The following is a 57,671-nucleotide window of genomic DNA, read 5'->3' as shown; positions in this document are numbered from 1 at the left end:
GCGACGAGCGGAAGATCATGCTGCCGCTCCTGCTGGTGTCGATCCTTGCATTGGCCGCCTATCTGTTGTTACGCGATTGGCGAATGGAGGAGCTTGGCCGCTCGGCGATATTTGACGTTGTGATGGTCTTCGTCGTGCTGGGTGGTGCGTCGTTCTTTGGCGTGGTCAGTTGCATCTTGCGACGCGGACCGAGTAGCGAGGACGGGCAGAACGAGGGTTTTTGCTTTGTCGGCGCGCTGATTGGCGCAATCGTATTTTTTGCCGCTATCCTCAATTAAGCGGGCAATCACGACACCAGAATTCGAAAGACGTCTGGAGAACCTGCTGGACAGACAGGCGATTCTTGATTGCATTCATCGCTACTGTCGCGGCCTTGATCGTATGGATCGACAGTTGACCTGTCGGCGTACCACTCCGATGCGATTGACGATCGCGGAGAATTGGTTGGGAATCCAGACGAAGTTGTTGACTGGGCATTTTGGTTACCACGTTGAAATGACGAAGTTGCAGTTCTTTGCTGATCGTCCAGAGAATCATTTGGAAGGCTCCGGACGTTTGGGTATCCCGCGTAGGGGGAGATAGTGATGAAACGACGTGTGCGATTGATCAGTATGCTGGGTGCAGTGGGCATAGCCGCGGTACTAGTGGCGACATGGGGCGCGCAGAAGGCGGTAAGCAGCCAGATATCCATGGAACCCTGCGTGTATTGCCAGGGCAGTTGCATAACAATGACCGCTTTGAATGGCGGAATTTTCCGCATGCTGCCCTGAACGCATGGCGATGAGCATCGCCAGCGGCGCTCCGAGCCCGTGGGCGAAATGCTTGCGTGGCGTTAGGTATTGGGTAGCGGTGCGGTCGTACCGTTACCGATGATCGACAGGAATTCCCGGCGAGTCGACGGGTCTTCGCGGAATGCGCCCAGCATCCTGCTTGTCACCAACGAGGTTCCGGGCTTGTGTACGCCGCGCGTGCTCATGCACTGGTGTGCCGCTTCCAGGATCACGCCGACACCTTTGGGCTGCAATACCGTATTCAGCGCATCCGCGATCTGCACGGTCATCTTTTCCTGAATCTGCAACCGCTTCGCATACGTATCGACGAGTCGCGCAAGCTTCGAAATGCCTACCACTCGATGGTCCGGCAGATAGGCGACGTGGGCCCGTCCAATGATCGGCACCATGTGATGCTCACAATAGCTTTCGAAGCGGATGTCCTTCAACACGACCATCTCATCATAGCCATCGACCTCGGAAAATGTCGTGGCGAGAATCTGCATGGGATCTGACAGATAACCTGAGAAGAACTCCGTATAAGCGCGGGCGACTCGTGCGGGTGTCTCGACGAGTCCCTCGCGAAGCGGGTTGTCCCCAGCCCATCTGATGAGCGTTCGAACTGCCTCTTCCGCCTCTGCCTGCGAGGGCCGGGCTGGAATGGACAGGTAGTCACTACCGTCGCGCTGGTTCACTAAACCTCCTTGAAGCCGTGCACTGCCTTACGTTCCCTGACCTGTGCCCGGCAAGCAAAACGCCCCTCCGGGTATCCATCTGGCCGTCGGGTCACGAAATGGTGAGTGTTACGAGTATTGGTGCGATGGACGGAAGTGTATATACTTGCACAACGTTCGTAAATAGGAATTGGGCGTCGTGGGTTGGTCCTCGCGACGATTCCCTGTTTCCGATCGCGGTTGCAGTGCCAGCATTGCATCGCCTCACGGAGGGAAAACCATGAAAACACGCATCACGGAGCTACTGGGAATTCGCTATCCGATTGTGCAGGGCGGGATGATGTGGGTGGGACGTGCGGAACTGGCCTCCGCGGTATCGAACGCCGGTGCGCTGGGTACCATTACCGCACTGACACAGCCGACGCCCGAAGCGCTGAGCGTTGAAATCGATCGCGTGAGGTCGATGACGAGCGAGCCGTTCGCCGTGAACCTGACCATCCTGCCGACAATCAAACCAATCCCCTATGACGAGTATGTGCAGGCTATTGTCGAGAGCGGAGTGAAGATTGTCGAGACGGCGGGACGCAATCCCGAGTCCTATCTGCCTGCCTTCAAGGCAGCGGGCATCAAGGTGATTCATAAGTGCACGTCTGTGCGCCACGCACTGAAGGCGGAGGCGATTGGCTGCGACGCGGTCAGTGTCGATGGATTCGAGTGCGCCGGCCATCCAGGGGAAGACGACGTGCCGAATCTCGTATTGCTGCCGGCTGCTGCGGCGCAACTGCGCATTCCGATGCTCGCATCGGGCGGCATCGCCGACGCGCGTGGCATGGTAGCGGCACTCGCTCTGGGTGCAGACGGCATCAATATGGGCACGCGCTTCATGGCGACACGTGAAGCGCCGATTCACGAAAACGTGAAGCGCCAGTTGCTCGAACATGATGAGCGGAATACCGCACTGATTTTCCGTACACTCAAGAACACGTCGCGCATTTTCCGTAACGCCGTGGCGGAGCAGGTGCTCGTTCTGGAGCGCCAGGAGGGCACGACATTCGCGGACCTGAAGCCGCTCGTGAGCGGCGAGCGCGGAAGGCGCATTTACGAAACAGGCGACACGGACGACGGCACGTTTCCCGCCGGCCTCGCGATCGGCCTGATTCACGATATTCCCACCTGCGAAGAACTGGTGACCCGCATGATCGCGCAGGCGCGCGATCTGATTCACCGAAGGCTGGCAACGATGATGGACAAGGTGGGCGACGAGGCAGCGTGCCCAGCCTGAATGACGATTTGAGTACAACTGTTGAGTACAACTGTTAAGGACAAGGAGCAGACCGTGTCAGAAAGTCGTGAGAAGGGACGTCAGGTTGTTCGCGAAATGTTGGGCGACGAGTTTCTGGGGGCGATGGATGCCGCCGCGTCATCCGGCGGGTTCGGCGCCGATGCGGCGTCGCTTGCCCTTGAAAATGCGTTCGGTGATGCGTGGTCGCGTCCAGGCCTTGATCGCCGCTCCAGAAGCCTCGTTACGCTAGGCATGTTGATCGCGCAACGCACGCCTTGGGAGTTCAGCAATCATGTGCGTATCGGGCTTGCGAACGGCTTGACGGAGAAGGAGTTGGAGGAAGTTGTCCTGCATGCGATTCCGTATGTAGGCTTTCCTGCGGTGAGTGTCGCGCTTAAGGCTTGCAGGGAAGTACTGGGCGACCGGGTCGCGACCATTCAGGAGTAGTGGGCCAGTGCGGGCGCCGCCTGCCCGGCGGCGTCTCACACCACTTCCTTCGATAGTTCCACTGTCGGCGACCCTGTTGCACCTAAATACGTTCGAAGATGGCCGCGATACCCTGGCCACCGCCGATACACATTGTCACGAGCGCATAGCGGCCGCCGATCCGCTCCAGTTCATAGAGTGCTTTTACCGTAATCATCGCACCTGTCGCGCCGATCGGGTGCCCCAGCGAAATGCCGGAGCCGTTCGGGTTGACCCTTGCCGGATCGAGTTGCAATTCTTTTGCCACGGCAGAGGCTTGTGCCGCGAACGCTTCGTTGGCTTCGATGACGTCGAGGTCCGCTACGGTTAGTCCGGCGCGGTGGAGGACTTGTCGAGTCGCCGGCACAGGACCGATGCCCATGTATCGAGGATCGACACCAGCGTGAGCGTAGGCGACCAATCTCGCTAGTGGGCGGATCCCGCGCGCTTCAGCCGTGCTTCTTTCTATCAATAGCACGGCCGCTGCGCCGTCGTTTAGACCAGACGCGTTGCCCGCCGTCACGGTGCCGTCCTTTTGAAATGCCGGGCGCAGTTTCGCCAGCTCATCCACCGTAGTGGTGGGGCGAACATGCTCGTCGAGTTCGAACATCGTCGCGCCCTTCTTTGTGTGTACCGCGACGGGAACAATCTGCTCCGTGAAATACCCGGCTTCGACCGCACGTCCGGCTCGACGGTGCGATTCCACGGCCAGTGCGTCCTGATCGTCACGGGTGATGCCGTATTTCGCCGCAATGTTCTCTGCGGTTACGCCCATATGGCACGCGCTAAACGGGTCGGTCAGCGCGCCGACCATCATGTCGATAAGACGGATGTCGCCCATGCGCGCACCCCACCGGGCACCGGTCGCGAGGTAGGCCGCGCGCGTCATGCTTTCCGCTCCGCCGCCGATCGCGATATCGGTGTCACCGAGCCAGATCGCCTGCGCGGCTGAAATGATGGCCTGCAGTCCCGAGCCGCACAGGCGGTTCACTGTCAATGCCGGCGTTTCGACGCTGATTCCACCTTCGAGTGCCACAACGCGCGCGAGGTACATGTCTTTCGGCTCGGTATGGATCACATTGCCGAACACGACGTGCCCAACCGCGTCTCCTTCGACACGCGCGCGAGAGAGGACTTCGCGGACGGCAGTCGCGCCCAGTTGAGTCGGCGCCACGGAGGCGAGCGCACCCCCGAAGTCGCCGATTGCAGTACGAACGCTGCTTGCAATTACGACTTCTCTCTGCATTTTGCTCTCCCAACATAAGGACGACGACATCATCGGATCGTTTAAAAATACGAACGACGTTCATAAAATAGTTCAAACTTGGAGAAATGTCCATGAGCGATTTGTGGTCTGGACTTAAGAAGCTTGCGAGACCGGGCAGCACAGGTCCATTGATCGGGTGGACACGTCAAGCCGTGTTCCGGCAACTGCTTGCGTCGGGCGAGTCTGGATAGACGTACGCGCGTTTTAGCGATATTCTTGTTCTTAAATATGACCAATGTTCACATATCAGTTCGTATGCTTGTTGTGACGAAAGTGAAAAAGGTCTACAAAGTAGTGAGCACATGAGCATGGCGAGCTAACGACAGGATGACGGAGATGAATGCAGGTCTGCTTTCACATGACCCTTTAATGGATGTGCCGTTCCGACCCACTTGCCTGGGCGGTACGAAGGCGGCTGTCGAATACCGTTCTGACGGGACCGTGGTCTATGAACTGGAGGAAGCGCTAGAGCCTTACCCGACGCGACTGACTGAACGGCTGGTGCATTGGGCCAGTGTCGCGCCTGAGCGGCCACTGCTTGCACGGCGCTCAGCCGATGGCGCCAGTTGGGAGCATTTGACCTACCGCCAGGCGCTCGACGGCGCACGTTCGCTCGGTGAGGCGCTGCTCGCACGAGGTCTGTCGGCCAGCAAGCCGTTGATGATCCTCTCGGACCGCAGTTTCGAACATGCGCTGCTTGCACTGGCGGCGCTCCATGTCGGCGTGCCCTATGTGCCGGTTACGTCGGCGTATTCGCTGCTGTCCGAGGACTTCTCCAAGCTGAAGCATCTCGCCGCGGTGTGCACGCCAGGTCTGGTGTTTGCGGACGACGGGGCGCTTTACGGCCGGGCACTGCGCGATGTGTTCGGCGAGGTCGAATGCCTCGTGAGCGGCACGCCTCCAGAAGGGCGCGCGGCTTCGCTCGTTTCTGACTGGCTCAAGACACCTGTTACCGCTGCCGTCGACGAGGCGTTTGGAAGTGTCGGCCCCGATACGGTAGGCAAGATCATGTTCACGTCCGGTACGACCGGTGCGCCGAAGGGCGTGATTTACTCGCAGCGAATGTTGTGCAGCAACCGGCAGCAGGTCGCACAGACCTTCGCTTTTCTTCAGAGTGAGCCTCCGGTCCTGGTGGACTGGCTCCCCTGGCATCACACTTTTGGCGGCACGCATAACTTCGGCATGGTGCTCTACGGTGGCGGGACGTACTACATGGATCCCGGCAAGCCTACGCCGGAGCAGATCGGTCCGACGGTCGAGGCATTGCGGGAAATCGCGCCGGTCATTTACCTCAATACGCCGCAAGGATTGGCAGCGCTGATCCCGCATCTGCGCACCGATGCCGCGCTGCGGCAGAACTTCTTCAGCAAGCTGGCGTTGATCTACTACGGCGGCGCCAGCTTGCCGGAATACATCTGGGCCGCATTCGACGAGCTTGCGGTCAGGACGATCGGTCAACGCGTGCTGATCATGTCTGGCCTCGGCGGCACCGAAGCCGGACCCACGCCGATGTCGGCGGCGTGGGATCCACGTCGGGAAGCGATTGCCGGGCTTCCGGTGCCCGGTGTCAAGGTCAAGGTGGTCCCGGTTGGGGCGAAGCTGGAGATCCGCTATGCGGGCGATTGCGTGACGCCTGGCTACTGGAAGGATCCCGAACGGACTGCCGCGTCGTTCGATGAAGAGGGTTATTTCTGCTCGGGCGATGCGGGCACGTTCATCGATCCGCAGCATCCGGAGAAGGGGTTGCGCTTCGATGGCCGCCTCGCGGAAAACTTCAAACTTTCCACTGGCACGTGGGTGAACGTGGCCGAACTGCGTCTTGTCGCGTTGAACATGTTCTCGCCATATGCACGGGACGTTGTGATTGCCGGCCATGATCGCGACTTTCTCACTGCGCTGGTGTTTCCAGACCTGGGGGCGTGCCGGGCATTGTGCGACGACCTGCTGGAGCCTGCGGCGGACGCGAACCGGATCGTCGGCAGCACGGGTGTGCGCGCGCACTTTCAGCGCGGACTCGACGCATTGGCGACACGGCCTGGGGGCAGTTCCAGCCGAATTCTGCGGGTCGTGCTCGAAAGCGATCCGCCCACGCTCGATAACGGTGAATTGAGCGCAAAAGGCGCCATCAGTCAGGCCAACGTCCTCGCGCGGAGAGCTGGCGTGGTGGTCGAACTGTATGAATCGGTGCCGACGCCCCGTACGCTGGTGGGTCGAATCCCCGGTGCCGCGAGCGTGGCGGGCGGGATCCGGCGAACCGAACCATAGGAGCCCATACGATGGATTTTCACGTCGATCCCGCGGACAAAGCCTTTCGCACAGAGGTACAGGATTTCCTGAAGACGCATTTGCCTCCGGATCTTGCCTGGCGTGGCCAACAGGGATTTCTCGCGGGCGACGACGACGCGTTGCGCTGGACTCGAATCCTGCACGAAACGCGAGGCTTGTCGGTGCCACATTGGCCGGTGGACGTTGGCGGCGCGGGGTGGAGCGCGGCGCAACGTTATATCTTCGAGGAAGAGTGTTATCTGGCCGGTGCGCCCGCGCAGAATCAGGCGGGCGTGTCCTTGGTTGGGCCGGTGATCTGCGAATTCGGGAATGAAGAGCAGAAGCGCCGTTTCCTGCCGCCGATCCAGCGTGGCGAGGTGTTCTGGACTCAGGGCTTTTCCGAGCCCGGATCCGGTTCTGACCTTGCGTCGCTGCGAACAACAGCCGTTCGCGATGGCGATCACTACGTCGTCAACGGCCAGAAAATCTGGACCAGCTTCGGCAGCTACGGCCAGTGGAACTTCGTTCTGGTCCGCACCGATTCGCAAGCCAAACCGCAGAAAGGCATTTCCTTTCTGCTGCTCGACATGAGTTCACCTGGCGTGACGGTTCGGCCCATTGCGACGCTGGACGGTTGCAGTCACCTCGCCGAAGTGTTTTACGACAACGTGCGCGTCCCCGTGGAGAATCTGATCGGCGAAGAAAACAAGGGATGGGGTTACACGAAGTTTCTGCTGTTCAATGAGCGCGCTTTCCTTGGCGCCGAAGCGCCGGCGTTGAAGCGCTATCTGCGCAAGATTCGTCACTATGCGATGCGTGAGCGTGCGGGCGGCACCCCCTTGATCGAAGATCCGACGTTCGCGGTCAGACTCGCGCAATACGAACTCGAAGTGCTCGCCATCGATATGGCGGTGCAGAGAATCCTGCATCAAGGTCTCGACGAACGCAGCGGCGGCATGGCCATCGGCTCGATGCTCAAGGTGCGTGGTTCCGAGTTGCATCAGAAGCTGACCGAGATGCTGCTTGAAGTGATCGGCGATTACGGCGCGGTGTTCTACGCCGATCCCAACGAAGAGCACGCGCTGCGGGAGCAAAGCTTCGTGGGACCGGACTACGCGCCGGGTCTTGCCGCCGAGGTGTTCTACCGGCGCGCGTGCACGATCTACGGCGGTACCGCCGAAATCCAGCGGAACATTATTGCCAAGGCGTTGTTCGGCCTGTGACGGCTGACTGGACGCAATGGCGCGAGTCACTTCATTGATACGACATCACGGCTCCGGCCTCTTGCGGGCGGGAAAGGACGCAGCATGAACTTTGATCTGAGTGACGAACAGCAGATGTTGCAGGACAGCGCACAACGCTTTATGCAGAAAAATTACGCCTTCGAGCACCGCCGCAAGCTGGCGGCTCACGGAGGCGGATTTTCGCGCGACATGTGGCGCTTGTTCGGCGAGATGGGCTGGCTCGGTGTCGCGGTACCCGACGCATTCGGCGGTCTGGGCTTTACGCCGGTGGAGAGCGCGCTCGTCGCGGAGCAACTGGGGCGGGCGCTGGTCCTGGAACCTTACGTCATGTGTGGCGTGTTCCCCGCGGCGCTCGTTACCCGTTGCGCGAGCGGCCAACAGCGCGACGAGTTGCTGGCAGAGATTATCTCGGGCGAAACGCTGATTGCCGTTGCGCACAGTGAACGGGAAGCGCGAGGTGTCGTGCCACACGTGGCGGCGACGGCAAAGCAGGTTGGGGATGGCGCATGGAGACTGGACGGCTGCAAGACGCTGGTGGTCGGCGCAACAATGGCTGATCGCCTGATCGTCGTTGCGCGTGTGGCCGGCGGAGTGCACGATGAGGCCGGCCTCGCGCTGTTCGTCGTCGATCCTCATGCGGCCGGCGTGACACTTGAGCCGTACCGTTTGCTCGACGGCACACCCGCCGCCGACCTGGTGCTTGCCGGCGTGACCGTTGGGGCGAAAGTGGCGATCGGCACACCCGGCGAGGCGCTGCAGGGCTTACAGGACGCCGTCGACGAAGCGATGGTCGCGAGTTGCGCGGAACTGATCGGCCACGTCGACGACACGGTCGAGCTCACATCCGAATATCTGAAGACGCGCAAGCAGTTCGGCCTGCCGATCGGCAGCTTTCAGGCGCTGCAGCACCGGATCGCCGACATGGCGATCGATGCCATGCAGGCGAGGGCAACCCTGCATCGGGCACTCAAGGCGCTGACCGACGATAGCGGCATGCGCAGCGTGGACGTGTCGGGTTGCAAGGCGCAAACCATCAGGAGCGCGAAATTCGTCACGCAGCAAGGTATCCAGCTGCACGGCGGTTACGGCATTACCGACGAATACAAGGTCGGCCATCACTACCGGCGGATACTGATCGTCGACGCGCTGTTCGGCAACATGGAGTATCACCTGAATCGCTATGCGCGCCAGGTTCAGGCGGACGCCCGTGCTCTGGCTGCATGACGTAACTCCGGCCGCTTCGAAGCCGATAACAGCTTGAGCGCCAGTTCGGAGATGTCTGGCGTTGTACGCCAGGTGTGAAGCGAAGACGGCTTCGCTAACAACCGCCCTCGATACGTCGAGCAATCCTTACTTCACATATTTGCGGAATTCCGGCTTGCGTTTCTCACGGAACGCATTGCCGCCTTCCTTAGATTCGTCGGTGTCGTAGTAAAGCGCCAGCGCCTGCATCGCGAAAGCGCCGATACCGCGGATGTTTTCACTGTCGATATTGAACGACCGTTTGGCCAGCGCGATGGCGGTCGGACTCATCTGCAGGATCTCGTCACACCATTTTTTCGTTTCGGCATCGAGCTGGTCCGGCGGAACAGCCGCGTTGATCAAGCCCCATTCGAGCGCCTCCTTCGCGCTGTATTTGCGGCACAGATACCAGATCTCTCGCGCGCGCTTTTCGCCGATGATGCGCGCCAGGTACGCCGTACCGAAACCGGGATCGACCGATCCCACCTTTGGGCCGACCTGGCCGAAAACCGCGGTTTCCGATGCGATGGCGAGGTCGCAGATCGTGACGAGCACGTTGCCCCCACCGATCGCATAGCCGTTCACACGTGCGATGACCGGCTTGGGAATGTCGCGAATGATGCTTTGCAGTTCTTCGATGGGCAGCCCGACCGTGCCGCGCCCGCCATAACCATCGCCGGACTGGTCGCCGCCCGTGCAGAAGGCTTTTTCTCCGGCGCCGGTCAACACGACCACGCCAATATCCTTGTTCCATCCAGCCTTGCCGAATGCCTTGATCAGTTCTTCGCAGGTATTGGCGTTAAACGCGTTGTAGACCTTCGGGCGATTGATGGTGATCGTCGCGACGCCGTCGGCTTCGCGATAGAGAATGTCCTGAAATTCCATGTTCCTGTTCCTGTTCCGGTTGCGGGTTGAATAAGCGGAGAGCGGCGTTCAGCCAGCCATCGTCAGTCCACCGGAGATGCTGATCACCTGACCGGTGATGAACGCGGCATCGTCGCTGGCGAGGAATGCGACTGTCCCGGCGATATCGTCGGGCTCGCCCATGCGGCCGAATGGCACCGCCTTGACCAGCGCCGCCTTGATGCGGTCGCCTTTCTCGCCCTGTGCGAGGTTGTCGAGCAGCGCGGTGGCAGTGGGGCCGGGACACACGACGTTGATGGGAATCTGCTGCCGCGCCATTTCGCGCGCCATGGTTTTCGAAAAGGCGATGATGCCGCCCTTGCAGAACGAATAAACCGCTTCCATCGACGAGCCGACGCGCCCGGCATCGGACGAAATATTCACGACCTTTCCGCGGCCGCGTTCAGCCATCCGCTTGAGAACGGCGTGATGCATATTCAGCGGGCCATACAGGTTGATGGCAACGACCTTGTCCCAGAACGGCTTCTCGGTCTGGAGGAAAAAGGCGCCCATGTCCCAGCCCGCGTTATTGACGAGCATCTCGATCGGACCGAGTTCTTCCTCGACTTGCCCGACAGCCGCATTCACGCCCTCGTGATCGGTGATGTCGACGCGGTACGCGCGAGCCTTGCCGCCGGCGGCCTCGATCCCGGCAACAACCCGACCCGCGCTTTCGGTATTCAGGTCGAACAGGGCGACGATGGAGCCTTCTTCAGCGAAGCGTTTGCAGATGGCGGTGCCGATGCCGCCCGCGCCACCCGTAACGACCACGACCTTGTTCTTGAGACCTTTCATTTTCGGATTCCTCGCATGATGTAGCGGAGCGCTTCGGCGCCCGTCAAGCCTTGGTAACAGTTTCGAGCGTGTCCGTCGTATCGACCGGCGGGCGGCCAGTCAGGCTGGCCGCCTCGCTTGCGGTGTAGCCGGCTTCGAGGAGGACTTCAATGCTGTGCTCGCCCAGGTTCGGTGGCAGGTAGCGCACATTGCCCGGCGACTCGGAGAAATGCACAGGGATCGATGTCATGACCATGTCGCCTTCGGTGGGATGTTCGTAGTGCCGGAAGAACCCCGTCTCCTTGATGTAGTCGTCCTGCATCAGGTCGTTCAGCTCGCGCACCGGCCCGTGCGACACGTCGGCGGCTGCGAAGATGGTGTTCCACTCGGCTGTGGTGCGAGTCTGGATCGCGTCGCTGACTGCGCTGTAGAGCTCGTTGATGTTGCGCATGCGATCTGCCATGTCGCAAAAGCGCGGGTCATCGAGCAGGTGCGTTGCGTCAATCGCGCACAGCACGCGCCGCCATTGGTCGTTGTTGACCGCCAGCAGGCAGATGTGGCCGTCCTTCGTCGCGTAGGGGCGGCGGTGGGGCGAGAACATTCGCGTATAACCGAGGCCCTTTCCGTCGGCCGAGCCGAGCGCGCCCTCCCACAAATGTTCAAAAAGGTTGAACTGCAGCATCGTTTCGAACATCGGCACCTGCACGCACTGGCCGAGACCGGTGCGTTCGCGGTGATACAGCGCCATGCTCACCGATGAGGCCAGCACGTAGCCGCAGAATTTGTCGACGATCACGGTGGGGAAGTAGCGCGGCGAGCCGTCCGCATCGCGATTCATCGCGGCAATTCCGGTTTCGCCCTGGATGACGTCGTCGAACGCGGGGCGATCCTTGTGGGGGCCATCGGGGCGATAACCCGGACCCGACGCGTAAATGATGCGCGGATTGCGTGCCTTGATGCTTTCGTAATCGATGCCCAGGCGCTTCGCCGCGCTGGGCCGCATGCTGTGAACGAAAACATCCGCGGTCTCGGCGAGACGAAGCACGGCTTCACGGCACTCGGCCCGCTTCAGGTTAAGCGACACGCTCCGCTTGTTGCGGTTCATGATCGTGTAGAACACTGCCATGTCCGGGTTGCGGCCAGGACCGTTCTTGCGGTTCTGATCGCCTTCCGGCGGTTCGATCTTGATGACGTCCGCGCCCATGTCGCCGAGGAGCTGCGTGGCGACGGGACCAAGCACATTGATTGTCAGGTCGATCACGCGCACACCGGTCAGCGGGCCGGTCGGAAGATCCAGAGGTTGCTGTGGGGTGTGCATGGTCAGGCCTTGTAGTTTTTGCCCTTCACCAGCCGCAGCGGCGTATAGACCATTACTTCCGAGCCGTCCTGCTTGAACACCCGGTTGCGGGTGCGCACGAGTCCGAGCCCAGGACGCCCGTTGCTGGCGCGGCATTCGATCACTTCGCACTCGGCATGGATCGTGTCCCCAACGAAGGTCGGGCCCTTGATGTCGAGTTCCATGTTCAGGAATGCAAAGCCGACACCTTGCATCGTCGCCTGAGTCAGTAGTCCTTCGATGAACGTAAACACCAGTGCGCCCGGCGCGACACGACCCTTGATGGCGGACGTCTCTTTCAGAAATTCGATGTTGGTAAACAGCACTTCAAGCATGCCCGTCACTGAAACAAAATTGACGACATCTGCTTCGGTCACCGTACGTCCGACGGTTTTGAACCTGCGACCGACGGGCAGATCTTCCCAATGAATCCCGAGGCCAACTGTTTCGATTTCTGCCATTTGTCTGTCCTTTCTCTTGTTGTCGCGCGCCGTTAGGGTCGGGGCGCGTCGCTCAGTTTTTCTTGACGCGTCCGAGGACGCTGTCCGCGACGATGTTTCGCTGGATCTGGTTGGTCCCTTCAATGATCTGAACCACCTTGGCGTCGCGGAAATAGCGGTTGATCGGGTATTCGTTCGAGATGCCGGCGGCACCGAACAGCTGCACCGCGTCGGTGGCGACTTTCATGGCGACGTCGGAGGCGAACATCTTGGCCATTGCCGCCATCGGCGCGAGCTCGCGTCCGGTCACGCCGGCATCCACCAGTGATGCGGTGCGATAGACGAGTTGGCGCGCAGCCTCGGTTTGCGTGACCATGTCGGCCACCATCCAGCGCACGCCCTGGAAGTTGCTGATGGTTTGCCCAAAGGCGACGCGGTCCTGAATGAAGCGGAGGGTGTGATCGATCGCGCCCTGTGCAATGCCCACCGCGCGCGCCGCCACGATCGGCCGGCTGGTGTTGAGCGCTTCCATCGCCACCTTGAAACCTTGCCCGCCTTCGGGGCCGAGCCGGTTGTCAGCGCTGATCAACGCGTCGTCGAAGAAGAGCGGGCAGGAGGCCACGCCGCGCGCACCCATCTTGTCTTCCTCGCGCCCGATCGTGAGACCGGGTGTCTTGCGATCGACGATGAACAGGTTGATGCCGAGCGGTTTGCCTTCCTCATCCAGCGTTTTCGCCGCCACCAGCATGAAGTCGGCGATGTGCGAATTGGTGCACCAGATCTTCGAGCCGTTCAGCACATAGCCGTCTTCGTGGCGGCGGGCGGTGGTGCGGATACCGGAGACGTCGGAACCGCTCTGCGATTCCGTGATGGAAAGCGCGCCGCGCAGTTCGCCTGACGCAAGCCCGGGCAGCAGGCGCGCCTTCTGCTCTTCGGTGCCGCCTTCCAGAATCGCGCCGAACGGGGTCCATTGCACGACGAGCAGATAACCCGTGTTGTAGCAAACCCGCCCCAATTCCTCGACGGCGATACAGGCCGACATGACGCTGCCCGCCCCGCCGTAGGCCTCGGGAAAGGGCAGTGTGAAAAGACCCAGTTCCTTGAGCAAGGCGTACATGTCGTCCGGATACTCGGCGGTGCGGTCGATTTCGTCCGCTCGCGGCGCCACCCGTTCCGCTGCGACGCGCCGAATCAGGTCACGAATCTGGATCTGGTCGTCTGTTAGTTGATAAGTCACGTTGTAAGTCTCTTGCGAATGGTGCGAGGCCCGATATGTAAACAGCGTTCTAAAAATCGTATAAGTGGAACGCACGTTCAAGTCAGATCCGGAATTCCGCGTTCTTCAAAATACTGAACAATGTTCGGTAACGTAAACGATGGCTTGATACTCGTCAAGCGTGATGTCGAGCGGACAGGGGTTTGCCCGTAGTGCGGACCGAGCGTTGTTCGGATGTAGTGAGAGCCTTGTCGGACGGCGCGCCAGGGCCGTTCGGCGCGATTGACATGGCGGTCCATGCGTGTTTAGAATGTAGAACGGTGTTCGGTTATTTGATTTATTTTCAGTCGAAAACTGAAGTGGCGGCTGGGTTTGGCGTCAAGGTCCGTGGCGGAATGCATAGGAGGAGCGGGAAATGGAGTCTGTTTGTCCTGAAGTCGACTATCAGAAGTTTCTGGCCGAAGGCCGGTTGATGATCCAGCGCAGCCGCAGCAGCGGCCGGCACGTGTTCTATCCACGGGTAGCCGAGCCGGTCACAGGCGCACGCGATCTCGAATGGGTCGAAGCCTGCGGGCGGGGCACGGTTTACTCCACGACGGTGGTGAGGCAGAAGTCACCCACGCCGAGTTACAACGTCGCGTTGATCGATCTCGACGAAGGAGTCCGGATGCTCAGTTGTGTCGAAGGGGTCGAACCGGATGCCGTGCGCATCGGCATGCCCGTTCAGGCGCGGATCGTATTCAGGAACGACGCGGCGCTACTCGTGTTCGAGCCAGCCTGAGGCCAGCCAACCGGCGGCAGGCGTGGAATGCGCCCGCTGCATCGACGGGAGACAGATCGCATGGAATTCAACTTACGTGGCCGCACCGCCTTGGTGGCAGGCGCGACATACGGAATCGGCGAGGCGCCGGGAATGTCGTCGCTGGATCTCGCAGCGCGGGCATCGGTCGATGCGCTGGCGCAAGTCGGGTTGTCGCCAGGCGATGTCGACGGCCTGTTCGTCTGCATGCCTGACGACATGTTGTCGGGCCTGACATTCGCCGAATACCTCGGCCTCCACCCGAAGTTCACTGATAACAACCGCAGCGGCGGCTCGGCTTTCGAGATCTATGCGCACACGGCGGCCATGGCGCTGGTGACGGGCCAGATCGACGTCGCGCTGATCGCTTATGGCAGCAATCAGCGCAGCGGGGCGGGCAAACTGGTGCAGTCCTCCCGTCCGTCGCCGTGGGAGAGTCCGTATAAACCGATGAACCCGGTGTCGTCTTATGCGCTGGCCGCGGCCCGCCATATGCACCAGTACGGCACGACCCGCAGGGATCTCGCCGAAGTGGCGGTGGCGGCGCGTCAATGGGCCCAGCTCAACCCGGAGGCATTCGTGCGGACACCCCTGTCGGTCGACGACGTGCTGGGCGCGCGCCTCGTATCCGATCCGCTTTCCGTGCGCGATTGTTGTCTCGTGACGGATGGCGCCGCCGCGATCGTGATGGTGCGCGCCGAACGGGCACGCGACCTGACAGACAAGCCGGTTTATCTACTCGGCGCGGCGTCCGCCACGTCGCATCGCGAGATCGCGAACATGCCCGACCTGACCGTGACGGCGGCGCGGGATTCAGGGCGACGTGCGTATGAGATGGCCGGCGTCAATGCCGGCGATATCGACGTCGCGATGCTGTACGACGCGTTCACCATCAACACCATTCTGTTTCTCGAAGATCTTGGCTTTTGTCCGAAGGGCGAGGGCGGCCGTTTCGTTGCCGACGGTGCGATCGCGCCTGGCGGGCGCCTGGCGGTGAATACGAATGGCGGCGGCTTGTCGTGCGTGCATCCTGGCATGTACGGATTGTTTCTGATGGAAGAAGCGCTGCGTCAGTTGACGGGGCGTGCCGGAGAGCGCCAGGTGCCGGGCGCGCGGCTTGCCGTCGCGCACGGCAACGGTGGCGTATTGTCGAGTCAGGCTACCGTGATTCTCGGTACCGAAGAAACGTTGTGACAGGGATCCGCCGGGCAGTGCCGGACACCTTGCAGGCAGCGCACCGACCCGGCGGCGTTGCCGCTCGAGAGCTTTGCATGGGACCAGAGTAAGGCGCTAAAGCGCCAACTCTGATCGACAGGTTTGCATGGGATCAGAGTAAGGCGCTAAAGCGCCAACTCTGATCGACAGCTTTGCATGGGATCAGAGTAGGCGCTAAAGCGCCAACTCTGATCGACAGGAGACAGACAGATGAGTGAACAGACCACCGAAGACGCGACACAGATCGTGCAGGTCCGGCATGACGGCACGGTCGCAATCGTCACCCTGAACTACCCCGAACGGCGCAACGCGTTTTCGCTCAAGATGCGCGAGACGCTGTATGAGCGTCTGCATCACTTGATGCACCACGAGGACGGTTGCCGGGCGATCGTGCTGACAGGCGCCGGCGACACGTTTTGCGCGGGCGGCGACATTTCGGAGATGAAGCCGCGCAAGGTGCTCGAATACCGCGAGCGCAACCAGTTGCCGCTCGCAATCTTCGAACTGATGGTGTCAGGGCCGAAGGCCATCGTCGCCGCCGTCGAGGGCTTTGCATTTGGCGCCGGCCTTTCGCTCGCCGCTGCGTGCGACGTAGTGGTCAGCGCATCGGCGGCACGTTATGCGAGCGCGTTCGTCAAAGTCGGATTGATGCCGGATACGGGACTCTATTGGTCTCTCGCGCAGCGTGTCGGCGGTGGGCGGGCGCGCGAGCTGATGCTGAGCGCCCGCGAATTCGATGGCACGGAAGCCTTGCAGATCGGTTTTGCCAATCGGATCGTCGAGCCGGGTCAGACGCTTGCCGCCGCGCTGGAAATCGCCGACCAGTATGCGGCGCTCCCGGCGGTGGCCACGGCGCATCTCAAAGCGGCGCTGGCGACCGGCATCCGCACGCTCGATCAGGCGATCGAAACCGAAGTCGATCTGCAGCCCATCCTGCGCCGCAGCCGCGAGCACCGGGAGGCCGTCAGCGCCTTCATGGAAAAACGCAAACCGGTATTCGTGGCCGACTAGGGGAAGCCCATCATGAGCGAAAAGCAGACGGACAAGAGCCAGGCGCCCGCGTCGATCGAGGTGACCCGCGACGGCCTCGTGGCCATCGTCACGTTGAACAATCCCGGTCGCCGCAATGCAATGGGGCGGCAGATGCGTCAGTCGCTGCGCGACACGATGCATCGCCTGCTGACGGCCGATCCCGAATCGCGCGCCATCGTGCTCACCGGCGCGGGCGAGCACTTCTGCGCCGGCGCCGACATTTCCGAAATGACGCAACGGACCATCCTTCAAAGCCGCGAAATCCTGGCTGAATCGTGCGTCGTCGTGCGAGATATGCTGGCGGGCGCAAAGCCGGTTGTAGCTGCTGTCGAAGGCGTGGCGTTCGGCGCGGGGCTGTCGCTGGCAGTGGCAACCGACTACTTGGTGGCGGCGTCGAATGCGCGCTTCTGCGCGGCGTTTTTGCGGGTCGGGCTGATTCCCGACACCGGCATTCTGTGGACGCTTCCGGAAAAAATCGGCATGGCGCGCGCGAGAGAAATGCTGTCGCTCGCGACGGAGATCGATGGTGTCAGGGCCGGTGAGATCGGTCTCGCGAACGAGGTCGTCGAACCGGGCGCCGCACGTGCTGCGGCGATCGAAGTGGCCCGCGGCCTCGCCGCTCATCCACCGCTGGGCGTGGCGCTGCTCAAGGCAGCGCTGACCGACGGCGCTACCACGATGGACGCGGCGTTGCGTGCCGAGATCGATTATCAGCCTCTACTGCGGCAGTCCAAAGACCACCAGTCCGCATGCCAGGCGTTTTTCGACAAGAGCACGCCGGTGTTTACCGGTCAATGAACGTTGGGGAGGCTCCGATGAGTGTCGAGCGAAATGAAGCGCCGATCGGCGCGGGCGGCGTACCGGGCACGGACGAACGGAACGATATTGTGCAGGTGCGTCACGAGGGTGACGTAGCTGTTGTCACGATGAACTACCCGCAGCGCCGCAATGCTTTTTCGATGGCGATGCGCGTTGCGCTGATCGAAGTGTTCCAGCGCCTTTTTCACGAGGACGCGCTCACGCGCGCGATCGTTCTGACTGGCGCGGGCAGCCATTTCTGCGCGGGCGGCGACCTGTCCGAAATGCAGGCGGCCACGCCAACGCTGCTTGAACTGCGCGAGCGCATTGCCGTCGGCGTGCGACTGTTCCGGTTGATCTACACCGGTACCAAGCCGGTTGTCGCAGCAGTCGAGGGGACGTGCTTCGGCGCCGGGCTATCGCTGGCTGCCGCGTGCGATCTCGCGGTGAGCAGCAGTGCGGCGAAATATTGCTGCGCGTTCACCAGGATGGGCTTGCTGCCTGACACCGGCCTGCTGTGGACGTTGCCGCAGAAGGTCGGCGGCGGCAAGGCGCGCGAATTGATGTTGAAGGCGGACGTGTTCGACGCGGCGACGGCGCTGCGCATCGGCCTTGTCGATCAGACCACCGAACCGGGCGGCGCGCTCGACGCGGCGATCCAGCAGGCTGCGCGCTTCGCCAGCTATCCGCCCGTTACGCTTGCGCTGCTCAAGGCAAGCCTTGTCAACGCAGGCAGTTCGATCGAAGACGCGTGGCGGATGGAAGTCGATCTGAATCCGTTGACGCGGCAGACCAGCGACCACACTGAAGCCGTGGCGGCGTTCATGGAGAAGCGCAAACCCGTGTTTACCGGCACTTGAGCGTCACGGCGCCTGTGCCGCTTCGTCTTGTTGCGCCTAGTTTTCTGTCCCTGGATTTTACGGAAGTACACCGACCATGTTCACACCCGATCTACTCAGGAACAAAAAGATTCTGATCACCGGCGGCGGCACGGGCCTCGGCAAAAGCATTGGCCGGCGCTATCTGGAACTCGGCGCGGAGCTGGTGATCTGCGGGCGTCGCAAGGAAGTGCTCGACGCCACCGCCGACGAATTTCGCGCTGCGATTAGTGGTGCGCGCGTCACCACGATCACCGCCGACGTGCGCAGCGCCGAGTCGGTCGAGGCGATGATGGACACGATCTGGAGCGCCGGCCCGCTGGACCTGCTGCTCAACAACGCCGCCGCCAACTTCATCGCGCGGACCGAAACGCTGTCGCCGCGCGCGGTCGATGCGGTGCTCGGCATCGTGCTGCACGGCAGCTTCTATTGCACAATTGCCGCGGGGAAACGCTGGATCGAGGCCGGACGCAAAGGCAACGTGATCAGCACGGTCTCGACACCCACCATGACCGGTTCGGCTTTCACCGTACCGTCGGCGGCCGCCAAGGCCGGCGTGCTCGCCATGACGCGCAGTCTCGCAGTCGAATGGGGGCCAAAGGGGATTCGTCTGAACGCCGTGGCGCCGGGTCTCTTTCCAACCGAAGGCGCGTGGGAACAGCTTTATCCGCCTGGCTCACAGGTCGAATCGCAGGATCGCAGCGTGCCGCTGCGGCGCTTCGGCGACCATGCCGAACTTGCCGATCTGTACGCGTACCTGGCCTCCGATGGTTCCGGCTACATCACCGGCGACATGATCGTGATCGACGGCGGCCGCTGGATGCAGGGCGTGGGCGGTCCCACGTTTCGCGCGATGCAGGACTGGAGCGACGAACAGTGGGACGCCATGCGTGCCCACGCGAGGAAAAGCTGAGCATGGGGCCGCTCGCTGGCGTCAAGATCGTCGAGCTGGCCGGCATCGGGCCGGGCCCGATGTGCGCAATGCTGCTCGCGGACCTCGGTGCGACGGTGTTGCGCATCGACCGGCGGCAACCGGTCAAGCTCGGTGTCGAGCGTCCTTTGCGTTACAACCTGCTGCTGCGCAACCGTAAGACGATTGCGCTCGACCTGAAGGACCCGGCCGCGATCGAACTCGTGCTGACGTTGGTGGAAGGCGCCGACGCCTTGATCGAAGGTTTTCGCCCGGGTGTGACCGAGCGCCTGGGACTCGGCCCGCAAGCGTGTCTGGCGCGCAATCCGAAGCTGGTCTATGGACGCATTACGGGTTGGGGGCAGGAGGGGCCGCTTGCGCAGTATGCCGGGCACGATTTGAACTACATCGCGATCACGGGCGTGCTGAACGCAATCGGCCGATCCGGCCAACCGCCTTCGATACCACTGAACCTGATTGGCGACTACGCGGGCGGCTCGCTGTATCTGGCGATGGGCCTGCTTGCCGCCATCCTTCACGCTCGCGATGGCGGTGCGGGTCAGGTGGTGGACGCGGCGATTGTCGATGGCACGGCGAACCTGGCCACGACCTTTTTCGGCATGCAGGCTGCGGGCATCTGGTCTGACCAGCGCGGCACCAATATCACCGATTCGGGTTCGCATTTCTACGATGTCTACGAATGCGCCGACGGCAAATGGATCACGGTGGGTCCGATCGAGGACAAGTTTTATCTGGGACTGCTACGCCTGCTCGATATCTCTCCGGATAACCTCGGCGCCCAGCTCGATCAGCGCAACTGGCCGGCCGCGCGCGCCTTGTTTGCGCTTAAGTTCAAGACCCGCAGCCGCGCACAGTGGACCACCTTGCTGGCACATTCCGATGCGTGTTTCGCGCCGGTGCTGTCGTGGTGCGAAGCGCCCGAGCATCCGCATCTGAGGGCGCGCGAAACCTTTATCGAAGTTGACGGGATCGTGCAGCCCGCGCCCGCGCCGCGCTTTTCGGCCACCGTGCCCACGACGCCGACGCCGCCCGAAGCACCTGACCCGGCAACGCTGGATGCCGCGCTGTCTGGCTGGCTCGACGCGCACCAGATCAATGACCTGAAGCAAGCGGGAACGTTGGCCTGAGAGGCCGATGAGCGGGACAAAAAGAATGGACGGCCGCGCGCGTCGCGGCAATGAATCGAGACGAGACACTCATGGATCTGCGATACACCGATGAAGAACTGGCATTCCGCGATGAGGTGAGAGCCTTTTTCAAGGAAGCGTTGCCGGAAGACATCCGCCGCAAGGCAGAGCTGGGTCAACGCTACGCCGCGGCTGACCTGCGCTGCTGGCAGCGCATCCTGTACGAGCGCGGCTGGGCGACCCCCGCGTGGGACAAGGCGTGGGGTGGAACGGGCTGGAGCGCGGTGCGGCAGTACATCTTCAAGGAAGAGCTGCATATGGCGCCGGCGCCGGAGCCGCTGTCGTTCAACGTCAACATGATCGGCCCGGTGCTGATCGCGTTCGGCAGCGAAGAACAGAAGCGCGAGTTCCTGCCGCGCATCGCGAGTCTCGAATACTGGTTCTGTCAGGGCTTTTCGGAACCGGGCGCGGGGTCGGACCTGGCGGCATTGCGCACGCAAGCTGTTCGCGACGGCGACCACTATGTGATCAACGGCCAGAAACTGTGGACCTCGACCGCTCATCACGCGGACTGGATGTTCTGCCTCGTGCGTACCGACGCGAGCGGCAAAAAACAGCAGGGCATTACCTACCTGCTGGTCGACATGAAGACGCCCGGCTTGACGGTGCGCCCGATCATCACCATCGACGGCTATCACGAAACCAATGAGGTGTTTTTCGACAACGTGCGCGTACCTGTGGCAAACCGGATTGGTGAAGAAAACAAGGGCTGGGACTACGCCAAGTATCTGCTCGGTAACGAGCGTAGCGGGATTGCGCGGGTAGGTGTGTCGAAGATGCGGATTCGACACGCCAAAGATCTCGCGAAACGCGTGCCGAGTGGCGACGGTGTGCTGTGGGACAACCTGCAGTTTCGCGAGCGCGTCGCGGCAATCGAAGTTGAATTGAAGGCGCTGGAAATCACCCAGATGCGGGTGATCGCCGAAAGTTCCGCGCGTGATAGTCACGTGCCGGATCCCAAGACGTCGATTCTGAAAATCAAGGGTTCGGAGTTGCAACAACGCTCGGCCGAACTGCTCCTGGAAGTGGCCGGCCCCGACGCGCTGCCGCTCGATCTCGACTTTTTGCGCGGTGTGAGTGATCCGTTTCGCCAGCCCGACTGGGCGTTGACCATCGCGCCAAATCACTATTTTGCGCGTCACGTTTCGATCGTGGGCGGATCGAACGAGATCCAGAAGAACATCCTCGCCAAGTCCGTTCTCGGGCTTTGAGCGCCAATCGCAACGAGGGGAAGCATCGGCCATGGACTTTGATTTTACCGACGAGCAACGCATGCTCAAGGACAGCGTCGACCGGCTTGTGAAGGACGAGTACAGCTTTGAACAGCGTGCGCGTTATCTCGCGGAACCGGACGGCTTCAGCCGCGTGCAATGGACCCGTTACGCGGGCATGGGCTTGCTGGGCCTGACCTTCGATGAGGACGCCGGCGGCAGCGGCTGCGGCCCGGTCGAAACGATGATCGTGATGGAGGCATTCGGCCGCGGGCTGGTTGTCGAGCCCTATCTGGCGACGGTGGTGCTCGGCGGTGGCTGTATTCGTCTTGGTGGCAGCGTCGCGCAACGCACGGCAATCCTGCCTCGAGTCGCCGACGGTTCGCTGCTGATGGCCTTTGCGCATGCCGAGCCGCAGTCGCGCTACGACGTGGCTGACGTAGCCACCATCGCGCGTCGTGGCGGCGAGGGCTGGGTACTGGAGGGGGCCAAGCGCGTCGTCGTTCACGGCGGCAGCGCGGACCGGCTGATCGTGTCGGCACGGGTGTCGGGCGCACGGCGCGAGCGCGACGGCATCGCGCTGTTTCTGGTTGACGCGAAAGCGCCGGGTCTGACGTGCCGCGAATATCTGACGCAGGACAGGCTGCGCGCGGCGGATATCGATCTGTCGGGCGTGCGTGTTACTGACGACGATGTGATCGGCGTGGCCGGCGAGGCGCTGCCACTGATCGAGACCGTCGTTGCGCAGGCGATCGCCGCGCTATGCGCCGAAGCGGTCGGTTCGATGGCGGCCGCGCACGAGGAAACGGTTGAATACCTGAAGGTGCGCAAGCAGTTCGGCGTCGCGATCGGCTCGTTGCAGGCTTTGCAGCATCGCGCAGTGGACATGCTGGTCATGGTCGAACAGGCACGCAGTATGGCACTGTTCGCCACCATGATGAGCGAGGAGCCGGATCTCGCGGAGCGCGCGCGCAGCATGGCCGCGGCCAAGGTGCAGATTGGCCGTGCCGGCCGGTTTGTCGGTCAGCAGGGCGTGCAGCTTCACGGCGGCATCGGTATGACCGAGGAATGCAAGGTCGGCCACTACCTGCGCCGCCTGAGCGTGATCGACATCCTGTTCGGCGCGGCCGAACACCATTTGACCCAGCTCGCTAACGCGGGCGGACTGATCGACCCGGCTCTGTAAGAACGCCGCTTTATCGTGTGACAGGAATCCTTTAAATGAGCAGACCTACCACCTCCGATCCGTACCGGGACCTGCGCGATGCATTGCGCGATCTGTCGAAGGCGTTTCCTGACGAATACTGGCGCCGTGTCGACCACGAACGGGTTTATCCGGAGGCGTTCGTCGATGCGTTGACACGCGCGGGCTGGATGGCTGCGCTGATTCCGCAGGAATACGGCGGCTCAGGTCTTGGCCTCGCCGAAGCGTCCGTGATCATGGAAGAGATCAACCGTAACGGCGGCAATTCCGGGTTTTGCCACGGGCAGATGTACAACATGAACACGTTGCTGCGCAACGGCTCCGCGGCGCAAAAGCGCGCGTATCTGCCGAAGATCGCCAGCGGAGAACTGCGTCTGCAGTCGATGGCCGTGACCGAACCGACCACCGGCACGGACACCACCAAAATGAAAACCCTGGCGGTGAAGAAAGACGGGCGCTATGTGGTCAACGGCCAGAAGGTGTGGATTTCCCGTGTGCAGCACTCGGACATGATGATCCTGTTGGCGCGTACCACGCCGCTGGCCGACGTGAAAAAGAAATCCGAAGGTCTGTCGTGTTTCCTGGTCGATCTGCATCAGGCGATCGGCAACGGGCTGACCGTACGGCCGATTCCGAACATGGTCAATCACGAGACCAACGAACTGTTTTTCGACAATCTCGAGATTCCCGAAGAGAACCTGATCGGCGAGGAAGGCAAGGGCTTCAGGTACATCCTCGACGGTCTGAATGCGGAGCGCGCGCTGATTGCCGCCGAGTGCATCGGCGACGGCTACTGGTTCGTCGATCGTGCATCGAAGTACGCGTCAGAACGCCAGGTGTTCGACCGGCCCATCGGCATGAATCAGGGTGTGCAGTTCCCCATCGCCGAAGCGTATATCGACGTGCGGGCGGCGGATCTGATGCGCTACAAGGCGTGCGAGATGTTCGACAACCACGAGGCGTGCGGCGCCGAAGCGAACATGGCCAAGCACCTCGCCGCCACCGCTTCATGGAAGGCCGCTAACGCGTGCCTGCAGACCCACGGAGGATTCGGCTTCGCCTGCGAATACGACGTGGAGCGCAAATTCCGCGAGACCCGCCTCTATCAGGTGGCGCCCATCTCGACCAATCTGATTCTGTCTTACGTCGCGGAACACGTGCTGGACATGCCGCGTTCGTTCTGAGCGGCGCCAATCGAAGGAGATAGCCATGAGCTACGAGACCATTCTGTACGACGTGAAGAACCGGATCGCTACGATCACGCTGAACCGTCCCGAACAGATGAACACGTGGAACGACACGGTGGCCACCGAGGTGTACGACGCCATGCAGGCCGCGGGCGCCGATCGCGGCGTACGCGTCATCGTCTTCACCGGTGCGGGCAAGGCATTCTGCGCTGGCGGCGACATCCATAGCTTTGGCGGCGATCCCAATGCGCTGATGACCAAGCTGCCGCGTCCATTCGATATGCGCAAGCGCGCCGACTGGCAAACCCGCTGTTCGTATTACCCGGCGATACCGAAGCCCGTAATCGCGATGCTCAATGGGGCAACGGTCGGCATCGGCCTGATTCACGCGCTCTTTTGCGACATCCGCTTCGCGGCCGAGGATGCCACGATCACCACCGCTTTCGCACGTCGCGGGTTGACTGCCGAATATGGCATGGCGTGGATACTTTCGCATCACGTCGGGCACGCAAGGGCGCTTGATCTGCTGCTGTCGGCACGCAAGATCAAGGGAGTCGAGGCCGAGCGGATGGGGCTCGTGAACCGTGCGTTCCCGTCCAGCACGCTAGCGGACGAAACCTATGCGTATGCGTCAGACCTCGCGGAGAACTGCTCGCCGCGCTCGATGCGTGTCATGAAGGCGCAATTATGGGAGGTGCCGTTTCAGACGCCCCATGAAGCGATCATGGCTGCCGGACTGGACATGCCCGTCGCCAATCAGTGCGACGACTACAAGGAAGGCATCGCGAGCTTCCTTGAGAAGCGCAAGCCGAATTTCACCGACGACTGATACGTTACGGGGCAAAGTCATGCTGAAGTACGAAGTGGTCAAGAACTGGCCGATTGAAGACGTCACCCAGACGTACACCGAACGCGATGTCATGTTGTACGCGCTGGGTCTTGGCATCGGTGGCGATCCTCTCGACGCGGCGCAACTTCGCTACGTCTACGAGAAAGACCTGCAGGCGATGCCGACCTGTGCCGCGGCGTTTGCATGGCCGAGGTCGTGGATGCGCGACCCCCGCGCCGGTGTCGACTATCTGAAGCTGGTGCATGGCGAACAGGACGTCCGCTTCCTCCGCTCGATGCCGACGGCAGCCACCATCGTCAGCAAGACGCGTGTGAGCCTCGTTTCGGATAAGGGCGCAGGCAAGGGCGCGATCGTCGAACTCAGGCGCGATCTGACCGAAGCGGCGAGCGGCGAGCGGCTCGCGGAAGTGCGGCAGGTCTCGTTCCTGCGAGGCGACGGCGGCTTCAGCGTGGAATCCGGCGAGAGCGATGCGCCGCCTGAAGCATTGCCGCCCGTTCCCGAGCGCGCACCCGACAACGAATTCGAGTTTGGGACCTCGGCGCAGACCGCGCTGATCTACCGTCTTTCCGGCGACTCGAATCCGCTGCATGCCGATCCCGAAGTCGCGACGAAAGCCGGCTTCAGGCAACCGATCCTGCACGGACTCGCGACGTACGGCATGGCAGGCTACGCCGCGATTCGCACCTTGGCGGGAAACGACGCGGCACGGCTCAGGCGGCTTGCGCTACGACTCACTTCGCCGGTTTATCCGGGCGAAGTCATCCGTTTTCAGTTCTGGCGCGAGAGCGACACATGCATGCATGTGCGGGCACGCGTCGATTCACGCGACGTGGTCGTGTTGAACAACGGCGTTGTCGAAATCAGCTGAGCGTGGGACCGCTTGCCGGTCCGGGGCGAGCCGATCGTCAAAGGAGAGGGTTGATGGATTTGCAAGAAAGTGGCGACGATAAGGTCTTTCGCGCGTCGGTGCGGGAGTTTGTGACGGCCCGGCTGCCTGCGGATATTCGCGACCGCGTGCTGAATTTCCGTCACCTGCCGCGCGACGACTACGTGCGCTGGCAGCGCATCCTCGCAGCCAATGGCTGGGGTGCGCCGGCGTGGCCGGTCGAATACGGCGGGGCCGGGTGGAACGCCACGCAGCGCAATATCTTCGATGAAGAGTGCTTTACCGCAGGCGCGCCGCGTCAGATGCCGTTCGGTCTGTCGATGGTCGGGCCGGTGCTGCAAAAATTCGGCACGCCCGCGCAACGTGATTATTTTCTGCCTCGCATCGTGTCGATGGAGGACTGGTGGTGCCAGGGCTATTCCGAGCCGGGCGCGGGCTCCGATCTCGCTTCGCTGAAGACGCGCGCCGAGTACGTTTCGCGCGACGGCGAGCCGCTCTATATCGTCAATGGGCAGAAGATCTGGACTTCGTTTGCGCAGTGGGCCAACTGGATTTTCTGTCTCGTGCGAACCCACGGCGATGGCCGTCCGCAGGAAGGCATTTCGTTCCTCCTGATCAACATGACGACGCCCGGCATTACCGTGCGGCCGATCAAAACGCTCGACGGCGGTCATGACGTCAACGAGGTGTTCTTCGAGAACGTCGAGGTGCCAGTTCGCAATCTTGTCGGCGAAGAGCATCGCGGCTGGGCGATCGCCAAATATCTGCTCGGCCATGAGCGCACCAATATTGCGGGGCTCGGCAACTGCAAACGCTTCATGCTCCGGCTGAAGGAAATCGCGCGGACCGAACTGAAGCACGGCAAGCCGCTGATCGACGATATCCGGTTTCGCGACCGGATCGCGAAGGTCGAGATCGATCTGATCGCGCACGAATGGTCGTTGTTGCGGGCGATTTCCGCCGAGTCAGCCGGTCGCCCGCTTGGGCCCGAGGCCTCGGTGCTGAAAATCCGCGGTTCGGAAATCCAGCAGGAACTGACCGAACTGATCATGGCATGCGCGGGGCCGTACGCGGTACCGTTTGTGCAGCAGGCGCTCGAGCCGGATTGGAGCGAAGGCGCGGACGCCACGGCGCACGGCGAACTGCTCAACGCACTGGCGCCGCACTATCTGGACTGGCGCAAGATCTCGATCTACGGCGGTTCGACTGAGATTCAGAAAAATATCATCGCCAAACTGGCGCTTGGCATCTGAGGACAGATCATGGATTTCACGCTCGTTGAAGAGCAGCAGATGCTAGCCGACCTGGTGGGCCGCTTCGCGGAGAAGGAATATTCATTCGAGGCGCGGCGCAGGCTATCGGCGATGCCGCGTGGCTGGTCCGAACAGCATTGGAGCACGTTGGCCGATATGGGCCTACTTGCGCTCAACGTTCCGGACGAATACGGCGGGATGAACGCGGACGTGGTGGAGACCATGATCGTGATGGAGGCGTTGGGTCGAGCGCTGGTGCTGGAGCCCTATCTCTCGACCGCGGTGCTTGGCGCACGGTTGATCAGCCACGCCGGCACCGATATACAAAAGGAGCGCTGGCTGCCCGAGCTTGCGGCTGGCCGCCTGAAAACGGCGTTGGCCACCCTCGAGCCCGGTGCGCGCTTCGATCTGCCGAACATAACGACGACCGCGAAGCCGTTGAATCAGGGTTTCGTCGTCGATGGTCGCAAAGGCGTGGTCTTGCACGGCGATAGCGCCGACCTGCTGCTGGTGTCGGCGCGCACCTCCGGCGCGCAGGACGACACGGCCGGCATTACGCTGTTCGCGATCGACCCGAAGACACCGGGCGTCACGCTCAGGGGTTTCCCGACGCTGGACGGGCAGCGGGCCGCCGAAGTGTGCTTTTCAGGCGTGTCGGTCGGCTCCGACGCGGTGTTAGGCGCGATCGGCGACGGCTATCCGCTGCTTGAATGGACCGTCGATCACGGGCTGTTCGCTTTATGCGCGGAAGCGGTCGGAACAATGGCGAAGCTGGCCGAGATGACCTACGACTACCTGCGCACGCGGACCCAGTTCGGCAGACCCATCGGCGAGTTCCAGGCGCTTCAGCATCGCGCCGCAGACATCCTGACGGCGGTCGAGCAGGCCCGCTCGGTGGTGTACTTCTCCGCATCGCGGCTGGCCGGGGCGGATGCCGGCGAGCGGCGCCGGGCGTTATCCGCCGCCAAGAACCTGATCGGCCGGTGCGGCCGTTTCGTGGGCCAGCAGGCGGTGCAGTTGCACGGCGGAATGGGCATGACCGACGAACTTCCGATCGGCTGGTACTTCAAGCGGCTGACCTGCATTGACATGACATGGGGTGACGCCGAGCACCATCTGGAACGCTATGGAACATACGTGTAACGCGGCGCCGCGCGCCTTCGTCCAGCTTCGCGCGTCCCGCTTTCATGTCGTTCCAGTAGTAGAGAATGTATGATACATATGTGAACGTCATTCAAAAACTATTGGCGTGGCGTTTGTGTGAACCGTCAACTGGCCCGGAATCACGAAGGAGACATCGAATGTCAGAGATCCATCAACTCACGACGCCCGAAGTGGCGCCGATTCCCGCGCATGTACCGCCGCAACTGGTGGTCGACTTCGACATATACAATCCGCCCGGCGCCGCCGACGACTATCATCTCGCGCTCAAGAAACTTCACGACCCCGCCGTGCCCGATATCTTCTGGACGCCGCGCAACGGGGGACACTGGATCGCGACGCGCGGCGACGACATCTACCGCATCTTTAAGGAATACGAGCATTTTTCGTCACGCCAGTTGACGGTGCCGTTGGTCGATCACGCACCGCTGCCGCCGATCTTTTTCGACCCGCCCGAACACACCGCCTACCGCGCGCTGATTGCACCCGCCTTCATGCCGCAAGCGATCAGCAAGCTCGAGGAAAAGGCCCGCGAAATGGCAATCGAGCTGATCGAAGGCTTTTATGCGCGGGGCGAGTGTGAGTTCGTCTCCGAGTTTGCGCAACATCTGCCGATCGGTATTTTCATGGACATGGTGGCGCTGCCCGCGGAAGATCGCGGCTATTTGCTGGGCCTTGCAGACAAGATGGTGCGGCCTGCCTCGTCCGGGCAGAAGCTTGAAGCGCTCGGCGCGATCTTTGAATACCTTGGCGTGAAAATCGCCGAGCGCCGTGCGAACCCCGGAGACGATCTGATCAGCCGGATCGTTCAATCGACGATTGACGGTCGTGCTCTTAGCGACCAGGAGCTTAAAGGGCTGTGCGGCCTCGTCCTGATCGGTGGCCTCGATACGGTCGCTTCCGCAATGGGTTTCATTGCCAACTTCCTCGCGAAAAGTCCCGCGCATCGCAAACAACTGATCGACCACCCGGAATTGACGCAGAAAGCGGTAGACGAGTTGTTGCGCCGCTTTCCGGTGGTCAACCAGGGACGGCAGATAGCGCACGACTTCGAATATCAGGGCGTGCAGATGAAGGCCGGCGACATGATCGTCATACCGACAACCTTGCACGGTCTGGACGAGCGCAAGTTCCAGAACCCGCTCGAAGTCGACTTCAACCGTCCGACACCGATTCATTCCACCTTTGGCAATGGGGCACATCGTTGTCCGGGTTCGTTCCTCGCCCGCGTCGAGATCAAGGTGTTCCTCCAGGAGTGGCTCAAACGCATCCCCGATTTTTCACTCAAGCCCGGCGCCAGAGCCGGCGTGCATGGCGGCGTCAACGGCACGCTCTACCATTTGCCGCTGGTCTGGGACGTGAAGTGAACAACATGCGATGACGATCGGCGGCCTGTCCGGGCGTCAGGATCAGTCGTCACCGCGGACAAGCCGTGCAGCGCGTGGATCCTCGCATTCACGCCGACCGGCGAGACGGCCTTCGTCATGGCATTTCGTCAGGCATCCCCGGGTGGGCGCCCGCGGCAGCTCTGTTTGTCCCGTTGTGACGGGGCCGCCGCGGCCGGCATCGGCATTCGCCAGCCGCGCGAATCGATTCCGCATTCGTGAGACTTTAGACGGATTCCTAACGTCTCAAGCGACCGGCCGAAGCTCGGCGCACCTGTGCGCAAGAGTCCGGGTCTCTACTGGAAAACACTATTGACACCCCACGGTGCGGTGTTTACCATTTTGAACAGCATTCAAATTTTTGATGAGCTTCAAATGTGGGAAGCAGGCCGGCTCGAAAAATACAACGAATAGAACTCGTGTGAATGTCCTCACGGAGGAGACAGAAATGAATCGGATTTTCAAAGGCGGGGCCGTTTACCGGCGTCGTTTTGAAGCGATGCTGCTGGCTGGTGTTTGCGGCAGTTTTGCGAACGGAGTGCATGCGTTCACGTTTACCACGCCCAATCCGGACATCGAGATGGATCTGGATACGACGGTTCGCGCGAACTACGGGTTACGCCTGCAGGGCATCGACCCGGCGATCGGTAACAACCCGAGCTACGACGAAGGCGACAACACCTTCAGGCGCTACCAGACCATACTTGCGCGGCTCGACGTGACGAGCGAATTCGACTTCAAGTACAAGGGGACGACCGGCTTCCGGTTCAGCGTCGCTGGCTGGTATGACGCCGCCTATTCAGGGAAGGACAAGAGCGGGCCGGGCCTCGCGAATGTCGCGAATTACCCGGGGAATAACTACACCAGCTACATCAAGAAGTATTACATCGGACCATCGGCCGAGGTGCGCGACGCGTTCGGATTCACCACCGTCAATGCGGGCCCCGTTCCGGTGGACATCAAGGTAGGGCGCCTCGCGCAAATCTGGGGTCAATCGCTGATCGGCTCCGTGGGCGGCGTCAACTCGGTCGCGGTGTCTCAGGCGCCGCAAAACCTGATCGCCGCGACGCAAAGCCCCGGGGCATCGCTAAAGGAACTGTCGCTGCCGACAGGGCAGGTCGCCATGTCGGCCCAGTTGACCGACCGGATGCAATTGAGCGGCTACTACACATTCGAATGGGCGCACGACCGCTTTCCGGAAGGCGGCACCTATTTCGGTGGGTCGGACTCCATCGACTATGGGCCGCCGATTGCCGCGTATGCAGGGCCGAACTTCCCGATCTACAACGTCAAGGGACCGCAAGGGAAGATCGGGGATATCGGTGTCGAAACCAAGTATCGCTTTGAAAAATTCTCGAGCACAGTGGAGTTGACCTATCGCCGCTTCAGCTACAAGACGCCCTGGTTTGCTCAGTTCAATGCGAACAATTTCACGGCCGAGGATATCTACGCGAACAAGGTTCAGCTGCTGGGCCTCGGCGTGAACAGCACGATTGCCGGCACGGCGGTCGGCGCCGAAGTGTCGTATCGCCGCAATACGCCTTTGGCTTCGGGCGGCAGCGGCACGCCGGGCACGCTCGAAGGCGCGCGCGGCGATACGTTGCACGCACTGATCAACACGACCACCTACCTCGGCAAGTCGTTGCTCTGGAACGAGGCGCCGCTCGCGATGGAAATCGCGGCGGCCCACCTGATCAAGGTGACCTCGGGCGCGCAGAACTTCAATTCTCCCGGTTACTCCGCCGCCTGCACGAAGGCTGCCGATGCGGTCGCACTGGGTTGTTCGACGAGGAATTTCTATACCTTCGGCGTGTCGTTCACACCGCACTGGAATCAGGTGTTTCCCGGCGTCGATCTCGACCTGCCGATGTTCGTACAATGGAACATCCACGGCAATACACCGACTGTCGACGGCGGCAACCAGGGCAGCAACATCTACCAGGTAGGGCTGAAATTCACGATTTACAACAAGCACATTGTGAATCTCACCTACACCGGTTATACCAACTGGAAGAAAACAGCGACCAATGTGAACGGCGCGCCGTATTCCGACAAAGGCTGGATCGGGATTACTTATCAGACCACGCTTTAACCAAAGCCGACTATCTGGTACCTCAGAGGACATTCGCAAATGAACATCCCAAAGTTACTGACGGCTGTGTTGATCGCCGCCACCTATGGTTCCACCCCGCACGCGGCAGTATCGACCGAAGAGGCCGCCAAGCTAGGCACGTCGCTTACATTATTCGGCGCGGACGCCGCAGCTAGCACGGACGGTCAGATTCCGGCATACACGGGCGGCATCGCCAAGGCGCCTGCGGAGTTCAAGCCTGATAGCGGCAAGTGGATGGACCCGTTTGCCGGCGAAAAAGCGATTCTGACGATCACGGCGCAGAACTATCAAGAATACGCGGACAAGCTGAGCGAGTCGTCCAAGGAACTGTTCAAGCGCTTTCCCGATTACAAGATGATGGTCTATCCGACCCATCGCAGCGCGTCGTTTCCGGACTGGTACGGTGAAAATTGCAAGATCAATGCGGTGCAGGCCAAGCTGACGAACGGCGGACAGGATATCGAAGGCGCCTTTGGCTGTATTCCTTTCCCGATTCCGAAGACCGGCGAGGAAGCGCTCTGGAATTACATCATGCGCTACGTCGGCACCAGGCAAAAGAACTTCGTGAATACCTGGCTGATGGACAGCGCAGGCAGCCCGGTGCTGACGGGCTCGTTCAAAAGTAGTATCTATTTTCCGTACTACGATCCCACTCTCGGCCGGGACGGCTTCAAGAAGACGGATGGCGTCTGGTACCAGGTGCAGAACGATTACGCCGCGCCCGCACGCCTGAAGGGCGAGACATCACTGTTCTGGGACTACACCGCGAGTTCGCGTGACTGGCCGGGCTGGTCGTATTCGCCGGGCCAGCGTCGCACACGCGTCGCCCCTGACCTCGCTTACGATACGCCGAACCCCGGCTACTCGGGCGTGATCACAATGGACGATATCCAGCTGATGTACGGCAAGCTCGATCGCTGGAAGGTCAAGATGCTCGGTACCAAGGAAATGTACATTCCGTACAACGGCTACAAGTGGCAATACGCGACCCCGGACAAGGACATGCTGACACCGCATTTCCCCAATGCCAACCTGATCCGCTGGGAGCTGCACCGCGTGCGCATACTTGAATTGACGCTCAAACCCGGTGCCCGGCACCTCTACAGCAAAAAGATCATCTATTCGGACGAGGATCTGGGCGGTGGCATGATGGATGCCTATGATCAGGCGGGCAAACTGTATCGAGGCGGCTTTGCCGACACGGTACCGGCCTACGACACCAAGGTACCGTATTCACTCGGCAACTGGTTCTTCGACTTCAACAGCGGCGTGTATCTGCTGGGCAGTCATCCTGCGGATACCGCCGGCATTTTCTTCAACGTGGACTTTCCCAACGGATTTTTCACGCCTGAACGAATGCAGTCGACCGGCATCCGCTGACGCCTCGCGCGTTGCCGGCAGCATAGCCTGGAGAGGCAGGGCCGCAGCGGGTTTCGCCCAACGCGGCCATTGAGTATCAGGCGGGCATAAGGAGACATGATGCTGAGTACCTCTATGAACGCGGCAGTGTCGGCGCTCGCGCTGACCCTCGCGCTGACCGTTTCGCAGCCGGCGCTTGCCGCGTTCGCCGATCCGATCGACACGCCGGCCACGGCCAACCCGCATGCACAGACAGCACCGCTGCTTGCCGTGGCCCATGCCGGAGACCGGCTGGTCGCGGTCGGCTTGCGCGGACTGATCGTCCTCTCCGACGACAATGGCGGGACCTGGCGCCAGGTTCCCGCGCCGGTGAGCTCGGACCTGGTCTCGGTGTATTTCGTTTCGCCGCGCGCGGGCTGGGCGAGCGGTCAGGACGGCATCGTTTTGCACACCGCCGACGGAGGGACAACGTGGAGCAGGCAGCTCGACGGCCGGTCGGCGGCCGCCTCGATGTTGGCCTATTACCAGAAGCGGGATCAGTCAGACCCGAAAGTTGCAGCCGGACTCGAGGAAGCGCGGCGCTTTGTCAACGACGGCCCGGGGCGGCCGTTTCTGTCGGTCTGGTTCGATAACGAACGCACGGGCTTCATCATCGGTTCATTCAACCTCATCTTCAAGACCGACGATGGCGGGGCCAGTTGGACACCGTGGTTCGACCACACCGAAAACGAACAGGACGCACTGAATCTGCATGCGATACGCAGAATCGGCAATGTGTTGTACGTGGTCGGCGAACAGGGGCTGGTCATGCGCCTCGACGAGACCTCACAACAGTTCGTCAAGATTCCGGTGCCGTACAAGGGCAGCTTTTTCGGCATCTTCGGCACACCTGAGAACCTGATTCTCTATGGCCTGCGTGGCAATGCGTTGCGCAGCGCGGACGGCGGGCAAACCTGGACCAAGGTCGGCATTCCCGGTGAAGCCAGTCTGCTGGGCGGGGCGAGTCTTGCCGACGGGCGGCTTGCGTTGTTCAGCCAGGATGGACGCGTGCTGATCAGCACGGACGGCGGCGCCAGCTTCAGTGCGGCGGATGCGGCGGGGCAACCCTGGTCGCTCTGGGACGGTACGAGCCTCGCTCGCGGTGGCGTTGTGGTAGTGGGCGCCGGGGGCGTAAAAAACATCGCGGTAATCAAGTGATCGCGGGATAGGGAGAACAAGATGGTCGGTGAGAGCAATGAACAGATCAGTTCCATGCCCGTGGTTCGGGAGCGCAGCGCGTTCGACTCGAATTCCGGCAATGCGCTGGAACGACTGGTTTTCAATCATCGACTTGTCCTGATTCTGCTGTGCGCGGTGCTGTCGGTCTTTTTCGGCATCAAGGTGGCGACCGGGCTGCAGATCAACGCCAGTTTCGAAAAGATGATTCCGCAGTCGAATGCGTACATCCGCAACTACCTGGCGAACAAGGGCGATCTGAAGGGGCTCGGCAACAGCTTGCGGATCGTGGTCGAGAACACGCAGCGCAACATTTACGATCCCGCGTATCTGGAAGCACTGAGAAAGATCAACGATGCGGTATTCCTCATGCCCGGTGTCGACCGGCCGTGGGTCAAATCGATCTGGATGCCGGCGGTGCGCTGGAATATCGTGACCGAGAAAGGCTACGCGGGCGGCCCGGTCATGCCGTCGACGTACAACGGCTCGCCCGCGGCGATCGACGCGTTGCGAACCAATATCGCGCGCGCGGGCATCACCGGTTCGCTGGTCGCCAACGATCTGAAGTCGAGCATGATCGTGGTGCCGCTGCTCGAGCGCGACGCGGCGGGCAAACCGATCAGCTATGCCCAGTTCTCGCATCTGCTCGACGACATGGTACGCACGCAGCAGCACGACAACATTCGCGTCCATGTCGTGGGTTTTGCCAAACTGATCGGCGACCTGATCGACGGTCTGAAGCAGGTGATGACGTATTTCGGTATTGCGGCGGCCATCGCGCTCGGCGTGATTTTCTGTTATACGCGCTGTCCGCGCAGCACGTTTCTGGTGGTCGCGTGTTCGCTGGTCGCGGTCCTGTGGCAACTCGGCATCGTCACGGCGCTGGGTCTCGTCATAGATCCTTATTCCGTGCTGGTGCCGTTCCTGGTATTCGCCATCGGCGTGTCGCATGGCGCGCAGAAAATGAACGGCATCCTGCAGGACGTGGGGCGTGGCACACATAAGTACGTGGCGGCGCGCTACACCTTCCGCAGGCTCTTTCTCGCGGGTCTCACCGCCCTCATGGCCGACATGGTGGGCTTCGCTGTCCTGACGATCATCGATATCCCGGTCATCAAGGATCTGGCGCTGACAGCCAGCATCGGCGTGGGCGTGCTGGTCTTCACCAATCTGCTGCTACTGCCGGTGCTGTTGTCGTATGTCGGGGTGAGTCCCGCCGCCGCGCAGCGCACGCTGATTGAAGAGGCCGCCGAAGCGGGTAGCCGCTCACGCATCGCGAGCCTGTGGGACTGGCTGGATCGTTTCACCGAACGGCGCTGGGCGTCGGGAGCGATCGCCGTGACCTTGCTGCTGGCGGCAGCCGGTTTCGCGATCAGCCAGCGTCTGCAGATCGGCGATCTCGACGCGGGAGCGCCCGAATTGCGGGCGGACTCGGTCTACAACCGCGACAATGCCTTCATTAACGCGCACTATGGCCTGTCGAGCGATATGTTCGTGGTGATCGGAAAATCGTCACAGCCCAATTGCGACGCGGATCATTATCGGATGCTGGCCGATGTCGATCGTCTCGAGATTGCATTGCAAAACGTGAGCGGCGTGCAGACCACGAGTTCGGCCGCGTCGCTCACCCGGCTCGTTACATCCGGTGCTTATGAAGGCTATCCGAAGTGGTTCACGATCAATCGCACGCCGTCGATCCTGAATCGCTCGCTCTTCCAGGTTTTACTTGATCGCCCCGATCTGATCAGCGCGGCCTGCAACACGATGCCGATCATCGCTTACCTGACCGATCATAAGGCGGCTACGCTGAATCGCGTGCTCGACGCTGCGCAACGTTTCGCGGATGCGCACAAGGACCCGGACCATCAATTCCTGCTGGCCGCTGGCTCCGCAGGTATCGATGCCGCGACCAACATCGTCGTCAAGGAAGCGAATGAGCGCATGTTGCTGCTGGTCTACGCGGCTGTTGTCCTGCTCTGCCTGATTACGTTCCGTAGCTGGCGTGCCGCCGTCGTCGCACTGGTGCCGCTCGCGATCACTTCAGTTTTATGCCAGGCGCTGATGGTGATGCTGGGCATCGGCGTCAAGGTGGCGACCTTGCCCGTAATCGCCCTTGGCGTGGGCATCGGTGTCGATTACGCGCTCTATCTGCTGTCTGTACAGCTCAACTATCAGCGCGCCGGCTTGCCGCTGCGGGACGCCTACCGTCGAGCGGTCCAGTTCACCGGCAAGGTGGTGGCGCTGGTGGGCGTCACGCTGGCCGCGGGGGTCGTCACGTGGGCATGGTCGCCGATCAAGTTTCAGGCCGACATGGGCATTCTGCTGACTTTCATGTTCGTCACAAACATGATCGGCGCGCTGATTCTGATCCCGTCGCTGTCCCACTTTCTGTTGCGCGGGGTGTCGTCCAGACCTGGGCGCGCGGAGTTACGCAGCGCGATCGCGCTCGCCGAGAATTCGAAAGGAGCGTGATGATCTGGCTGAGCGCAATGGGCGCGTAAGAAGGGCGCGTAAAAAGCGGGCGCCGGCCACGCTGCGGCGCTGACTGTGGCTAGAGCACCGACATCGGGAAGCTCAGGATCTCCGAGACACCGCCGTCGACCATCAGCATTTGCCCGTTCATATAGGAACTGGCGTCGGAGGCGAGGAATACGGCGGCGCCGCCGAGTTCTTCAGGGCGCCCCCAGCGTCCGACGGAAATGTGCGTGCGGACGATCTCTTTCATTTGCGCATTCGACGTGACAGGCTCGGCCATATCGGTCATGAAATAGCCTGGACAAATGCCATTGCAGCGGATTCCGTAGCGCCCCAGTTCGGCGCCGAGCGACTTGGTGAGACCCGCCACTGCGTGCTTGCTCGCTACATAGGCCTGCAGCTTTTCGCGCCCGAGTACCGAAACGTACGAGCCGACATTGATGATGCGGCCGTGTCCGCGTTCGATCATCGACGGGGACGCTTGTTGCGCGAGCAGGTACGCCGCGGTGACGTTGGTATCCATGGTGCGGCGCCACATCTGCGGCGTCGATTGAAGGAAATCGCTCCACTCGCAGACGCCAGCGTTGTTCAGCAGGATGTCGATTCTTCCGTGACGCGCGAGAACGTTCTGCACGGCGGCCTCGATGGCGGCCTGATCGGTGAGATCGAATGGCTCGATATCGATCCCGCCGCCGCTACCGCCGCTCACCGCGCGAATGGACGCAGCGGCGGTGTCGAGACAGGCGCGCGAGCGGGCGGCGAGCACCACCGTCGCGCCGGCGCACGCAAGCGCGCTGGCCATCGCCAGCCCGAGACCGCGCGAGGCGCCCGTGACGAGCGCAACCTGACCATCGAGAGAGAACATTTTCATGGACGAGTTTTCACCGGGAGCCGCTGCCGACGATCCTGCGACAGAGCACGCAGTCAGTCGATCCGCGGAGATTTTTAAAATGCGAACGACGTTCTAAATTATGGATATATTCTGACGGCCGTGAAATGGGGTATACGCGGGGCAGGGTCCGGAAAGGCCACGGTCGAAACAGCAGGCCGCCGATCATCCGGCCCGCCACCGCTAGCCGTGCCAGACCAGGATCTTGCGGAAATGGCGCTGGCTTTCGAGGTGACGCAGCGCATCCGGCACGTCGGAGTCGTTGACAGCAGCAAAAGAACAGGTTCAGAATATAGAACATCGTTCATAAAACGTCTGGAGCGTCAATTGAAAATACTGGTCGCAGTAAAGCGTGTGATCGACTACAACGTGAAGCCCCGGGTCAAATCCGACGGCTCCGGCGTCGATCTTGCCAACGTCAGGATGGCCATGAATCCGTTCGATGAAATCGCGGTGGAGGAGGCGGTGCGGCTCAAGGAAGCAGGGGTCGCCACCGAGATCGTGGTGATTTCCGCTGGCACCGCGCAGTCGCAGGAAGTCTTGCGCACCGCGCTTGCAATGGGCGCCGACCGGGCGATCCTGATCGAGACCGCAACCGAGCTGCAGCCGCTGGCGGTCGCGAAGCTCATGGCAGCAATCGTCGAGCGTGAAGCGCCGCAACTGGTGCTGCTCGGCAAGCAGGCCATCGATAACGACGCCGGCCAGACGGGGCAGAAACTCGCCGGCCTGCTCGGCTGGCCGCAAGCCACCTTCGCCTTCAAGACAGAAGTCGCCGACGCTGTGCTGACCGTGACGCGTGAAATCGACGGTGGGCTCGAACGCGTCGCGCTCGATCTGCCCGCAGTGGTAACGACGGATCTGCGTCTGAACAGTCCGCGCTATGTGACGCTGCCCAACATCATGAAGGCGAAAAAGAAACCGCTCGACACGCTGACGCCTGAAGCACTTGATGTCGATGTCACGCCACGTCTTACCGTACTGGAAGTGACCGAGCCACCAGCGCGCAAGAGCGGCATGATGGTGCCCGACGTTCAGACCTTGATCGAAAAACTGCGTAACGAAGCCAAGGTGATCTGATCATGTCCATCCTTGTTATTGCTGAACACGACAACGCGACGCTCCATCGCGCGACGCTCAACGCCGTGACCGCCGCGACGCAGATCGGCAGCGAGGTTCATCTGCTGGTAGCCGGTCATGAAGCGGCGGGAGCGGTGGCCGATGCAGCGAAAGTCAGCGGAGTAAGCAAGGTATTGCACGTAGACGCCGCCGCCTACGCGCATCCGCTCCCCGAAAATCTCGCGTTGCTGGTGCTGTCGCTGGCTCAGCCGTACAGCCATGTGATTGCAGCAGCGACGGCTGTCGGCAAGAGCTTCATGCCGCGCGTCGCTGCGTTACTCGACTGTGCACAAATTTCCGAAGTCGTCGCCATCAAGGGCGCCGATACGTTTGTGAGGCCGATCTACGCCGGCAATGCGCTCGCCACTGTCAGGTCCGCCGATCCGCTGAAGGTGCTGACGGTTCGCACGACAGCCTTCGAGTCCGCACCACTGCAGGGCAACGCGCCGATCGAGCCGGCGCCGGCTGCGCCAGCCTATGAGCGGACCCGTTTCGTCGACCAGCAGTTGACTAAGTCGAGCCGGCCGGAACTGGCGGCCGCCAATATTGTGGTGTCGGGCGGGCGTGGGATGCAGAATGGCGATAACTTCAGATTGCTCGACGCGCTCGCCGACAAACTCGGCGCGGCAGTCGGCGCATCGCGCGCCGCGGTGGACGCCGGATTCGCGCCGAACGACTACCAGGTCGGGCAAACGGGCAAGATCGTCGCGCCGCAGCTGTACATTGCCGTCGGCATCTCAGGCGCGATCCAGCATCTGGCCGGGATGAAAGATTCAAAGGTCATCGTTGCGATCAACAAGGACGGCGAGGCGCCCATTTTCCAGGTTGCCGACTATGGTCTCGCCGCCGATCTTTTCGAGGCTGTGCCGGCGCTTACCGCGGCGCTGGACTGACGTTGGACCGGATTGACAAGGTTCTCGCCATCAGCCTAGTATTTTGAACGGCGTTCATATATACCGACCGGTGCGTCACATAGCCTCCATGGGCGGTGAGCCGGCAAGAAGACACAAGAATCGGCATGCGAGCCGGCGAAACCATGAAGGAGATATCAATGCGTGAGACGAATTCCGGTTCGGGTGAGCATCCCGTCCGCCTCGATTTTGTCCCCAAGGATAGCTACCTGTCGAAGCAGTTCCTCGACCAGGAAACGCGCCACCTGTGGCCGCGCGTGTGGCAGGTGGCGTGCCGGCTCGAGGAGATTCCCGGGGTAGGCGACTATGTCACGTTCGATGTGATCGATGAGTCGATCATCGTGGTGCGCACGGCGGCCGACCGGATCAACGCCTATTACAACGTTTGCCAGCATCGTGGCCGGCGTTTGACGAATGGCTGCGGCAAGGCGGCGAAGTTTCGCTGCAATTTCCACGGCTGGCAGTGGAATCTCGACGGCAGCATCGCGCGCGTGCTCGATCGCAGCGATTGGGAAGGCTGCCCCGACATGGCCGACGGCGATCTGCGGCTTCAGGAGGTACGGGTGGACACGTGGGGCGGATTCGTGTTCGTCAACATGGATCCCAATGCCGAACCGCTCGCAAAGTTTCTCGAACCGGTACCCGAAATCACGAACTGCTTCGAGTTCGAAAAGATGCGCTACCGCTGGTACAAGTCGATCCGGTTGCCGTGCAACTGGAAGGTCGCGCTGGAGGCGTTCAACGAGGGCTATCACGTCTCGGCCACGCACCCGCAACTGCTCGACGTCGCCGGCGACGACGTGACTCGCAGCTTCGCCTATGGACGCCACGGCATGTTCGGTTACGCGACGGCCACGCGCTTTATCGGCGCTCCCTCGCCGCGTACCGGCAAGCCGATGCCCGAAGACGTGCGGCAGGGACTGGTCAATTTCTTCAAGGTGATGGAAGACACGCTGAAGGCCATCAACTCGGCGCGAGACTACGAAGCTTCCAAACGTCTGCTGACCGACATGGCCCCAAGCGGCAACCAGTTCGAAGTACTGGCCAAGGCCATGGAGTTCCAGCGCGAAGCGGCCGTTGCCGAAGGTGCGGGCTGGCCTGACATTTCGTTCGAGCAGATGGGACGCGCGGGCGCCGACTGGCACGTGTTCCCGAATCTGATTTTCCTGCCTTACCCCGACGGTGCGCTGTTCTACCGTGCGCGGCCCGACGGTGACAATCCAGATTCCTGCATTTACGACATCTGGTCGCTGGTCCGCTATGCGCCGGGTGCGGAGCCGCCGCTCAAGCGCGAGCTTTACCACGGCGTCGACGACTGGAAGCAGAACGCACTGGAGAATTTCGGTCTGATCCTGTGGCAGGACTTCCAGAACATGACGAACGTGCAGCAGGGCATGAAATCGCGCGGTTTCAAGGGGGCTCGCACGAACCCGCTGCAGGAGACGTCGGTATCCAATTTCCACCGCGCGCTGCGGGAATTCATCGCGCAGGGGGCGTGAACATGGCTGCCTGGGATGCAAGCTATGACTTCGTGGTGGTCGGCAGCGGCGGCGGTTCGATGTGTGCCGCGCTTGCATGCAAGAACGCAGGCAAAGAAGCCATCATCATCGAGAAGCAGGACAAGATAGGCGGCTCGACGGGCTATTCCGGTGGCGTCTGGTGGCTGCCGAACAACCACGTGATGAAACGCCACGGCGTGAACGACTCCTACGAACGCGCGCGGCAATATTTCGATGCCGCGGTTGCCTATCAGGGGCCAGGCTCATCGCCGGCGCGTCGCGAGGCGTATTTGCGAACCGGTCCGAAGATGGCGGAGTTTCTGGAAAAGCAGGGCATGCAGTTTGTCTACGCAGACGGCTGGTCGGACTACTACGACACGTTGCCCGGCGGCGAACCGCGTGGCCGGTCCTTGCTGGCGAAACTGTTCGACATCAAGGAACTGGGCGAGTGGGCGCCGAAGCTCTCGCGTTACAAGGGTCCGTCGATCCCCGCAAACTCCAATGAGTTTCCTGAGTTGTTCCTGTTAAAGCGCACGTGGGGCGGCAAACGCAAGGCAATGCAGCTCGCGGGCCGCATGCTCTATCAGAAGGTCACGGGTAAAGAGCTGGTTTCGAACGGCGCCGCGATTCAGGGACGCATGCTGCAAATGGCGTTGCGTGCCGATATTCCGATCTGGACCGATACGCCGGTGCGCGAGTTGATCGTTGAGGATGGCCGCGTCACGGGTGTGATCGCCACGCGCGGCGGGCGCGAAATGCGCGTGCGTGCGCGTGAAGGCGTGCTGTTGAACACAGGCGGTTTTTCGCGCAATGCCGAAATGCGCCGCAAGTATCAGCCTCAACCGTCGTCGAGCAACTGGACGAACGCCAACCCAGGAGACACCGGCGAAGTTCTCGAAGCCGCCGTAGCAATCGGTGCAGCCGTGGATTGCATGGAAGAGGCGTGGTGGGTCGTGACCTCGCTGGGTCCCAATGAGACGCTGCCCGAGGGCGCGCGTGCGCCGGACGGTTCGCCGCTGCCCTTCATGCACCACCTCGATCTGTCGTTGCCGTTCTCGATCATGGTCGACCAGGACGGCCAGCGCTTTTGCGACGAAGCCGGCGCGTACATGGAGATCGGCCAACGCATGTATCGGCGCCACAAGGAGACCGGCAAGGCGGTGCCTGGCTGGGTGGTGATGGACAGCCGGCAACGCAAGTATTACCCCTGGGGTACGGCGATGCAGGGGCAGATCCCGCAGCAGTGGCTCGATAGCGGCTACATGATCAAGGCGGGATCGATCGTGGAGCTGGCGGACAAATGCGGGATCGACGCCGCCGGCTTGCAGGAGACCGTCACACGTTTCAACGGTTTCTGCGAGACGGGGGTGGACAGCGATTACGGACGCGGCTCGCGAGCCTTCGACCGCTGTCACGGCGACCCGACGATCAAGCCGAATCCAAATCTCGGACCGATCGAGCAGGCGCCGTTCTACGCAGTCCGTATGTACCCCGGCGATGTCGGCACGGCGGGCGGACTCGTCACGGACGAGTACGCCCGAGTGCTGAAAGAAGACGGTTCGCTGATTCCGGGGCTCTACGCAACGGGCAACTGCACGGCGTCCGTGGTGGGCCGCTGTTATCCCGGCGCAGGCAGCAGTATCGGCGCGTCATTCGTATTCGGATACATCGCGGCGCTGCATGCCAGCGGCGCCCAATCGATCTGGTGATCGAAGGAGACCTTCGCATGAAAGTCCATCAGCCGCCCAGCAGCGAAATACTGGTCGATATCTATCGGCGCATGGCGCTCATCAAGCAGAACGACGAGCGCTTTCGTTCAGTAATCAAGTCCGGCAAGCTGGTCATGCCGTATTACTCGCCGCGTGGCCAGGAGGTGATTCCGTCGGCGGTGTCCGTTTGTCTCAGCGATGACGACTACATTTGCACGATCTATCGCGGCGTGCACGACATGATCGCCAAGGGCGTGCCGCTCAAGGATCTCTGGGCCGAACTGGGTGGGCGTGTCACCGGCACCTGCAAGGGCAAGGGTGGCCCGATGCATGTCACCCACCCTGCGTCCGGCGTGATGGTCACGACAGGCATTGTCGGCAGTTCGATGCCGATCGCGAACGGTCTTGCGCTGGCCGCGCAAATTCGCGGTGAACGACGCGTGGCAGTGGCTTATTTCGGCGACGGCGCAGCCAACATCGGGGCATTTCACGAGTCGCTGAATATGGCGTCGGTCTGGAAGCTGCCGGTCGTGTTCGTCTGCCAGAACAACGGCTACGCCGAACATACGAAATACGCCTATGGCACGTCGGTGCCGAATATCGCGCAGCGTGCGGTGGCCTATCAGATGCCCGGAATCACAGTGGATGGCAACGATCCGGTCGCGATGTATCGCGTCGCGCGCGAGGCTGTCGAGCGGGCTCGCGACGGTGGCGGACCGACGCTGATCGAAGCCAACACGTTCCGCTTTCACGGCCACGTATTCGGCGACCCGGATGCCTATATGGACCAGCACGAAAAAGCAGCGTGGGTGGCGAAAGATCCGGTGCCGCTGTTCCGGGCGTGGCTGATCGCGGCGAAACACGCAACCGAAGTGCGACTGGCGGAGATGGAAGCGGCGCACGACGCGGCAATCGATGCAGCCGTCGAGTTCGCGCTGGCGAGCGCCTATCCGGACGTCGCCGAATTGCGGCGCGACATCTTTAAAGACGAGGTGCTTGCATGAACCAGACGCAGACGGACATCAATACGATTCAGGCCGTCAACCTCGCGCTTGACGATGCGATGGCGGGCGATGCCAATGTCATCGTCCTCGGCGAGGACGTGGCCGACGGCCAGGAAGGCGGCATTGTCGGTGTGACCAAAGGGCTGTCGTCGAAATACGGCAGCTCGCGTGTCAGGTCCACACCCATTTCGGAACAGGCCATTATCGGCGCGGCAATTGGCGCGGCAATCGTCGGCATGCGTCCGGTGGCCGAGATCATGCTGATGAACTTTACGACGGTCGCGATGGACATGATCGTCAACCACGCGGCGAAACTGCGCTTCATGTCGGGCGGCCAGACGCATGTGCCGCTCGTGATCCGCACAATGACCGGCGCGGGGTTTGGCACGGGTGGCCAGCACGCCGACTATCTCGAAGCGTGGTTTGCGCACGTCGCAGGCATCAAGGTGGTTGCGCCGTCTACGCCTGCGGATGCCTACGGACTGATGCTGTCGTGCATCGAAGATGACGATCCGTGCCTGTTCATCGAGAACCTGCCGAGCTACTGGAACCCGGGCAAGGCGCCGGAACGCGGCGTGCGGATTCCGCTTGGCAAGGCCAACGTGGTACGCGGCGGCACGGACGTGACGGTGATCAGCTATAGCCGCCGCGTGCACGAAGTGATGGCAGTGGCGGAACAGCTCGGTACGGCCGGAATCTCGTGCGAAGTCATCGATTTGCGTACGGTCTCACCGCTCGATACGGAAACGATCCTCACCTCGGTGGCCAAAACCGGCCGCGCCGTTGTCGTGCACGAAGCGGTCAAACCGTTTGGCGTAGGGGCCGAAATCGCCTCGCGCATTTATGAATCGCTGTTTCGCGAGCTCAAGGCGCCAGTACAACGGGTGGGGTCGCAGTTTTGCCCGGTGCCGTTTTCAAAGCCGCTTGAAGACGCCTTTGTACCCGGCGCGGCGCAGATCGAGGCCGCGATTCGCGCGACGCTCGACGACACGGGTTCGCGAGCCCAATCCTGACTTTAACCATCCCGAAGAGATTACTTATGTCCACACAGGTTTTGCTTCCGAAGCTGGGCTTTTCGATGAACGAAGGCACGCTGACCGAATGGCTCCTGGAGGACGGCGCGACAGTCGCCGAAGGTCAGGCACTCTATGCGCTGGAGAGCGACAAGTCGGTGCAGGAAGTCGAGTCTCCGGCCTCAGGAACGCTGCGAATCGTGGCCCAGATAGGCGAGGTGTATCCGGTCGGCACGGTGCTGGCGGAAATCGTCTGAGCCGGCACCGGTCATTCACCCAGGCTGAAACAGTCTAGCGAGGCATCCGCAATGAGCGTCGAACCCGTTTCCTCTCCCGCTTCCGTCGTGGCGCCCGCCGCGGTAACCGGTTCGGCTCCAGCCGGGATTGGCGCGAATTTGCCGCCATGGCCGCAGGTCGATTTCGCCGAGTTCGGTGAGATCGAGGTCAAGCCGGTTTCTCGCATCCAGAAGTTGACCGGTGCATTCCTGTCGCGCAACTGGCTGGCGATTCCGCACGTGACGCATCAGGACGACGCCGATATCACGAACCTTGAGGCTTTCCGCAACGCGTATAACGAAGACGGAGCGACGGTGAAGCTGACGCCGCTGGTGTTCCTGATCAGGGCGGCTGTGCGTGCGTTGCAGGCGTTTCCGCAGTTCAATGCATCGCTGGATGGCGACGGCAAGAACCTCGTGCTGAAGAAGTACTTTCACATCGGCGTGGCGGTGGATACGCGCTTCGGCCTGCTGGTCCCGGTGCTGCGCGACTGCGACAAAAAGAGTGTTCTGGAACTGGCGGGGGAACTGACGGCGGTGTCGTCAAAGGCGCGCGAGAAAGGTCTTTCGATGGCGGAAATGGCGGGCGGCTGCTTCTCGATCAGTTCGCTGGGAGGCGTTGGCGGTACGGGTTTCACACCGATCATCAACGCCCCTGAAGTGGCGATTCTCGGGGTGACGAAAACCCGGCTGACACCGCAGCCTTCGGACGATGGCGGAGTGGCGTGGCGCAAGATGTTGCCGCTTTCGCTGAGCTACGACCACCGGGTCATCAACGGTGCGGATGCGGCGCGCTTCACGGCCTTGATTGCCACGCTGCTCGCCGACCCTCAGGCACTTGCGGCCTGAAGCGCCGACACCCCACCTACAACGACAGGATCGAGATGAAAACGCTTGGGGAGATGATAGAGCGCAATGCCCGTTTCTATGCGGATAGGGACGCGCTGGTGTTTGGCAACCGGCGGGTGACGCACGGCGAGATGGCGGAGCGCGCCCGCCGCTTCTCGGATGCGTTGTATCGGCAGGGGTTGCGCAGGCAGGACCGGGTTGCGGTGCTGGGGATGAATTGCGCCGAGTACTACGAGACCTATCGTGCCTGCGAATGGGCCGGCTTTCTGCTCGCGACCGTCAACTTCCGGCTAGCGCCTGCGGAAATCCTGCACATCCTGAAGGATGCGGCGCCGAAAGCACTCGTCTTCGAAGCGCAATATGCCACGCTGGTGGATGGCCTGCGTCCGCAGATGCCGGATGTCGAGCGGTATATCTGTATTGGCGATGCGCCGTCGTGGGCGATGCCATTCGAATCCATGATGGAAGCCGGCTCGCCTGACGGGCCGCCGATCCGCTCGCAGCCCGACGACTTCGCGTATCTGATCTACACGAGCGGTACAACCGGGAGCCCGAAAGGGGTGGTCCGTACGCACCGCGCGATGTGCGCGACGGCGGAAAGCTGCGCCTTGGTCACCGAATTTTCCGGACACTCACGGGTGCTGCAGACCACGCCGGCGTTTCATGTGGGCGGCATCGGTTATGTGAACGCGGTCGCGTGGCTGGGCGGCACGACCGTGCTGCATCGCGGCTTTGAGCCGAGGGCGATGCTCGAGACGATCCAGGCCGAGCGTATTACCTTCACGTTCCTCGTTTCCGCGATGCTGCAGGCATTGCTCGATGTGCCCGAATTGTCCACCTACGATCTGTCGAGTATCGAGAACATCACAACGGCAGCCGCGCCGGTACCGGTGCCGCTCCTCGAACGCGGCATCGAAGTGCTTGGTCCTGTGTTCGCGGTCCAGTATGGTATGACCGAGAGCAACGCCTGCTGGCTGCCGGCGCATGAAGTGCGGCCGCGTGGCACGCCGGAAGAAGTTCGGCGTCTGGCGTCGGTCGGCCATCCCTGTCCGGGGATCGAACTGCGCATCGTCGACGATAACGGCACCGACCTTCCGCAGGGCGAGACTGGCGAAGTGTGGCTGCGCTCGGCGACCCAACTGAGCGGATACTGGAACAACAGCGTGGCGACCGCCGAAGCGTTGCGCGACGGCTGGTATCGCAGCGGCGACATGGGCTATCAGGACAGCCGCGGTTATGTCTTCCTGGTGGACCGCAAGAAGGACATGATCATCTCGGGCGGCGAAAACATCTACAGCCGTGAAGTGGAGAACGCCTTGCTGCAGCATCCGGCCGTGATCGACGCGGCAGCAATCGGCGTACCACACGAAAAATGGGGCGAATGCGTGAAGGCCATCGTCGTGCTGCGGCCTGGTGAGACGGTACAGGAGGCGGACCTGATCGGGTTTTGCCGGGAGTTGATTGCCAGCTACAAGTGTCCGAAGTCGATCGAGTTCGTCGACCAACTCCCGCGCCTGCCTACCGGAAAGATCAGCAAAGTCGTGTTGCGCCAGCGGTACAGCCGCTGAACGCGTGGCGGCCATGCCGCTTTCTACGAATGAGAGTGAATCATGGGCAAATGGCTCAAAAGCACGGAATGCGTTCAATTCGAGGTCGCCGAGCGGGTGGCGCGGATTACCCTCAATCGTCCGGACAAACGCAATGCGATTAACGGCGTCCTGTTGCGCGAACTGAAAGAGGCGTTGCTCGAGGCCGACGATCTGAAGTCGGTGAACGTGATCGTCCTGCACGGCGCCGGCAAGGACTTCTGCGCCGGTTACGACCTCGTCACGACCTATTCGGACCGCGCGGCGGAGCAGGTCGATCCGGGTGAATATCGAGGTACGGTACGCAGTTTCGACGACGACTGCTGGTCGATGGAGCGGCAGGCGGAAACCGTCAACCTGATGGCGGATGTACACAAGCCGATCATCGCGCAGGTACACGGCAACTGCCTTGCGGGCGGCACCGACCTCGCGCTCGCCTGCGACATGGTGCTTGCGGCGGACAACGCGCGGATTGGTTTTCCCGCGACACGCGCCAACGGCTCACCGCCTGCGCACATGTGGTTCTATCACGTCGGGCCGCAGTGGGCGAAACGCCTCTTGCTGTCCGGGGATTCGCTAACCGGCCGCGACGCGGCGAAGATCGGTCTGGTCATGGACGCGGTTCCCGCCGACGAACTCGACGCTGAAGTCGCCGAACTGGCGCGCCGGCTGTCCTTCGTCGATGCCGATCTGCTCTCGGCCAACAAGCGGATCGTGAATCTCGGGCTTGAACTGGCGGGTGCACGTACGCTGCAGCGCCTCGCCGTCGAGAACGACGCGCGTGCGCATCAGAGCCAGGGGCCACGCCGCGCGCAATTCAAGGCCGATATGGACGCCGCTGGTCTGAAGGAAGCGCTCAAGCGCCGCGACGAGCCTTTCGGGGACGGCATGATCAAGCTGCGCGCACGCGGCGAATGAAGCGCTCCCGAGTCATGCGGGAGCATCTGGGTTATCCGGCTGATCCACTTACTGTAAGACCCGAAAATCATGGATGTCGATCTTTCACTGAAGGGCGCGATTGCCACGCTTTGTCTGAACCGTCCAGAAAAGCTCAACGCGTTGACGCCGGACATGCTGGCCATGCTGATCGAGCATCTTGATCGCATCGAGCGTGATTCGGAAATCCGCGCGGTCATCCTGACGGGCGCAGGGCGGGCCTTTTGCGCGGGTGCCGATATCAAGGGTGGTGGCGCAACGCCGTCGCAGATGAGCGTGTCGCATGCGCGCCAGTCGATGGCCGTTTATCAGCAGGTTGCGTTGAAGCTCTACAACCTCGATAAACCCGTGGTCGCGGCGGTGCGAGGCGTGGCGGTCGGCATTGCGTGGAGCTTCGCGCTGTGCGCCGACCAGCTTCTGGCTTCGGACACGGCGCAGTTCATTCCAGCCTTTCTGATGCGTGCGACTTTGCCGGAGGGCGGGATGGTGCATCTACTCGCCCGTCACTGCGGCGAGTTTCGCGCGAAGGAGATCATGTACCTCAATCGCAAGCTGACCGGGCAGGAGGCGTTCGAAGCGGGGCTGGCGAGCCGCGTCGTCGAGGACGCGGGGCTCATGGAAGCCGCCGAAGCGCTCGCCGCCGAGCTGGCGGCCATGCCGACCTTCTCGATTGGACTGACCAAACAGCTGTTCCGCCTGAACGCCGGCAGCATGGAAGCGTTTCTCGCGCAGGAACTGAATGCTGTCGCACTCGCGGTGAATTCCGAGGATGCCGCCGAGGGACGGCTTGCCGCGCGGGAAAAGCGAACGCCCAACTTCAAGGGGCATTAGGTCGATTAAAAATTCCGCCGCAAGCGGGCGACGCCCGCGAGGCAGTGCGACCTGCAGTGGGCGCGCGGATGGGAACATCGCAGGAGGAGTCAGGCATGCACTTCGAGTACACCCCGGAGGACGAAGCGTTTCGTCAGGACGTCCGGCAGTTTTTCAGGGAGCAGTTACCGGCCGCGATTTCGCATCGCTGGAGGATCGGGGCGCATCCTCCGTTGAAGGACGACATCCGTGCGTGGCAGCGCATTCTGCATCGGCGCGGGTGGGGCGCGCCGCATTGGCCGGTCGAACACGGCGGCACCGGTTGGACGGCTTTTCGCAAGCATATCTTCATGGAAGAGCTGTATAACGCGGACGCGATGGACTACGGCTGGCAGGCAACCCACATGGTGGCACCCGTCATCATTGCGTTCGGCTCCGACTGGCAAAAGAAACGCTTTCTCCCTGCCATTCTCTCCGGGGACGAATTCTGGTGTCAGGGCTTCTCTGAGCCGAATGCAGGCTCGGACCTCGCGGGTCTGAAGACCACGGCGGTACTCGACGGCGACGAATACGTGATCAACGGTCAGAAGATCTGGACCAGCGACGCCTCGATTGCCGAATGGGGCTTCTTCCTCGTCAAGACGGACACGACGGTCAAGCCGCAGCGCGGCATCTCGTTTCTGCTCGTCAAGATGGATACGCCTGGGATCACCGTACGCCCGATCGTTTCAATCGAAGGCGGAACAGGCCTGAACGAGATCTTTCTCGAAAACGTTCGCGTGCCGCGCACACAGCTGGTCGGTGAGGCGGGCATGGGCTGGACCTACGCGAAATATCTGCTCGAAAAGGAGCGCACGACGAGCGCGTTCCTCTATTTCAACAAGCGGGAATTGCAGCGCGCTAAAAGCATCGCCGAACAGGAAATCGTGGACGGCGTGCGTCTGATCGAGACGCCCGAATTTGCCCGCAAGCTGGCGTCGGTCGAAGTGGATCTGCTGGCGCTCGAATGGTCGGTGTTGCGAATCCTGGCCGGAGAAAAGAACACGCGCAATCTGGACGCCGTGGTGTCGGCGCTCAAGATCAGCGGCTCGGAGATGCAGCAGCGCGTCACGGAGTTGCAGATCGACGCGCTCGGTCCGCGCACCATGCGCTTCCAGCAGCACGGCGACTGGTGCTTCGACGATCCGGCCTCCGATGACGCATGGCCGGGCTACGTCGCGGGCCGTACGACGGGCTATCTCATCGGGCGCGCCTCGACCATTTACGGCGGCGCTCGGGAAGTGCAGAAGAACATTATTGCCCGTCTCGCCTTTGGACTTTGACCATGGACTTCAACCTCTCCGAAGAACAATTGATGCTGAAGGACGGCGTAGACCGGTTCATTCAGCAGGAATATGGATTCGAAACGCGCCGCGAGATTGCTGCAAGCGAAGAGGGTTTTAGCCGTGCGCGCTGGCAGGACTACGCGGAACTTGGCTGGCTCGGCCTGATGCTGCCCGAAGATGTTGGCGGCCTCGCTTGCTCGTTTGTCGAGACGGCCATCGTGATGGAAGCGTTCGGGCGCGGCATGGTGCTCGAACCCTTCGTGCAAACAGCGCTTCTGTGTTCGGCCATCATTGATCGTAGTGGTTCGGATGTCAAACGGCAGGCGCTCCTGCCGGCTGTGATCGAAGGCCGCTTGCTGCTTTCGCTCGCCGACAGTGAAGCGGGTTCGCGGTTCAAGCTGGGCTGCAGCGAACGTACCGTCGCACGCAAGACGGCCAGTGGCTATCTGCTGAGCGGCGCCAAGACGCTAGCGATGGCGGGTGGTTCGGCGGACCAGTTGCTGGTGACCGCGCGTCTCGACGACCACGCAGAAGGCCCCGCGATTTTTGTTCTGGACCGCCGCGCGGCAGGCGTGAGTTGCCGTACGTATCGTCTGCTCGATGGGTCCCGTGCCGCGGACATCGAGTTTCGCGACGTCGAGCTGGAGGCGTCCTCGTTACTGGTGGCCCCCGATCGCGCTCGCGAGGTGCTCGAAGCCGCGACGGGACTCGCGACGCTGGCCAGTGTGGCCGAAATTCTCGGCGTGATGGAAGCCGTGATGGACATCACCGCCGAATACATCAAGGCCCGCGTGCAGTTCGGTCAGCCGATCGGAAAATTCCAGGCACTGCAGCATCGTATGGCCGAAATGTTTGTCGCCGTGCAGGAGACCCGCTCGATACTCTATTGCGGCATTGCTCACCTGGATCGGCCGGCAAGGGAACGCAGCGCCATTATTTCGGCGGCCAAGGCGGTCGCCGGGCGCGCCAGCCGTTTCGTCTGTGCGCAAGGCATTCAGTTGCACGGCGGCATGGGGATCACCGAGGAATATCAGGTCGGCCACTACTTCCGCAAGATGACCATGATGGAAAAGATGTTCGGCGATATCGACTTTCACCTCGCGCGCTTCGCGGCGATGCATTGAATCGGGCAACGTGTCCAATCACAAGGAATTGCGCTTATGTTAAGAGTCAAAGACAGGATCGCCGTCGTCACGGGCGCAGCGTCCGGGATCGGTGCGGCATGCGCCGCGATGCTTGCCGCTGAAGGCGCGCAGGTGGTCGTGGCAGACCGGGATTTCGACGGGGCCGTCGCGCAGGCCCAGCGCATCGAGCAGCAGGGCGGTCGAGCGATTGCCGCGCGGGTCGATATCGGCGACGAGGCCTCGATAGCGGCGTTGTTTGCGCTTACCCTCGAAACGTGGGGCGGCCTCGACGTGCTGCACAACAACGCGGCGGCCACCTCGCTGTCGAGTACCGTCGATGCCGCTGTGGAGGCTGTCGATGTCTCCGTCTGGGACGACACGATGCGCATCAACCTGCGCGGCACCATGCTGGCGTCGCGCTACGCCATCCCGCTGATGCGCGCTCGCGGAGGCGGCTCGATCATCAACACGTCGTCGGGCGCCGCTCAGGCCGGCGCACTCGGTTATAGCGCTTACGGTGTGTGCAAGGCGGGCATTGAAGCGTTGACGCGCTATGTGGCCGCTCAGCATGGCAAGGAGGGCATTCGCTGCAACGCGATTGCGCCCGGCCTGATTGTGACGCCGGCGACAGTGGGCCATTACGCGGGAGCCGTGGGCGAGATGATGCTCAGCCATCATCTCACGCCACGCCTCGGGCAGCCGGAAGACGTGGCACATGCGGTGGTGTACCTGGCATCCGATGAGGCGGCCTTTGTCACGGGGCAAATCATCAACGTGGACGGCGGGCTGCTGTCGCATCAACCGTACTACGCCGATGAAATCCGCGCCCGCACCTCGGGCGGCGTGACGGTCGGCGCGAAGAGAACGACATGACAATCGATGCGAATCTGCTGGCTCGAATCGACCGTATCGAGGCGCAACTGGCGATCCAGCAGTTGCCCGTACGCTACGCGCTTGCTGTCGATTCGCGCGATCTGGACAGCCTTGTCACGCTCTTCACCGACGACGTGAATTGCGGCCGGTGGGGCGTGGGTCGCGCCGCGCTGAAGACGTTCTACGGGTCGGAGCATATCCTGCGCGGCTTCTACCGCAGCATTCACCAGATCTGCGGACATGCCATCGATCTGGTCGATGCCGATCATGCAACGGGCCAGGTGTATTGCCGCGCCGAGCATGAGGACAACGGCAAATGGGTCGTCATGGCGATCTGCTATTTCGACCACTACGTACGGCGCGACGGCAACTGGTATTTCGAATGCCGGGATGAACGCCACTGGTACTCGACCGACTGGCTGGAGCGACCAGGGACACCGCGCTTTCAGAACTGGCCCGGCAAGTACGAGAGCGACAAATACCAGCCGCGCCTGCCACAATCTTTCCCGACCTGGGCGTCCTTTTGGGAAGCGGTTGAACCGGCCGCGCTCGACGTGCTGACGCGTTCGCCCTGACTCGCTCCACGTCGCGAAGCGGTGCGGAGCGAACGGTGGGCAGGGGAAGAACGCCCGCCGCACCGCTTTCAGGCCGTGCTGGGCAGACGAACCACCAGACCGTCGAGTTCAGGCGTGACATTGAGCTGGCATGTGAGGCGGCTATTCTCCCGCACGTCCATCGCGCAGGTCAGCATGTCGGTCTCATACGACTCGGCGGGCGGCATGTGGCTCACCCACGCTTCGTCGACATACGCATGGCAGGTTGCGCAGCTGCAACTACCGCCGCAGTCTCCCAGAATGCCCGGCACCTGATGGTTGACGGCGGTCTGCATGACGGTTTCGCCGAGGTTGGCCGTTGCGACCGTTTCGTCGCCGTCCGGCTGAATGAATCGAATGATGGGCATGATGTCGTTGGATCGAGTCAGTTTAATCAGGCTGCGGGCAGCAGGCTTTTGAGCGGGATCGAATCGTCGGCGAGTTCGGTGGCGCGCACCGGAATCTTCTCGCCGACAAAACGCTTGGCTAGCATGAATTCCTGCGGGCGGCTGACGGTGTCGGCAGCGAGCATCACGCCGTCCTTCAGATAAAACGCCGAGAACGATCGGCTTTCCGGCGCGCCGCGCAGCACGAACTCGTCATAGCCCTGCGACAGGCCGACCATCTTCAGCTTCAGATCGTACTGATCGGACCAGAACCACGGCACGCTGTTGTATACGCGCTCCTTGCCGCACAGTGTGGCCGCGGCCGTGCGTGCCTGTTCCATGGCGTTGGGCACGGACTCCAGCCGCAAGCGGCGGCCTAGCAGCCCGTTGGGATGGTTAGTGCAGTCGCCGATGGCGAAGACGTCCGGATCGGAGGTGCGGGTATGCTCGTCCACCACGATGCCGTTGTCCACGGCGAGGCCCGCTGCCGCGGCCAGATCCGTGGCGGGCTGCAGGCCGACACCGACGATGACCAGATCCGCCGGGATGCGTGAACCGTCGCCGCAAACAACCGCCGCGACCGCATCGCCCGACGCATCCAGTTCGAAGCCGCTAACCGCCGTGCTGGTGCGTACGTCAACGCCGGCTTCACGGTGCACCCGTTCGTAGAATGTAGAAAGTTCGGGCGCCGTCACCCTTGCGAGCACGCGAGGCAGTGCTTCGAGAACGGTGACGTGCAGACCGCGCCGCACCGCAATCGCCGCGACTTCGAGACCGATATACCCGCCGCCGATGATAACGAGCCGTGCGCCCGCATGGAACTGCGTGCGGATCCGCGCGACATGGTCGAGCGTGCGCAGGTAGTGAAAGTTCGGCTGCTTCTCAATGACTTCAATGCCCGGCAGCGCGAGCCTGCGGGCATGCCCGCCAGTCGCGATTACGAGTTTCGAATAGCCGATCTCGCGACCATCCGACAGGGCGACGGTGTGCGCCGCGCGGTCGATGCGCTCGGCCCGGGTATTGGGGATGAATTCAATCCGGGCCTTGTCGTAAGTGGCCTGCGGCTTCAGATGGAGCTGTTCGGCGCTCAGTTCGCCCGACAGAAACGCTTTCGACAAAGGTGGGCGCTGATACGGCAGATGCGGTTCCTCGCCGACCAGCACTATGCGGCCCGTCCAGCCCTGGTCACGGACGCTGGTTGCGCACTCGCCGGCCGCATGGCCGGCACCGACGATCAGTGCGATGTCCTCTGGGGATGCTGCAGTGCTCATGAAGGCTGACTCCCGTCTCCCGTGGCTATCGTGCATCCGGCGACGCGATAGCGATTATCTATATTTATGAATGTTGTTCTTAATTGTGAACGTCGTATGACGCGACTGTCAATACTCGTGAAGCCGGGTTGCACAATCGTGAAAAATCGAACATAGTTCAAATATTAGCACTTGGCGAGATGTCTGTGTGAACGCCGCCGCGAACCGATAAACGCAACGACAGGAGACAGCATCATGGGCGCTCGGCTGCGACTTCAGGATTTCGACGATCCTGCGTTCAATCCCTTTTTCGAGGACACACTGGCGTACGGCGCGCACAGCGATCCTTATCCACGCATTGCGGCGCTGCGCGAGAAGGGTTCGGTGCAGAAAGGCGACTACCGTGTGCTGATGGACACGCCTGCCGACCTGACGATGTCAGACGTCGAGCACTACTGCGTGTTCGGCTATGACGAAGTCGCTCAGGTGCTGGGCGATCCGGCGACGTTTTCGAACCGGGCTTATGAACGGAACATCGGCATCAGTTTCGGCCGCAGCATCTCGACCATGGATGTCCCCGAGCATCCGCGATACCGGCGCATCTTCCAGAAGGCCTTTATGCCGAATACCGTGGCGGCGTGGGGCGATGCACTGGTCGATCCCGTGGTAAGCGAGCTGACGGACCTATTTTCCAGCCGCGGCCACGCCGACCTCGTGCAGGAATTCACACTGCACTATCCGTTTAACATCATCTACCGCCAATTGGCGCTACCACCCGAAGACGTCAAGGTATTCCACAAGCTCGCCATCGCGCAGACGCTTGTTTCGGTCGATATCGAGCACGGCGTCGAGGCTTCGACGAAGCTGGGCACGTATTTCGCGCAACTCATCGCGCAGCGCCGGGAGAGTCCTGGCGACGACCTCGTGAGCATGCTGGCGACGGCTGAAGTCGAAGGCGAACGGCTGCCCGAAGAGGTCGTCATTTCTTTTCTGCGGCAACTGGTGAACGCGGGCGGCGACACGACCTATCGCGCGACCAGCGTATTGCTGCTAGGACTGCTACGAAATCCGGATCAACTCGACGCCGTGCGCCGCGACCGCACACTCGTGGCGCGTGCCATCGAAGAAGCGTTGCGTTGGGACGGACCCGTCGTGATGCAATCGCGCATGGCGGCGCGCGCTGTGACGCTGGGTGGCGTCGAGATTGCGGCGGGTGCATTTATCGACGTGGTCGCGGGAAGCGCCAATCGCGACCCCAGCCGCTTCACGGATCCCGACCGGTTCGACATTTTCCGCACAAGCTCGCATCGGCACTTCGCTTTCGCGTATGGGCCGCACGTATGCATTGGCCAGCATCTGGCTCGCGTCGAGATGACGCGTGCGCTCAACGCGATCCTCGACCGGTTGCCCAACCTGCGGCTTGACCCCGCGGCGCCGGCGCCACTTATCAATGGGATCATGATGCGCGTGCCGCATTCGATTCCGGTGGTATTCGACTGAGCGCCACAGGGACTGGGTCAAATGCGCCTGATTCTGCCGGGCCATGCCGCCACTGCGACGACAACACACGGCGGCGAATGCCACTCGCTGTGAGCGATCCGAATCGACGCGCCGTCGGAGACTGAAGGGATGACCGAGTTCGACTATATCGTCGTGGGAGCAGGTGCCGCCGGGTGCGTGCTGGCCAACCGCCTCTCAGAGAACGGCCGCCATGACGTGCTGCTGATCGAGGCGGGTCCGGAAGACACCAGCCCTTTGATCCGCATGCCGAAAGGATTCGGCAAACTGCTGGGCGATCCCGCTCACGCGTGGTTCATTCCGGTGCAGCCGGATGACGGTAACGGTCATCGCAATGAGGTCTGGTTGCGCGGCAAGATGCTCGGCGGATCGAGCAGCATCAATGGCATGGTCTATATGCGCGGCCATCCTGACGACTACGACGGTTGGGCGGCACTCGGTGTGCAAGGCTGGGGCTGGCACGACGTGGCGCCGTGCTTCAGGCGCATCGAAGATCATGCGCTGGGTGCCGACGAGCTGCGCGGCGCGGGTGGCCCGCTGAAAGTGTCGCCGTATGCCGAGCGCGACCGTCTTGGCGAAGCGGTGCTGGACGCCTGCCAGTCGCTTGGCGTGCGACGGGTCGAAGACATCAACCGGCTCGACCACGAAGGCGTGGCATATCTCACCTATACCATTCGTAACGGCCGCAGGCAGAGTTCCGCTGAAGCGTTTCTCAAGCCCGCGAGGAAGCGCAAGAACCTGGCCGTTGTCACTGGAACGGAAGTCACCCGGGTCGTCTTCGAGGGCACGCGTGCAGTGGGCGTCGGATGCCATCGCAACGGCATTGACACCGCTTACCGGGCGCGCCGCGAGGTTGTGCTGTCGGCGGGCGCGCTCGAGTCGCCGCGGCTTTTGCAACTGTCGGGTGTGGGCGATCCCCAGCATCTGCAGTCGCTTGGTATCGGTATCGTTGCGGCGAGCCCAGGGGTTGGTCTGAACATGCGTGAAC

53 protein-coding genes (2 of these 53 cut by a window edge) are annotated in these 57,671 nt (G+C 61.8%); 42 read left to right on the top strand and 11 right to left on the bottom strand.

All coding sequences use genetic code 11. From position 1 onward, the window contains the following. Nucleotides 1–278, top strand: the 3' portion of a protein-coding gene (locus tag SB772_RS02545; protein WP_410831708.1) for a hypothetical protein. The gene continues 28 nt to the left of window position 1, outside the view; only the last 278 of its 306 coding nucleotides appear in the window; the start codon falls outside the window, past its left edge; it ends in the stop codon at nt 276–278. On the opposite strand, the gene SB772_RS02540 is transcribed toward SB772_RS02545, so the two are convergent. Together SB772_RS02540 and folE are read right to left on the bottom strand one after the other, a co-directional pair. Then, a complete protein-coding gene (locus SB772_RS02540) occupies nt 271–537 on the bottom strand; it encodes a hypothetical protein (RefSeq protein WP_410831707.1) in 267 nt (88 codons plus the stop codon). The genes SB772_RS02545 and SB772_RS02540 overlap by 8 nt on opposite strands. Before the next feature lie 295 nt (nt 538–832). Further along, nucleotides 833–1,465 carry a GTP cyclohydrolase I FolE gene (gene folE / locus SB772_RS02535; protein ID WP_410831706.1) on the bottom strand — a complete coding sequence of 211 codons (633 nt, stop codon included), beginning with the start codon at nt 1,463–1,465 and terminating at the stop codon, nt 833–835. Nucleotides 1,466–1,724: 259 nt separating this feature from the next. On the opposite strand from folE, the gene SB772_RS02530 reads away from it, so the two are divergent. After that, nucleotides 1,725–2,726 carry an NAD(P)H-dependent flavin oxidoreductase gene (locus SB772_RS02530; protein WP_410831705.1) on the top strand — a complete coding sequence of 334 codons (1,002 nt, stop codon included), beginning with the start codon at nt 1,725–1,727 and terminating at the stop codon, nt 2,724–2,726. 54 nt (nt 2,727–2,780) lie between these two features. Next, nucleotides 2,781–3,173, top strand: coding sequence for a carboxymuconolactone decarboxylase family protein (locus SB772_RS02525; protein ID WP_410831704.1), 393 nt, complete (start codon nt 2,781–2,783; stop codon nt 3,171–3,173). Between the two features lie 82 nt (nt 3,174–3,255). Here the strand turns inward: SB772_RS02525 and bktB are convergent, their stop codons facing one another. Further along, entirely contained in the window at nt 3,256–4,437 is a 1,182-nt protein-coding gene (gene bktB, locus SB772_RS02520; protein ID WP_410831703.1) for a beta-ketothiolase BktB, read from the bottom strand. Between the two features lie 357 nt (nt 4,438–4,794). Here bktB and SB772_RS02515 point away from each other — a divergent pair, with 357 nt between their 5' ends. From SB772_RS02515 to SB772_RS02505, 3 genes are all read left to right on the top strand, one after another. Further along, nucleotides 4,795–6,723: an AMP-binding protein gene (locus SB772_RS02515; protein WP_410831702.1), complete on the top strand. Its 1,929-nt coding sequence runs from the start codon at nt 4,795–4,797 to the stop codon at nt 6,721–6,723. Between the two features lie 11 nt (nt 6,724–6,734). Beyond that, the gene (locus tag SB772_RS02510; RefSeq protein ID WP_410831701.1) at nt 6,735–7,946 is read left to right on the top strand and encodes an acyl-CoA dehydrogenase family protein; all 1,212 of its coding nucleotides are present in this window, start codon (nt 6,735–6,737) and stop codon (nt 7,944–7,946) included. An 84-nt stretch (nt 7,947–8,030) separates the two neighbouring features. Beyond that, the gene (locus SB772_RS02505; RefSeq protein WP_410831700.1) at nt 8,031–9,191 is read left to right on the top strand and encodes an acyl-CoA dehydrogenase family protein; all 1,161 of its coding nucleotides are present in this window, start codon (nt 8,031–8,033) and stop codon (nt 9,189–9,191) included. A gap of 126 nt (nt 9,192–9,317) precedes the next feature. Here the strand turns inward: SB772_RS02505 and SB772_RS02500 are convergent, their stop codons facing one another. The 5 genes from SB772_RS02500 to SB772_RS02480 are packed head-to-tail and all read right to left on the bottom strand — an operon-like array spanning nt 9,318 to nt 13,899. Next, nucleotides 9,318–10,094: an enoyl-CoA hydratase-related protein gene (locus tag SB772_RS02500; protein WP_410831699.1), complete on the bottom strand. Its 777-nt coding sequence runs from the start codon at nt 10,092–10,094 to the stop codon at nt 9,318–9,320. Nucleotides 10,095–10,142: 48 nt separating this feature from the next. Beyond that, the gene (locus SB772_RS02495; protein WP_410831698.1) at nt 10,143–10,907 is read right to left on the bottom strand and encodes a glucose 1-dehydrogenase; all 765 of its coding nucleotides are present in this window, start codon (nt 10,905–10,907) and stop codon (nt 10,143–10,145) included. A 43-nt stretch (nt 10,908–10,950) separates the two neighbouring features. After that, on the bottom strand, nt 10,951–12,153 hold the full coding sequence (locus tag SB772_RS02490) for a CaiB/BaiF CoA transferase family protein (RefSeq protein ID WP_410831697.1): 1,203 nt from the start codon (nt 12,151–12,153) through the stop codon (nt 10,951–10,953). A 53-nt stretch (nt 12,154–12,206) separates the two neighbouring features. Next, nucleotides 12,207–12,683: a MaoC family dehydratase gene (locus SB772_RS02485; RefSeq protein WP_410831696.1), complete on the bottom strand. Its 477-nt coding sequence runs from the start codon at nt 12,681–12,683 to the stop codon at nt 12,207–12,209. Between the two features lie 52 nt (nt 12,684–12,735). Further along, nucleotides 12,736–13,899 carry an acyl-CoA dehydrogenase family protein gene (locus SB772_RS02480; RefSeq protein WP_410831695.1) on the bottom strand — a complete coding sequence of 388 codons (1,164 nt, stop codon included), beginning with the start codon at nt 13,897–13,899 and terminating at the stop codon, nt 12,736–12,738. A 394-nt stretch (nt 13,900–14,293) separates the two neighbouring features. Between SB772_RS02480 and SB772_RS02475 the strand changes: the two genes are divergently transcribed. The 19 genes from SB772_RS02475 to SB772_RS02385 all read left to right on the top strand — a co-directional run bounded on the left by SB772_RS02475 (nt 14,294) and on the right by SB772_RS02385 (nt 37,014). After that, on the top strand, nt 14,294–14,659 hold the full coding sequence (locus tag SB772_RS02475) for a Zn-ribbon domain-containing OB-fold protein (RefSeq protein WP_410831694.1): 366 nt from the start codon (nt 14,294–14,296) through the stop codon (nt 14,657–14,659). Nucleotides 14,660–14,719: 60 nt separating this feature from the next. Continuing rightward, on the top strand, nt 14,720–15,871 hold the full coding sequence (locus SB772_RS02470) for a thiolase (RefSeq protein WP_410831693.1): 1,152 nt from the start codon (nt 14,720–14,722) through the stop codon (nt 15,869–15,871). A gap of 231 nt (nt 15,872–16,102) precedes the next feature. Beyond that, the gene (locus SB772_RS02465; RefSeq protein ID WP_410831692.1) at nt 16,103–16,903 is read left to right on the top strand and encodes an enoyl-CoA hydratase/isomerase family protein; all 801 of its coding nucleotides are present in this window, start codon (nt 16,103–16,105) and stop codon (nt 16,901–16,903) included. 12 nt (nt 16,904–16,915) lie between these two features. Continuing rightward, nucleotides 16,916–17,722: an enoyl-CoA hydratase/isomerase family protein gene (locus SB772_RS02460; RefSeq protein ID WP_410831691.1), complete on the top strand. Its 807-nt coding sequence runs from the start codon at nt 16,916–16,918 to the stop codon at nt 17,720–17,722. 17 nt (nt 17,723–17,739) lie between these two features. Beyond that, nucleotides 17,740–18,582: an enoyl-CoA hydratase/isomerase family protein gene (locus SB772_RS02455; RefSeq protein ID WP_410831690.1), complete on the top strand. Its 843-nt coding sequence runs from the start codon at nt 17,740–17,742 to the stop codon at nt 18,580–18,582. Between the two features lie 76 nt (nt 18,583–18,658). Next, complete coding sequence (locus SB772_RS02450; protein ID WP_410831689.1) at nt 18,659–19,513, top strand: SDR family oxidoreductase; 855 nt, start codon at nt 18,659–18,661, stop codon at nt 19,511–19,513. A 2-nt stretch (nt 19,514–19,515) separates the two neighbouring features. Continuing rightward, nucleotides 19,516–20,658: a CaiB/BaiF CoA transferase family protein gene (locus SB772_RS02445; RefSeq protein WP_410831688.1), complete on the top strand. Its 1,143-nt coding sequence runs from the start codon at nt 19,516–19,518 to the stop codon at nt 20,656–20,658. Nucleotides 20,659–20,729: 71 nt separating this feature from the next. Next, nucleotides 20,730–21,929 (top strand): acyl-CoA dehydrogenase family protein, encoded by a 1,200-nt coding sequence (locus SB772_RS02440; protein ID WP_410831687.1) that lies wholly within the window; start codon nt 20,730–20,732, stop codon nt 21,927–21,929. 31 nt (nt 21,930–21,960) lie between these two features. Continuing rightward, on the top strand, nt 21,961–23,115 hold the full coding sequence (locus SB772_RS02435; protein WP_410831686.1) for an acyl-CoA dehydrogenase family protein: 1,155 nt from the start codon (nt 21,961–21,963) through the stop codon (nt 23,113–23,115). A gap of 35 nt (nt 23,116–23,150) precedes the next feature. Continuing rightward, nucleotides 23,151–24,317 carry an acyl-CoA dehydrogenase family protein gene (locus SB772_RS02430; protein WP_410831685.1) on the top strand — a complete coding sequence of 389 codons (1,167 nt, stop codon included), beginning with the start codon at nt 23,151–23,153 and terminating at the stop codon, nt 24,315–24,317. Nucleotides 24,318–24,342: 25 nt separating this feature from the next. Continuing rightward, nucleotides 24,343–25,149: an enoyl-CoA hydratase gene (locus SB772_RS02425; RefSeq protein ID WP_410831684.1), complete on the top strand. Its 807-nt coding sequence runs from the start codon at nt 24,343–24,345 to the stop codon at nt 25,147–25,149. 19 nt (nt 25,150–25,168) lie between these two features. Further along, a complete protein-coding gene (locus SB772_RS02420) occupies nt 25,169–26,038 on the top strand; it encodes a MaoC/PaaZ C-terminal domain-containing protein (RefSeq protein WP_410831683.1) in 870 nt (289 codons plus the stop codon). 53 nt (nt 26,039–26,091) lie between these two features. Continuing rightward, a complete protein-coding gene (locus SB772_RS02415) occupies nt 26,092–27,309 on the top strand; it encodes an acyl-CoA dehydrogenase family protein (RefSeq protein ID WP_410831682.1) in 1,218 nt (405 codons plus the stop codon). Nucleotides 27,310–27,318: 9 nt separating this feature from the next. Further along, the gene (locus SB772_RS02410) at nt 27,319–28,452 is read left to right on the top strand and encodes an acyl-CoA dehydrogenase family protein (RefSeq protein ID WP_410831681.1); all 1,134 of its coding nucleotides are present in this window, start codon (nt 27,319–27,321) and stop codon (nt 28,450–28,452) included. A gap of 158 nt (nt 28,453–28,610) precedes the next feature. Further along, nucleotides 28,611–29,837: a cytochrome P450 gene (locus tag SB772_RS02405; RefSeq protein WP_410831680.1), complete on the top strand. Its 1,227-nt coding sequence runs from the start codon at nt 28,611–28,613 to the stop codon at nt 29,835–29,837. 466 nt (nt 29,838–30,303) lie between these two features. Next, complete coding sequence (locus tag SB772_RS02400; RefSeq protein ID WP_410831679.1) at nt 30,304–31,947, top strand: DUF1302 domain-containing protein; 1,644 nt, start codon at nt 30,304–30,306, stop codon at nt 31,945–31,947. 39 nt (nt 31,948–31,986) lie between these two features. Further along, nucleotides 31,987–33,348 (top strand): DUF1329 domain-containing protein, encoded by a 1,362-nt coding sequence (locus SB772_RS02395; protein WP_410831678.1) that lies wholly within the window; start codon nt 31,987–31,989, stop codon nt 33,346–33,348. Between the two features lie 96 nt (nt 33,349–33,444). Then, nucleotides 33,445–34,524, top strand: a complete 1,080-nt coding sequence (locus tag SB772_RS02390; protein WP_410831677.1) for a WD40/YVTN/BNR-like repeat-containing protein — start codon at nt 33,445–33,447, stop codon at nt 34,522–34,524. A gap of 21 nt (nt 34,525–34,545) precedes the next feature. Then, complete coding sequence (locus SB772_RS02385; RefSeq protein ID WP_410831676.1) at nt 34,546–37,014, top strand: efflux RND transporter permease subunit; 2,469 nt, start codon at nt 34,546–34,548, stop codon at nt 37,012–37,014. Nucleotides 37,015–37,093: 79 nt separating this feature from the next. Here the strand turns inward: SB772_RS02385 and SB772_RS02380 are convergent, their stop codons facing one another. After that, complete coding sequence (locus SB772_RS02380) at nt 37,094–37,888, bottom strand: glucose 1-dehydrogenase (RefSeq protein WP_410831675.1); 795 nt, start codon at nt 37,886–37,888, stop codon at nt 37,094–37,096. Between the two features lie 345 nt (nt 37,889–38,233). Between SB772_RS02380 and SB772_RS02375 the strand changes: the two genes are divergently transcribed. The 15 genes from SB772_RS02375 (at nt 38,234) to SB772_RS02305 (ending at nt 53,511) form a co-directional block, all read left to right on the top strand. Continuing rightward, complete coding sequence (locus SB772_RS02375) at nt 38,234–38,983, top strand: electron transfer flavoprotein subunit beta/FixA family protein (protein WP_410831674.1); 750 nt, start codon at nt 38,234–38,236, stop codon at nt 38,981–38,983. Nucleotides 38,984–38,985: 2 nt separating this feature from the next. Then, nucleotides 38,986–39,915 carry an electron transfer flavoprotein subunit alpha/FixB family protein gene (locus tag SB772_RS02370; RefSeq protein ID WP_410831673.1) on the top strand — a complete coding sequence of 310 codons (930 nt, stop codon included), beginning with the start codon at nt 38,986–38,988 and terminating at the stop codon, nt 39,913–39,915. 158 nt (nt 39,916–40,073) lie between these two features. After that, a complete protein-coding gene (locus tag SB772_RS02365) occupies nt 40,074–41,432 on the top strand; it encodes an aromatic ring-hydroxylating oxygenase subunit alpha (RefSeq protein ID WP_410831672.1) in 1,359 nt (452 codons plus the stop codon). Between the two features lie 2 nt (nt 41,433–41,434). Next, the gene (locus tag SB772_RS02360; RefSeq protein ID WP_410831671.1) at nt 41,435–43,141 is read left to right on the top strand and encodes an FAD-dependent oxidoreductase; all 1,707 of its coding nucleotides are present in this window, start codon (nt 41,435–41,437) and stop codon (nt 43,139–43,141) included. 17 nt (nt 43,142–43,158) lie between these two features. Continuing rightward, complete coding sequence (locus SB772_RS02355; protein WP_410831670.1) at nt 43,159–44,145, top strand: thiamine pyrophosphate-dependent dehydrogenase E1 component subunit alpha; 987 nt, start codon at nt 43,159–43,161, stop codon at nt 44,143–44,145. Beyond that, entirely contained in the window at nt 44,142–45,158 is a 1,017-nt protein-coding gene (locus SB772_RS02350) for an alpha-ketoacid dehydrogenase subunit beta (protein WP_410831669.1), read from the top strand. The genes SB772_RS02355 and SB772_RS02350 overlap by 4 nt, the downstream gene beginning before the upstream one ends. A gap of 26 nt (nt 45,159–45,184) precedes the next feature. After that, entirely contained in the window at nt 45,185–45,415 is a 231-nt protein-coding gene (locus SB772_RS02345) for a biotin/lipoyl-containing protein (protein ID WP_172160981.1), read from the top strand. A 51-nt stretch (nt 45,416–45,466) separates the two neighbouring features. Next, nucleotides 45,467–46,282 carry a 2-oxo acid dehydrogenase subunit E2 gene (locus SB772_RS02340; protein ID WP_410831668.1) on the top strand — a complete coding sequence of 272 codons (816 nt, stop codon included), beginning with the start codon at nt 45,467–45,469 and terminating at the stop codon, nt 46,280–46,282. Nucleotides 46,283–46,317: 35 nt separating this feature from the next. Further along, the gene (locus SB772_RS02335) at nt 46,318–47,850 is read left to right on the top strand and encodes a class I adenylate-forming enzyme family protein (RefSeq protein ID WP_410831667.1); all 1,533 of its coding nucleotides are present in this window, start codon (nt 46,318–46,320) and stop codon (nt 47,848–47,850) included. Between the two features lie 42 nt (nt 47,851–47,892). Then, on the top strand, nt 47,893–48,786 hold the full coding sequence (locus SB772_RS02330; RefSeq protein ID WP_410831666.1) for a crotonase/enoyl-CoA hydratase family protein: 894 nt from the start codon (nt 47,893–47,895) through the stop codon (nt 48,784–48,786). Nucleotides 48,787–48,855: 69 nt separating this feature from the next. Further along, entirely contained in the window at nt 48,856–49,635 is a 780-nt protein-coding gene (locus SB772_RS02325; protein WP_410831665.1) for an enoyl-CoA hydratase/isomerase family protein, read from the top strand. Between the two features lie 95 nt (nt 49,636–49,730). Next, nucleotides 49,731–50,936, top strand: a complete 1,206-nt coding sequence (locus SB772_RS02320) for an acyl-CoA dehydrogenase family protein (protein WP_410831664.1) — start codon at nt 49,731–49,733, stop codon at nt 50,934–50,936. A gap of 2 nt (nt 50,937–50,938) precedes the next feature. Further along, complete coding sequence (locus tag SB772_RS02315) at nt 50,939–52,063, top strand: acyl-CoA dehydrogenase family protein (protein WP_410831663.1); 1,125 nt, start codon at nt 50,939–50,941, stop codon at nt 52,061–52,063. A gap of 36 nt (nt 52,064–52,099) precedes the next feature. Beyond that, nucleotides 52,100–52,936: an SDR family oxidoreductase gene (locus SB772_RS02310; protein ID WP_410831662.1), complete on the top strand. Its 837-nt coding sequence runs from the start codon at nt 52,100–52,102 to the stop codon at nt 52,934–52,936. Then, nucleotides 52,933–53,511, top strand: coding sequence for a nuclear transport factor 2 family protein (locus SB772_RS02305; protein WP_410831661.1), 579 nt, complete (start codon nt 52,933–52,935; stop codon nt 53,509–53,511). The genes SB772_RS02310 and SB772_RS02305 overlap by 4 nt, the downstream gene beginning before the upstream one ends. A 68-nt stretch (nt 53,512–53,579) precedes the next feature. On the opposite strand, the gene SB772_RS02300 is transcribed toward SB772_RS02305, so the two are convergent. Continuing rightward, the gene (locus SB772_RS02300; RefSeq protein ID WP_410831660.1) at nt 53,580–53,897 is read right to left on the bottom strand and encodes a 2Fe-2S iron-sulfur cluster-binding protein; all 318 of its coding nucleotides are present in this window, start codon (nt 53,895–53,897) and stop codon (nt 53,580–53,582) included. A gap of 26 nt (nt 53,898–53,923) precedes the next feature. Beyond that, on the bottom strand, nt 53,924–55,186 hold the full coding sequence (locus tag SB772_RS02295; RefSeq protein ID WP_410831659.1) for an NAD(P)/FAD-dependent oxidoreductase: 1,263 nt from the start codon (nt 55,184–55,186) through the stop codon (nt 53,924–53,926). A gap of 234 nt (nt 55,187–55,420) precedes the next feature. Between SB772_RS02295 and SB772_RS02290 the strand changes: the two genes are divergently transcribed. Beyond that, nucleotides 55,421–56,665 (top strand): cytochrome P450, encoded by a 1,245-nt coding sequence (locus tag SB772_RS02290; RefSeq protein WP_410831658.1) that lies wholly within the window; start codon nt 55,421–55,423, stop codon nt 56,663–56,665. 129 nt (nt 56,666–56,794) lie between these two features. Further along, nucleotides 56,795–57,671, top strand: partial view of a GMC family oxidoreductase gene (locus tag SB772_RS02285; RefSeq protein ID WP_410831657.1) — the 5' portion only. The gene runs 725 nt beyond the window's last position; 877 of the gene's 1,602 nt are visible here — the first part of the coding sequence; its start codon is at nt 56,795–56,797; the stop codon falls past the right edge of the window.

This window comes from Paraburkholderia sp. SIMBA_030 (assembly GCF_046535245.1).
Classification (GTDB): domain Bacteria; phylum Pseudomonadota; class Gammaproteobacteria; order Burkholderiales; family Burkholderiaceae; genus Paraburkholderia.
This window is presented reverse-complemented; position numbering and strand designations above follow the sequence as displayed.

Bases quoted from the DNA above. Each gene is read 5' to 3' on its own strand.
- SB772_RS02390 (WP_410831677.1), top strand. From the start codon at position 33,445: ATGATGCTGAGTACCTCTATGAACGCGGCAGTGTCGGCGCTCGCGCTG.
- SB772_RS02435 (WP_410831686.1), top strand. From the start codon at position 21,961: ATGGACTTTGATTTTACCGACGAGCAACGCATGCTCAAGGACAGCGTC.
- SB772_RS02500 (WP_410831699.1), bottom strand. From the start codon at position 10,094: ATGGAATTTCAGGACATTCTCTATCGCGAAGCCGACGGCGTCGCGACG.
- SB772_RS02470 (WP_410831693.1), top strand. From the start codon at position 14,720: ATGGAATTCAACTTACGTGGCCGCACCGCCTTGGTGGCAGGCGCGACA.
- SB772_RS02420 (WP_410831683.1), top strand. From the start codon at position 25,169: ATGCTGAAGTACGAAGTGGTCAAGAACTGGCCGATTGAAGACGTCACC.
- bktB (WP_410831703.1), bottom strand. From the start codon at position 4,437: ATGCAGAGAGAAGTCGTAATTGCAAGCAGCGTTCGTACTGCAATCGGC.
- SB772_RS02315 (WP_410831663.1), top strand. From the start codon at position 50,939: ATGGACTTCAACCTCTCCGAAGAACAATTGATGCTGAAGGACGGCGTA.
- SB772_RS02355 (WP_410831670.1), top strand. From the start codon at position 43,159: ATGAAAGTCCATCAGCCGCCCAGCAGCGAAATACTGGTCGATATCTAT.
- SB772_RS02365 (WP_410831672.1), top strand. From the start codon at position 40,074: ATGCGTGAGACGAATTCCGGTTCGGGTGAGCATCCCGTCCGCCTCGAT.
- SB772_RS02495 (WP_410831698.1), bottom strand. From the start codon at position 10,907: ATGAAAGGTCTCAAGAACAAGGTCGTGGTCGTTACGGGTGGCGCGGGC.
- SB772_RS02540 (WP_410831707.1), bottom strand. From the start codon at position 537: ATGATTCTCTGGACGATCAGCAAAGAACTGCAACTTCGTCATTTCAAC.
- SB772_RS02325 (WP_410831665.1), top strand. From the start codon at position 48,856: ATGGATGTCGATCTTTCACTGAAGGGCGCGATTGCCACGCTTTGTCTG.
- SB772_RS02450 (WP_410831689.1), top strand. From the start codon at position 18,659: ATGTTCACACCCGATCTACTCAGGAACAAAAAGATTCTGATCACCGGC.
- SB772_RS02310 (WP_410831662.1), top strand. From the start codon at position 52,100: ATGTTAAGAGTCAAAGACAGGATCGCCGTCGTCACGGGCGCAGCGTCC.
- SB772_RS02345 (WP_172160981.1), top strand. From the start codon at position 45,185: ATGTCCACACAGGTTTTGCTTCCGAAGCTGGGCTTTTCGATGAACGAA.
- SB772_RS02465 (WP_410831692.1), top strand. From the start codon at position 16,103: ATGAGTGAACAGACCACCGAAGACGCGACACAGATCGTGCAGGTCCGG.
- SB772_RS02515 (WP_410831702.1), top strand. From the start codon at position 4,795: ATGAATGCAGGTCTGCTTTCACATGACCCTTTAATGGATGTGCCGTTC.
- SB772_RS02405 (WP_410831680.1), top strand. From the start codon at position 28,611: ATGTCAGAGATCCATCAACTCACGACGCCCGAAGTGGCGCCGATTCCC.
- SB772_RS02475 (WP_410831694.1), top strand. From the start codon at position 14,294: ATGGAGTCTGTTTGTCCTGAAGTCGACTATCAGAAGTTTCTGGCCGAA.
- SB772_RS02400 (WP_410831679.1), top strand. From the start codon at position 30,304: ATGAATCGGATTTTCAAAGGCGGGGCCGTTTACCGGCGTCGTTTTGAA.
- SB772_RS02505 (WP_410831700.1), top strand. From the start codon at position 8,031: ATGAACTTTGATCTGAGTGACGAACAGCAGATGTTGCAGGACAGCGCA.
- SB772_RS02320 (WP_410831664.1), top strand. From the start codon at position 49,731: ATGCACTTCGAGTACACCCCGGAGGACGAAGCGTTTCGTCAGGACGTC.
- SB772_RS02295 (WP_410831659.1), bottom strand. From the start codon at position 55,186: ATGAGCACTGCAGCATCCCCAGAGGACATCGCACTGATCGTCGGTGCC.
- SB772_RS02510 (WP_410831701.1), top strand. From the start codon at position 6,735: ATGGATTTTCACGTCGATCCCGCGGACAAAGCCTTTCGCACAGAGGTA.
- SB772_RS02380 (WP_410831675.1), bottom strand. From the start codon at position 37,888: ATGAAAATGTTCTCTCTCGATGGTCAGGTTGCGCTCGTCACGGGCGCC.
- SB772_RS02430 (WP_410831685.1), top strand. From the start codon at position 23,151: ATGAGCAGACCTACCACCTCCGATCCGTACCGGGACCTGCGCGATGCA.
- SB772_RS02330 (WP_410831666.1), top strand. From the start codon at position 47,893: ATGGGCAAATGGCTCAAAAGCACGGAATGCGTTCAATTCGAGGTCGCC.
- SB772_RS02415 (WP_410831682.1), top strand. From the start codon at position 26,092: ATGGATTTGCAAGAAAGTGGCGACGATAAGGTCTTTCGCGCGTCGGTG.
- SB772_RS02360 (WP_410831671.1), top strand. From the start codon at position 41,435: ATGGCTGCCTGGGATGCAAGCTATGACTTCGTGGTGGTCGGCAGCGGC.
- SB772_RS02370 (WP_410831673.1), top strand. From the start codon at position 38,986: ATGTCCATCCTTGTTATTGCTGAACACGACAACGCGACGCTCCATCGC.
- SB772_RS02485 (WP_410831696.1), bottom strand. From the start codon at position 12,683: ATGGCAGAAATCGAAACAGTTGGCCTCGGGATTCATTGGGAAGATCTG.
- SB772_RS02300 (WP_410831660.1), bottom strand. From the start codon at position 53,897: ATGCCCATCATTCGATTCATTCAGCCGGACGGCGACGAAACGGTCGCA.
- SB772_RS02335 (WP_410831667.1), top strand. From the start codon at position 46,318: ATGAAAACGCTTGGGGAGATGATAGAGCGCAATGCCCGTTTCTATGCG.
- SB772_RS02425 (WP_410831684.1), top strand. From the start codon at position 24,343: ATGAGCTACGAGACCATTCTGTACGACGTGAAGAACCGGATCGCTACG.
- SB772_RS02350 (WP_410831669.1), top strand. From the start codon at position 44,142: ATGAACCAGACGCAGACGGACATCAATACGATTCAGGCCGTCAACCTC.
- SB772_RS02440 (WP_410831687.1), top strand. From the start codon at position 20,730: ATGGATCTGCGATACACCGATGAAGAACTGGCATTCCGCGATGAGGTG.
- SB772_RS02460 (WP_410831691.1), top strand. From the start codon at position 16,916: ATGAGCGAAAAGCAGACGGACAAGAGCCAGGCGCCCGCGTCGATCGAG.
- SB772_RS02385 (WP_410831676.1), top strand. From the start codon at position 34,546: ATGGTCGGTGAGAGCAATGAACAGATCAGTTCCATGCCCGTGGTTCGG.
- SB772_RS02395 (WP_410831678.1), top strand. From the start codon at position 31,987: ATGAACATCCCAAAGTTACTGACGGCTGTGTTGATCGCCGCCACCTAT.
- SB772_RS02305 (WP_410831661.1), top strand. From the start codon at position 52,933: ATGACAATCGATGCGAATCTGCTGGCTCGAATCGACCGTATCGAGGCG.
- SB772_RS02455 (WP_410831690.1), top strand. From the start codon at position 17,740: ATGAGTGTCGAGCGAAATGAAGCGCCGATCGGCGCGGGCGGCGTACCG.
- SB772_RS02530 (WP_410831705.1), top strand. From the start codon at position 1,725: ATGAAAACACGCATCACGGAGCTACTGGGAATTCGCTATCCGATTGTG.
- SB772_RS02445 (WP_410831688.1), top strand. From the start codon at position 19,516: ATGGGGCCGCTCGCTGGCGTCAAGATCGTCGAGCTGGCCGGCATCGGG.
- SB772_RS02290 (WP_410831658.1), top strand. From the start codon at position 55,421: ATGGGCGCTCGGCTGCGACTTCAGGATTTCGACGATCCTGCGTTCAAT.
- SB772_RS02410 (WP_410831681.1), top strand. From the start codon at position 27,319: ATGGATTTCACGCTCGTTGAAGAGCAGCAGATGCTAGCCGACCTGGTG.
- SB772_RS02340 (WP_410831668.1), top strand. From the start codon at position 45,467: ATGAGCGTCGAACCCGTTTCCTCTCCCGCTTCCGTCGTGGCGCCCGCC.